The sequence below is a fragment of the Guopingia tenuis genome, assembly GCF_014384805.1.
Lineage (GTDB): Bacteria > Bacillota > Clostridia > Christensenellales > Christensenellaceae > Guopingia > Guopingia tenuis.
The window spans coordinates 57,369-112,741 of sequence record NZ_JACRSS010000006.1 but is presented as its reverse complement, the minus strand read 5'-3'; the positions used below and the strand labels follow the sequence as shown (position 1 = coordinate 112,741).

General features: G+C 56.0%; 59 protein-coding genes (1 of these 59 only partly in view). 12 read left to right on the top strand and 47 right to left on the bottom strand.

Going from position 1 to position 55,373, the window contains the following annotated elements; translation table 11 throughout:
* The 11 genes from gpmI to H8693_RS10380 form a co-directional block, all read right to left on the bottom strand.
* Positions 1–1,502 carry the 5' portion of a 2,3-bisphosphoglycerate-independent phosphoglycerate mutase gene (gene gpmI / locus H8693_RS10430; protein WP_249280918.1) on the bottom strand. Its footprint begins 37 nt before the window's first position, so the window shows 1,502 of its 1,539 coding nt (coding positions 1–1,502); it begins with the start codon at positions 1,500–1,502; its stop codon lies beyond the left edge, outside the window.
* Between the two features lie 11 nt (positions 1,503–1,513).
* Positions 1,514–2,257, bottom strand: coding sequence for a triose-phosphate isomerase (gene tpiA / locus H8693_RS10425; protein ID WP_178621140.1), 744 nt, complete (start codon positions 2,255–2,257; stop codon positions 1,514–1,516).
* A 60-nt stretch (positions 2,258–2,317) separates the two neighbouring features.
* Positions 2,318–3,502 (bottom strand): phosphoglycerate kinase, encoded by a 1,185-nt coding sequence (locus H8693_RS10420; RefSeq protein ID WP_178621142.1) that lies wholly within the window; start codon positions 3,500–3,502, stop codon positions 2,318–2,320.
* 42 nt (positions 3,503–3,544) lie between these two features.
* On the bottom strand, positions 3,545–5,167 hold the full coding sequence (locus H8693_RS10415) for a Na/Pi cotransporter family protein (RefSeq protein WP_249280917.1): 1,623 nt from the start codon (positions 5,165–5,167) through the stop codon (positions 3,545–3,547).
* Between the two features lie 252 nt (positions 5,168–5,419).
* On the bottom strand, positions 5,420–5,881 hold the full coding sequence (gene trmL / locus H8693_RS10410) for a tRNA (uridine(34)/cytosine(34)/5-carboxymethylaminomethyluridine(34)-2'-O)-methyltransferase TrmL (protein WP_249280916.1): 462 nt from the start codon (positions 5,879–5,881) through the stop codon (positions 5,420–5,422).
* 150 nt (positions 5,882–6,031) lie between these two features.
* Positions 6,032–7,198, bottom strand: coding sequence for a DUF362 domain-containing protein (locus H8693_RS10405; protein ID WP_249280915.1), 1,167 nt, complete (start codon positions 7,196–7,198; stop codon positions 6,032–6,034).
* On the bottom strand, positions 7,188–8,018 hold the full coding sequence (locus H8693_RS10400; protein WP_249280914.1) for a Cof-type HAD-IIB family hydrolase: 831 nt from the start codon (positions 8,016–8,018) through the stop codon (positions 7,188–7,190). Before H8693_RS10400 ends, H8693_RS10405 begins: the two co-directional genes overlap by 11 nt.
* Before the next feature lie 6 nt (positions 8,019–8,024).
* The gene (locus tag H8693_RS10395) at positions 8,025–9,191 is read right to left on the bottom strand and encodes a pyridoxal phosphate-dependent aminotransferase (protein ID WP_249280913.1); all 1,167 of its coding nucleotides are present in this window, start codon (positions 9,189–9,191) and stop codon (positions 8,025–8,027) included.
* Positions 9,188–9,679 (bottom strand): Lrp/AsnC family transcriptional regulator, encoded by a 492-nt coding sequence (locus H8693_RS10390; protein ID WP_249280912.1) that lies wholly within the window; start codon positions 9,677–9,679, stop codon positions 9,188–9,190. Before H8693_RS10390 ends, H8693_RS10395 begins: the two co-directional genes overlap by 4 nt.
* Positions 9,680–9,794: 115 nt before the next feature.
* A complete protein-coding gene (locus H8693_RS10385; RefSeq protein WP_249280911.1) occupies positions 9,795–11,201 on the bottom strand; it encodes a beta/alpha barrel domain-containing protein in 1,407 nt (468 codons plus the stop codon).
* A 45-nt stretch (positions 11,202–11,246) separates the two neighbouring features.
* Positions 11,247–12,440, bottom strand: coding sequence for a pyridoxal phosphate-dependent aminotransferase (locus tag H8693_RS10380; RefSeq protein ID WP_249280910.1), 1,194 nt, complete (start codon positions 12,438–12,440; stop codon positions 11,247–11,249).
* Between the two features lie 302 nt (positions 12,441–12,742).
* On the opposite strand from H8693_RS10380, the gene H8693_RS10375 reads away from it, so the two are divergent.
* The gene (locus H8693_RS10375; RefSeq protein WP_249280909.1) at positions 12,743–13,612 is read left to right on the top strand and encodes a DegV family protein; all 870 of its coding nucleotides are present in this window, start codon (positions 12,743–12,745) and stop codon (positions 13,610–13,612) included.
* A gap of 74 nt (positions 13,613–13,686) precedes the next feature.
* On the opposite strand, the gene H8693_RS10370 is transcribed toward H8693_RS10375, so the two are convergent.
* The 6 genes from H8693_RS10370 to H8693_RS10345 all read right to left on the bottom strand — a co-directional run bounded on the left by H8693_RS10370 (position 13,687) and on the right by H8693_RS10345 (position 17,519).
* Positions 13,687–13,833, bottom strand: a complete 147-nt coding sequence (locus H8693_RS10370) for a hypothetical protein (RefSeq protein ID WP_178621913.1) — start codon at positions 13,831–13,833, stop codon at positions 13,687–13,689.
* A gap of 68 nt (positions 13,834–13,901) precedes the next feature.
* Positions 13,902–14,078 carry a hypothetical protein gene (locus tag H8693_RS10365; RefSeq protein WP_249280908.1) on the bottom strand — a complete coding sequence of 59 codons (177 nt, stop codon included), beginning with the start codon at positions 14,076–14,078 and terminating at the stop codon, positions 13,902–13,904.
* A 157-nt stretch (positions 14,079–14,235) separates the two neighbouring features.
* The gene (locus H8693_RS10360) at positions 14,236–14,796 is read right to left on the bottom strand and encodes a phosphoribosyltransferase family protein (protein WP_178621917.1); all 561 of its coding nucleotides are present in this window, start codon (positions 14,794–14,796) and stop codon (positions 14,236–14,238) included.
* A 42-nt stretch (positions 14,797–14,838) separates the two neighbouring features.
* Positions 14,839–16,143 (bottom strand): UDP-N-acetylglucosamine 1-carboxyvinyltransferase, encoded by a 1,305-nt coding sequence (locus H8693_RS10355; RefSeq protein ID WP_178621919.1) that lies wholly within the window; start codon positions 16,141–16,143, stop codon positions 14,839–14,841.
* Between the two features lie 92 nt (positions 16,144–16,235).
* Positions 16,236–17,174, bottom strand: coding sequence for a magnesium transporter CorA family protein (locus H8693_RS10350; protein ID WP_330605760.1), 939 nt, complete (start codon positions 17,172–17,174; stop codon positions 16,236–16,238).
* A 36-nt stretch (positions 17,175–17,210) separates the two neighbouring features.
* Entirely contained in the window at positions 17,211–17,519 is a 309-nt protein-coding gene (locus H8693_RS10345; RefSeq protein ID WP_249280907.1) for a hypothetical protein, read from the bottom strand.
* A gap of 26 nt (positions 17,520–17,545) precedes the next feature.
* On the opposite strand from H8693_RS10345, the gene H8693_RS10340 reads away from it, so the two are divergent.
* Together H8693_RS10340 and lepB are read left to right on the top strand one after the other, a co-directional pair.
* Positions 17,546–17,743: a DUF951 domain-containing protein gene (locus H8693_RS10340; RefSeq protein WP_249280906.1), complete on the top strand. Its 198-nt coding sequence runs from the start codon at positions 17,546–17,548 to the stop codon at positions 17,741–17,743.
* A complete protein-coding gene (lepB, locus tag H8693_RS10335; RefSeq protein WP_178621925.1) occupies positions 17,730–18,284 on the top strand; it encodes a signal peptidase I in 555 nt (184 codons plus the stop codon). The genes H8693_RS10340 and lepB overlap by 14 nt, the downstream gene beginning before the upstream one ends.
* A 51-nt stretch (positions 18,285–18,335) precedes the next feature.
* On the opposite strand, the gene H8693_RS10330 is transcribed toward lepB, so the two are convergent.
* From H8693_RS10330 to H8693_RS10305, 6 genes are all read right to left on the bottom strand, one after another.
* A complete protein-coding gene (locus H8693_RS10330) occupies positions 18,336–18,800 on the bottom strand; it encodes a DUF3021 domain-containing protein (protein ID WP_249280905.1) in 465 nt (154 codons plus the stop codon).
* Between the two features lie 13 nt (positions 18,801–18,813).
* Positions 18,814–19,254 (bottom strand): LytTR family DNA-binding domain-containing protein, encoded by a 441-nt coding sequence (locus H8693_RS10325; protein ID WP_178621943.1) that lies wholly within the window; start codon positions 19,252–19,254, stop codon positions 18,814–18,816.
* Positions 19,244–19,519 (bottom strand): hypothetical protein, encoded by a 276-nt coding sequence (locus tag H8693_RS10320; RefSeq protein ID WP_249280904.1) that lies wholly within the window; start codon positions 19,517–19,519, stop codon positions 19,244–19,246. The genes H8693_RS10325 and H8693_RS10320 overlap by 11 nt, the downstream gene beginning before the upstream one ends.
* A gap of 36 nt (positions 19,520–19,555) precedes the next feature.
* A complete protein-coding gene (locus tag H8693_RS10315; protein WP_249280903.1) occupies positions 19,556–19,759 on the bottom strand; it encodes a hypothetical protein in 204 nt (67 codons plus the stop codon).
* Between the two features lie 133 nt (positions 19,760–19,892).
* Positions 19,893–21,686, bottom strand: a complete 1,794-nt coding sequence (locus H8693_RS10310) for an alanine--tRNA ligase (RefSeq protein WP_178621945.1) — start codon at positions 21,684–21,686, stop codon at positions 19,893–19,895.
* Positions 21,687–21,803: 117 nt separating this feature from the next.
* Entirely contained in the window at positions 21,804–23,219 is a 1,416-nt protein-coding gene (locus H8693_RS10305; RefSeq protein WP_249280901.1) for a Sapep family Mn(2+)-dependent dipeptidase, read from the bottom strand.
* A gap of 197 nt (positions 23,220–23,416) precedes the next feature.
* On the opposite strand from H8693_RS10305, the gene radC reads away from it, so the two are divergent.
* The 5 genes from radC to H8693_RS10280 all read left to right on the top strand — a co-directional run bounded on the left by radC (position 23,417) and on the right by H8693_RS10280 (position 29,078).
* Complete coding sequence (gene radC / locus H8693_RS10300) at positions 23,417–24,175, top strand: RadC family protein (RefSeq protein ID WP_249280900.1); 759 nt, start codon at positions 23,417–23,419, stop codon at positions 24,173–24,175.
* A 191-nt stretch (positions 24,176–24,366) separates the two neighbouring features.
* On the top strand, positions 24,367–25,779 hold the full coding sequence (locus tag H8693_RS10295) for an MATE family efflux transporter (protein WP_249280899.1): 1,413 nt from the start codon (positions 24,367–24,369) through the stop codon (positions 25,777–25,779).
* A gap of 385 nt (positions 25,780–26,164) precedes the next feature.
* Positions 26,165–27,079 carry an alpha/beta hydrolase gene (locus tag H8693_RS10290; RefSeq protein WP_249280898.1) on the top strand — a complete coding sequence of 305 codons (915 nt, stop codon included), beginning with the start codon at positions 26,165–26,167 and terminating at the stop codon, positions 27,077–27,079.
* The gene (locus H8693_RS10285) at positions 27,076–28,368 is read left to right on the top strand and encodes an alcohol acetyltransferase (RefSeq protein WP_178621937.1); all 1,293 of its coding nucleotides are present in this window, start codon (positions 27,076–27,078) and stop codon (positions 28,366–28,368) included. Before H8693_RS10290 ends, H8693_RS10285 begins: the two co-directional genes overlap by 4 nt.
* 2 nt (positions 28,369–28,370) lie before the next feature.
* Positions 28,371–29,078, top strand: coding sequence for a DUF6320 domain-containing protein (locus H8693_RS10280; RefSeq protein WP_178621939.1), 708 nt, complete (start codon positions 28,371–28,373; stop codon positions 29,076–29,078).
* On the opposite strand, the gene H8693_RS10275 is transcribed toward H8693_RS10280, so the two are convergent.
* From H8693_RS10275 to nrdD, 3 genes are all read right to left on the bottom strand, one after another.
* The gene (locus tag H8693_RS10275; RefSeq protein WP_249280897.1) at positions 29,067–29,279 is read right to left on the bottom strand and encodes a hypothetical protein; all 213 of its coding nucleotides are present in this window, start codon (positions 29,277–29,279) and stop codon (positions 29,067–29,069) included. The genes H8693_RS10280 and H8693_RS10275 overlap by 12 nt on opposite strands.
* Before the next feature lie 346 nt (positions 29,280–29,625).
* Complete coding sequence (gene nrdG / locus H8693_RS10270; RefSeq protein WP_249280896.1) at positions 29,626–30,147, bottom strand: anaerobic ribonucleoside-triphosphate reductase activating protein; 522 nt, start codon at positions 30,145–30,147, stop codon at positions 29,626–29,628.
* A gap of 66 nt (positions 30,148–30,213) precedes the next feature.
* Positions 30,214–32,388 carry an anaerobic ribonucleoside-triphosphate reductase gene (nrdD, locus tag H8693_RS10265; protein ID WP_249280895.1) on the bottom strand — a complete coding sequence of 725 codons (2,175 nt, stop codon included), beginning with the start codon at positions 32,386–32,388 and terminating at the stop codon, positions 30,214–30,216.
* A gap of 572 nt (positions 32,389–32,960) precedes the next feature.
* Here nrdD and H8693_RS10260 point away from each other — a divergent pair.
* A complete protein-coding gene (locus H8693_RS10260; RefSeq protein ID WP_178620795.1) occupies positions 32,961–33,293 on the top strand; it encodes a DUF6054 family protein in 333 nt (110 codons plus the stop codon).
* A gap of 506 nt (positions 33,294–33,799) precedes the next feature.
* Here H8693_RS10260 and H8693_RS10255 read toward each other — a convergent pair.
* From H8693_RS10255 to H8693_RS10225, 7 genes are all read right to left on the bottom strand, one after another.
* Positions 33,800–35,542 (bottom strand): C39 family peptidase, encoded by a 1,743-nt coding sequence (locus tag H8693_RS10255; RefSeq protein ID WP_249280894.1) that lies wholly within the window; start codon positions 35,540–35,542, stop codon positions 33,800–33,802.
* Positions 35,543–36,319: 777 nt separating this feature from the next.
* The gene (locus H8693_RS10250) at positions 36,320–37,192 is read right to left on the bottom strand and encodes a DegV family protein (RefSeq protein ID WP_178620793.1); all 873 of its coding nucleotides are present in this window, start codon (positions 37,190–37,192) and stop codon (positions 36,320–36,322) included.
* 710 nt (positions 37,193–37,902) lie between these two features.
* On the bottom strand, positions 37,903–38,106 hold the full coding sequence (locus H8693_RS10245; protein ID WP_249280893.1) for an alpha/beta-type small acid-soluble spore protein: 204 nt from the start codon (positions 38,104–38,106) through the stop codon (positions 37,903–37,905).
* A gap of 58 nt (positions 38,107–38,164) precedes the next feature.
* Entirely contained in the window at positions 38,165–38,359 is a 195-nt protein-coding gene (locus H8693_RS10240; protein ID WP_249280892.1) for an alpha/beta-type small acid-soluble spore protein, read from the bottom strand.
* A 23-nt stretch (positions 38,360–38,382) separates the two neighbouring features.
* Positions 38,383–38,565, bottom strand: coding sequence for a hypothetical protein (locus H8693_RS10235; RefSeq protein WP_249280891.1), 183 nt, complete (start codon positions 38,563–38,565; stop codon positions 38,383–38,385).
* 213 nt (positions 38,566–38,778) lie between these two features.
* The gene (locus H8693_RS10230; RefSeq protein ID WP_249280890.1) at positions 38,779–39,252 is read right to left on the bottom strand and encodes a peptidylprolyl isomerase; all 474 of its coding nucleotides are present in this window, start codon (positions 39,250–39,252) and stop codon (positions 38,779–38,781) included.
* Positions 39,253–39,329: 77 nt separating this feature from the next.
* A complete protein-coding gene (locus tag H8693_RS10225; protein ID WP_249280889.1) occupies positions 39,330–39,827 on the bottom strand; it encodes a GNAT family N-acetyltransferase in 498 nt (165 codons plus the stop codon).
* Positions 39,828–39,955: 128 nt separating this feature from the next.
* On the opposite strand from H8693_RS10225, the gene H8693_RS10220 reads away from it, so the two are divergent.
* Complete coding sequence (locus H8693_RS10220; protein ID WP_249280888.1) at positions 39,956–40,165, top strand: hypothetical protein; 210 nt, start codon at positions 39,956–39,958, stop codon at positions 40,163–40,165.
* A gap of 309 nt (positions 40,166–40,474) precedes the next feature.
* A complete protein-coding gene (locus H8693_RS10215) occupies positions 40,475–41,695 on the top strand; it encodes a LysM peptidoglycan-binding domain-containing protein (protein WP_249280887.1) in 1,221 nt (406 codons plus the stop codon).
* Between the two features lie 2 nt (positions 41,696–41,697).
* Here the strand turns inward: H8693_RS10215 and msrB are convergent, their stop codons facing one another.
* The 14 genes from msrB to H8693_RS10145 all read right to left on the bottom strand — a co-directional run bounded on the left by msrB (position 41,698) and on the right by H8693_RS10145 (position 54,514).
* Positions 41,698–42,648 carry a peptide-methionine (R)-S-oxide reductase MsrB gene (msrB, locus tag H8693_RS10210; protein WP_249280886.1) on the bottom strand — a complete coding sequence of 317 codons (951 nt, stop codon included), beginning with the start codon at positions 42,646–42,648 and terminating at the stop codon, positions 41,698–41,700.
* A gap of 332 nt (positions 42,649–42,980) precedes the next feature.
* Entirely contained in the window at positions 42,981–44,369 is a 1,389-nt protein-coding gene (locus H8693_RS10205; RefSeq protein WP_249280885.1) for a tryptophanase, read from the bottom strand.
* 192 nt (positions 44,370–44,561) lie between these two features.
* Positions 44,562–45,200 (bottom strand): DAK2 domain-containing protein, encoded by a 639-nt coding sequence (locus H8693_RS10200; RefSeq protein ID WP_249280884.1) that lies wholly within the window; start codon positions 45,198–45,200, stop codon positions 44,562–44,564.
* Between the two features lie 12 nt (positions 45,201–45,212).
* A complete protein-coding gene (locus tag H8693_RS10195; RefSeq protein ID WP_249280883.1) occupies positions 45,213–46,214 on the bottom strand; it encodes a dihydroxyacetone kinase subunit DhaK in 1,002 nt (333 codons plus the stop codon).
* Positions 46,215–46,249: 35 nt separating this feature from the next.
* The gene (locus H8693_RS10190) at positions 46,250–47,029 is read right to left on the bottom strand and encodes an SDR family NAD(P)-dependent oxidoreductase (RefSeq protein ID WP_249280882.1); all 780 of its coding nucleotides are present in this window, start codon (positions 47,027–47,029) and stop codon (positions 46,250–46,252) included.
* Positions 47,030–47,054: 25 nt separating this feature from the next.
* Positions 47,055–47,810, bottom strand: coding sequence for an SDR family NAD(P)-dependent oxidoreductase (locus tag H8693_RS10185; protein WP_249280881.1), 756 nt, complete (start codon positions 47,808–47,810; stop codon positions 47,055–47,057).
* A gap of 13 nt (positions 47,811–47,823) precedes the next feature.
* The gene (locus tag H8693_RS10180) at positions 47,824–48,597 is read right to left on the bottom strand and encodes an SDR family NAD(P)-dependent oxidoreductase (RefSeq protein ID WP_249280880.1); all 774 of its coding nucleotides are present in this window, start codon (positions 48,595–48,597) and stop codon (positions 47,824–47,826) included.
* 71 nt (positions 48,598–48,668) lie between these two features.
* Complete coding sequence (locus H8693_RS10175; protein WP_249280879.1) at positions 48,669–49,892, bottom strand: ABC transporter substrate-binding protein; 1,224 nt, start codon at positions 49,890–49,892, stop codon at positions 48,669–48,671.
* A 31-nt stretch (positions 49,893–49,923) separates the two neighbouring features.
* A complete protein-coding gene (locus tag H8693_RS10170; protein ID WP_249280878.1) occupies positions 49,924–50,631 on the bottom strand; it encodes an ABC transporter ATP-binding protein in 708 nt (235 codons plus the stop codon).
* Complete coding sequence (locus H8693_RS10165; protein WP_249280877.1) at positions 50,612–51,400, bottom strand: ABC transporter ATP-binding protein; 789 nt, start codon at positions 51,398–51,400, stop codon at positions 50,612–50,614. The genes H8693_RS10170 and H8693_RS10165 overlap by 20 nt, the downstream gene beginning before the upstream one ends.
* 1 nt (position 51,401) lies before the next feature.
* Entirely contained in the window at positions 51,402–52,421 is a 1,020-nt protein-coding gene (locus tag H8693_RS10160) for a branched-chain amino acid ABC transporter permease (protein ID WP_249280876.1), read from the bottom strand.
* The gene (locus H8693_RS10155; protein WP_178620831.1) at positions 52,418–53,305 is read right to left on the bottom strand and encodes a branched-chain amino acid ABC transporter permease; all 888 of its coding nucleotides are present in this window, start codon (positions 53,303–53,305) and stop codon (positions 52,418–52,420) included. Before H8693_RS10155 ends, H8693_RS10160 begins: the two co-directional genes overlap by 4 nt.
* Before the next feature lie 191 nt (positions 53,306–53,496).
* Entirely contained in the window at positions 53,497–54,066 is a 570-nt protein-coding gene (locus H8693_RS10150; protein ID WP_249280875.1) for a cucumopine synthase-related protein, read from the bottom strand.
* A gap of 13 nt (positions 54,067–54,079) precedes the next feature.
* On the bottom strand, positions 54,080–54,514 hold the full coding sequence (locus H8693_RS10145) for a hypothetical protein (RefSeq protein WP_249280874.1): 435 nt from the start codon (positions 54,512–54,514) through the stop codon (positions 54,080–54,082).
* 473 nt (positions 54,515–54,987) lie between these two features.
* Here H8693_RS10145 and H8693_RS10140 point away from each other — a divergent pair, with 473 nt between their 5' ends.
* Positions 54,988–55,362, top strand: a complete 375-nt coding sequence (locus H8693_RS10140; RefSeq protein WP_249280873.1) for a VOC family protein — start codon at positions 54,988–54,990, stop codon at positions 55,360–55,362.
* Positions 55,363–55,373: the final 11 nt, after the last annotated feature.

The window sequence follows — 55,373 nt, the reverse complement described above, 5'->3', positions numbered from 1 at the left end:
GGTTTGGGCAAATCCATCATGTCCAGCATCGTGGGGGCGATATCCGCCAGAATGCCGTCCTCCCGCAGCTTGGCGCCCTTCCAATCCTTGCCCACCAGGATAAAGGGCACGGGATTGGTGGTGTGGGCCGTGAAGGGGCCTCCCGTCGCGGGATCGATCATAAGCTCGCTGTTGCCGTGGTCCGCCGTAATGATGACCTGGCCGCCCACGGACAGAATGGCGTCCACCACCTTGCCTACGCACTCGTCTACCGTCCGGACAGCCTTTTCCGCCGCCTCCAAAACGCCCGTGTGGCCGACCATATCCGGATTGGCAAAGTTCAGGATCATCACGCCGTATTCGCCGGATTTGATGCGCTCCACTGCCTTCTCCGTCACCTCATAGGCGCTCATCTCCGGCTGGAGGTCATAGGTCGCCACCTTGGGAGAGGGGATCAGCACCCGGTCTTCTCCCGGGTTGGGCTGCTCCACGCCGCCGTTGAAGAAGAAGGTAACATGGGCATATTTCTCAGTTTCCGCGATGCGGAACTGTTTTACGCCGTTCTTGCTCAGGTATTCGCCCAGGGTATTTTCCAGCGTCTGCGGCTTATAAGCCACATGAATATTCGGGAAGGTCTTGTCATATTGCGTCATGGAGACGAAATACACCGGGAAGTATTCCCGCGCAAAGCCGGAGAATTCCGGATCGATGAAGGTGCGGGTGATCTCCCGGGCCCGGTCGGGGCGGAAATTGAAGAAGATGATCGAATCATCCTTTTTCACCCGCGCCACCGGCTGGCCGTTTTGAGTGATGACCGTGGGCAGAACGAATTCGTCCATCACGCCCGCATCATAGGACGCCTGCATGGCGGCCACGGCGCTCTCATTAAATTCGCCCTCGGATTTTGCAATGGCGTCATATGCCTTCTGCACCCGCTCCCAGCGGTTATCCCGGTCCATGGCATAATACCGGCCGCTGACCGAGGCGATCTTGCCCACGCCGATCTCCTGGAGCTTGGCTTCCAGCTGCTCCATATAGCCCTTGCCGCTGTCCGGCGGAACGTCCCGGCCGTCCATGAAGCAATGAATATAGACGCGATCCAGGCCGCGCTTCTTTGCCAGCTCCACGAGAGCATAGAGATGCTCGTTATGGCTGTGTACGCCGCCATCCGAAAGCAGACCGAAAAGATGCAGGTCTGTGCCGTTTTTCAGGCAGTTATCGATGGCATCGTTGAATTCCTTCACCTGGAAAAAATCCCCGTCCTGAATCGCCTTGGTGATCCGGGTCAGCTCCTGATATACGATGCGGCCCGCGCCGATGTTCAGGTGCCCCACTTCCGAATTGCCCATCTGCCCGTCCGGCAGGCCCACGGACATGCCGGAAGCGCCGATAAAGGTCATGGGGTATTCGGCTTCCAGAGCGCTGATATGCGGAGTTCCCGCCAGCTTCACGGCGTTTCCCTCGCTGTCCTTGCGTTCCCCAAAGCCATCCATGATGATGAGAGCTGTAAATTTATTGTTCATATGCTGTTCTCCTAGTATTTGACGACCTGGCTGAAATCCTCCGCCTTCAGGCTGGCGCCGCCGATCAGGCCGCCGTCGATTTCAGATTTCGCCATAAGCTCGGAGGCGTTCTTGGGGTTCATGCTGCCGCCATACTGGATGCGCATTTCGTCCGCCGCCTCGCCGTATACTTCCCGCACCGCCGCACGGATATCGCCAATCGTCTCGTTAGCCTCGTCGGAAGTGGCCGTTTTGCCAGTGCCAATGGCCCAAATAGGCTCATAGGCGATGACAACGCCTGCCACCTGCTCCTTGGTAAGCCCCTCAAGGGCCAGCTTGCTCTGCAGGGAAACGATCTCTTTCGTGATGCCCTTTTCCCGCTGCTCCAGGCTCTCGCCCACGCAGATGATGGGCTTCAGGCCGGCAGCCAGCGCCGCTTTAACCTTTTTGTTGACGGTTTCATCGGTTTCAGCAAAATACTGCCGCCGTTCACTGTGGCCAATGATTACATATTCCACACCGATAGACGTGAGCATTTCGGCGGAAACTTCGCCGGTATACGCGCCCTTGGGCTCAAAATGCAGGTTCTGCGCCCCCAGATGGATGTTGCTGCCGGCAATCGCCTCTTTCGCAGCGCTCAGGCAAACAAACGTCGGGCAAACGACGACCTCGGCCTGGGCATCCGCCACCAGCGGCTTCAGGGCCTCAATCAGCTCTTTTGCCTCTGCCGGGGTTTTATTCATTTTCCAGTTTCCCGCAATGATGGGTTTTCTCATATTTTTACCTCCAAAAATTCAAGAGGCAGATTGCTCTGCCCTTGAAATCTATGTTCCTATTTATTTCACGTTCAGAGCCGCAATGCCGGGGAGCTCCTTGCCCTCCAGGAATTCCAGAGAAGCGCCGCCGCCCGTGGAAATATGCGTCATCCGGTCGCCAAAGCCCAGCTTCTTGACCGCTGCCGCAGAATCGCCGCCGCCGATGATGGTGATGGCGCTGGCTTCCGCCATAGCCTCGGCAACCGCCTTGGTGCCGCCGGCAAAGGCAGGCATTTCCGCAACGCCCATGGGGCCGTTCCAAATGACCGTCTTGGCCGAGGAGATCTCTTCGGCAAAGATCATGCGGGTGGAAAGCCCGATATCCAGAGCCATGTAGCCATCCGGAATCCCCTCCACGGGAACCGTCACGGTCTTGGCGTCCGCGCTGAACTCATCCGCCGCCACCACGTCGATGGGAAGCAGCATCTTCACGCCCAGCTTGCGGGCCTTCTCCATGAGGGATTTGGCCAGCTCGATGCTATCGCCGTCCACCAGGGATTTTTTCATATCATAGCCCTGAGCCGCCAGGAAGGTGTTGGCCATGCCGCCGCCGATGATGAGGCTGTCAACCTTGGTGAACAGGTTTTCGATGACCGGGATCTTATCCGCAATCTTCGCGCCGCCCAGAATGGCGACGAACGGACGGTCCGGATCCTCCAGAGCCTTGCCCATAAACTCCAGCTCCTTTTTGATGAGGAAGCCGGCAACCGAGGGGAGATAGTGGGTAACGCCCTCTGTGGAAGCATGCGCACGATGGGCCGTGCCGAAAGCATCGTTGACGAAAATATCCGCATAGCTGGCCAGCTTCTTGGCAAATTCCGGATCGTTCTTGGTTTCTTCCTTATGGAAGCGCAGGTTTTCCAGCAGCACTACATCGCCGTCCTGCATTTCGCTTACGGCCTTGTCGGCGCTGGGCCCGATCACGTCCTCTGCAAAGGTCACCTTGGCGTCCAGCAGCTGGCGCAGGCGCTTCGCAACGGGAGCCAGGGAGAATTCCGGTTTGAACTCGCCCTTGGGACGGCCCAGATGCGAGCAGAGAATCACCTTGGCCTTATGGTCAAGCAGATAGCGGATGGTGGGCAGAGCCGCCTGAATCCGCGTCTCGTCTGTGATCTCCTGCTTGTCGTTCAGCGGAACGTTGAAGTCCACGCGAACCAGCACGCGCTTAGACGCAACATTGATATCTTCGATTGTCTTCTGCTTCATAGTTACATAACTCCTTTAATATTTTTTGGATTCCATCGCTTTTTAATTATATATACCCGCTTCGAGCACACGATACGCAATATTTGTGGAATGGTCGGCAACTCTTTCCAGATTTGTCACCATATCCGCATAAATCATGCTGCCCTTGGGGCTGCATTCGCCCTTTAGGAGGCGCTCCACATGGTCGTCTTTCAGCCGTATCTCTAAGTCATCCACGACTTTTTCAATCTCAATGACCTTGTGCGCCGCCGCCTCATCGCCCGTCGCCAGCGCATTGATGGCATAGTGCAGGCATTCCAGCACCCGGTCGATCATATTGTCAAGCTCTCTCTGTCCTACTTCGGAGAAGGATATCTTCTGTTCTACCTCGCTGTAGGTAAATTCCGCCATATTCTCCGCATGGTCGGAAATACGCTCGATATCGCAGACCAGATGGAACATGCTGGAAACCGCATTGGAGTCCTTTTTGCCCAATTCCTCCTGGCTGATTTTAGAGAGATAGTCCGTGATGGAATGGTTTAAAAAGTTCACTATCTCTTCGGTTTCCTTTACCTTGTCGGCAGCCGCCGTATCCTTTTCGTGGAACGCCGCAATCGAGCTGCGGAAGTTATCTTCAGCCATTTTGCCCATGCGGATGACCTCTTTGATGGCCATGCCCACGCCGATGGTGGGGTTTTCCTGGGGCTTATCGAGAATATACTGCAGCTTCTTCTGGCTTGTTTTGGGATCTTCTCCCCGGACGATCAGATACGAAAGCTTAATGAGGAGCTGCGGGAACCATATGAGGATCGCTGTCGTCACCACATTAAAGATAGTGTGGAAATTGGCCAGCTGCCGCTGCACATCGCCAGGCGAGAGATTATATACCCAATCTTTAATGGGCAGAAATTGCAGCAAGATGACAAAGATCAGCGTTCCAAACACATTGAACAGCACATGCACCACCGCCGTGCGCCGGGCCGTCTTGTTGGCACCGATACTGGCCAGAATCGCAGTAATGCAGGTTCCGATATTCGTTCCCAAAATAACATAGATTGCGGTATCCAGCGAAATAATTCCCGTCGAAGCCAGCGCCAGCAATACGCCCATCGTAGCGCTGCTGGATTGAATGATTGCGGTAAACAACATGCCCGCCAGAATTCCAATAAATGGGTTTGTAAAGGTGGAAATAATCTGCCCAAAGGGAGCCCATTCGGCAAGAGGGGCCGTTGCCTGAGCCATAATATCCATGCCCATGAACAGCACGCCAAAACCAACAATAATCTGTCCGATTTTCTGCCATGTCTTGTCTTTCACAAACATGGCGATAACCACGCCCAGGAACAGAACAAGAGGAGCAAAATCCGTCACCTTAAAGGCAACGATCTGTGCTGTAATGGTTGTTCCAATATTAGCCCCCATGCAGACGCTGACAGCCTGGGAAAGGCTCATAAGACCCGCATTGACAAACCCGACGACCATCACCGTGATGGCGCTGGAGCTCTGCACCAGCATCGTTGCTCCGGTGCCCACAGCAACGCCCGCAAAGCGATTTTTGGTCAGCACCTCCAGCCACCGGCGCATTTTGTCGCCAGCTGCCGCTTCTAAACCATCGGACATCAGCTTCATTCCAAAAAGGAACAAACCCAAACCGCCCAAGAGCAGGAACAGCGAGAATATATCCATATCCGTTTTTTCCTCCGTTTTCCATTCCGGGAGCTTTGCCCCGTCATTTTAAGCGTACCGGGAAGCTTGTCCCCCGGGTTTTGATGGGAGAAACACTCTCCCATAAAAGGACCGGATAGAGTCCGCTGTCTGGAAAAACAGAGGAGCCCCCTCGGGTTTTGGCAGATCCGCCGGCTTTTCTAACAGCCGGACAATCCAAACCCATCCATCATATATTTTAAAGATATTTTCCCAGCGCGTCAATAGAATTTATCAGATGAAATCCAAAAATCCCAGCTGGCGCTCAGCTTCGTATACGGCGACCGCGACAGAATTGGACAAATTCAGGCACCGCAGATCCCTGCGCATGGGAATTCGCACAGCCCTGTCCATATTCTCCCGGATCAGGCTTTCCGGCAGACCCTTGGTCTCCTTCCCGAACACCAGATAGTCTCCGTCCACATAGTTTACTTCCGTATACCACTTTTCCGCCTTTGTGGAGAAATAATAGAAATTCCCTCCGGCATTTTTCTGATAAAACGCCTCCATATCCGGATAAACAGACAGCTCCAGCTTATCCCAGTAATCCAGCCCTGCCCGGCGCAGATGCTTTTCGTCGATGGAAAAGCCCAGCGGCTCGATGAGATGCAGCCGCGCTCCCGTCACCGCGCAGGTGCGGGAGATATTTCCTGTGTTTTGCGGAATCTCCGGCTCCACAAGCACAATATTCAGCATTCCGTTTCCTTGCCTTTCCCGCCGGACACCCTTTTCGCCCGGCCTTTTTATATAAAGAAAGCTCCTTCCCATGGGGAGGAGCACATCTCTTCCGGTGTGTTCATTATGGCATATTCCGCCGTATTTTTCAAGCACAGAAAGGGAAATCCGCTATTTCTTCCGCCCGCCCGTCACCCGGATCGCCGCCCGGAACAACCAGTTCCGCTTGGCGGCAATGGCCTTTTTGGGGCAGAATTCCAGGCAGCAGAAGCACTGGATACACGCCTTGGGGTGAATCTTTGCCTTGCGGCCCCGGATCTCGATGGTTTTGACCGGGCAGGTCCGGGCACAGATCCCGCAGCCCACGCAGGCCTTCCGGCGCACTTTGGGCTTGAGGGCAAACCAGCTTTCCAGCGGCTTCACGAGAAATCCCGGCACCTTGCTTTGCAGCAGATGGTTTCCCCGCTGAGAGGCCCGGACAAAATCCTTCACCCGCAGGCTCTCCGGATCGTCTCCCAGGATTTCAACCTCGCCCGAGAACAATCCCCGTTCCCGGGCCAGGCGCAGCATCGGCAGTTCGTCTATGGCATAGCCCGCCAGCCCCGCCGATACCGCGTCCGCCGCATAGGCGCTTGGGGATGCCACAAGGGCGTCCACCTCCCGCGGGTCGCCGCTGCCCGGCCCCTCGCCTTCCATGGCCATGACGGCGTCCACGATGTTGAGCTGCGGCTTTATAAAATCGCAGATATCCACCACCATATCCGAAAAGCTCTCCACCGACTGGTGCTGAAAATGCATCTCAGCCTTCAGCAGGCCGGGAATGACGCCATAAAGGTTTTTCACCGCCCCGGAATAGACCGCCAGGGTGTGGCTTTTCATCTTGGCGATATTCACCACCAGATCCGCCTCCAGCAGAGGCGAGATGACATGCAGGCTTTTGAGCCTGCGGCCAGGCACGGGCACCTCCCGGTCGCTGGTGTCGTAATTCAGCTCCATTCCCGTCTCTTCCGCCACGGGAAGCAGGCCGGCAGCCTCATAGATACCCCGCAGCGCCGCCGGATTATAGACGCCCCCCGGGCTTTCCGCCAGAAGCACATGCGCGCCGCGCTCCACCGCCCGCTTTGCCACCGCGCGGATAACGCTCGGATGCACCACGGCGCAAAGGGCCGGATCGCTTTTCCGCATCAGATTGGGTTTGATGACCACCCGCATCCCCGGGCGGAAAAACGCGTCATATCCCCCCAAAAAGCCGACCGCCCGATCCAGGGCCGCCTGCACCTTTTCCTCTTCATAAGAGTCGCAGCGGACCAGCGCCGCCGTTTCCCCTTCATTCCTCATGGAGCACAAACCTCTCTATGGCATAGGCAAAGCCATCTGCATCGTTATCCAGGGTGACAAAATCCGCGGCATCTTTGACGGCGTCCACCGCGTTTTTCATGGCCACGCCGATCCCCGCGTTTTCCATCATCTCTGCGTCGTTTTCCCCATCGCCCAGCGCCAGCACTTCCTCCTTTTTCAGCCCCAGGATCTCCGCCACCTGGCGGATCGCCCGGCCCTTGGAAACCCCATAATTGGAGATATCCAGCTTCTCCGGCTCGGAATTGACGATCATCACCTTCACCCGGCGTTCCACCTCCGCCCGGACCCGGGCATTCTTCTCGAGATCCCCCTCGATAATCAGGAGCTTGGCCGTCCGCCCGGAGACAGCCTGCATCACCTGCTCATAGGTATCAAACCAGCGAAAGGATTTCTGAAGAATGGGATTTTTTGCAATGGCAAACCACCGGACGGACTCCTCGGTCGCCCTCGTCCGGGGACAGTAGATCAGTTCTTCATCAAAGGCATAGAAGCTGGTGTCCATCTCCCGGGTCACGTCCATCACCGTCTGGATGTCCTTTTCGGGCATCAGCTCCTTGTGATAGAACTTTTTGCCGTCCGGGTCGTGAACAAAGGCCCCGTTGCCCACGATCACCGGCGCCTGAATCCGGAGCTGCCGGATAATTCCGGCGGCGGAGGCGGTGTTGCGGCCGGTGGCGATGGTGAAATGCACGCCCCTCTCCCGCATGGCTTCAATGGCGCGCATAGCCCGGGGCGAAACCTTTTTATCCGATGTCAGAAGCGTTCCGTCCAAATCTGTTACGACTAACTTTATACTCATCTTCCGTTATCTTCCCTCAATGAACTCCCGGATGCGCTTGATGGCCTCGATGATATTTTCCATGGAGGAGGCATAGGAACAGCGGATGAATCCTTCGCCGCTCTTGCCAAAGGCGCTTCCCGGCACGCAGGCAATTTTCTTTTCATGCAGAAGCTGCGTGCAGAACTCCTCCGAAGTCAGGCCCGTAGAAGAAATATTGGGGAAGCAATAGAAGGCGCCCCGCGGCTCGAAACAACTCAGCCCCATTTCCCGGAAGCCCTCCACCACCAGCGCCCGGCGGCGGTTATAGCTGGTCACCATATGGGAAACCTGCTGATAGCCGGAATTGCGTTCACTCAAGAGCGCTTCAATGCCGGCCTCCTGGCTCATGATGGAGGCGCAGAGCATGGAATACTGATGGATTTTCGTCATGGTATCGATGAGGGGCTTGGGGCCGCAGGCATAGCCCAGCCGCCATCCCGTCATGGCAAACGCCTTGGAAAAACCGTTGATGAGCAGCGTCCGGTCCTCATGTCCCTCGGCGATGGAGACATGCCGCCGCCCATAGGTCAGCTCGGCATAGATCTCGTCGGCAATAATCAGCAGGTCATGCTTTTCAATCACGGGCAGAATCGCGTCCAGCTCCTCCCGGGTCATAATCGCGCCCGTGGGGTTGTTGGGATAGGGGACGACGATGGCCTTGGTCCGCGGCGTAATCGCCCGCTCGATGCTCTCGGGCGTGAGAATGAAGTTGTCCTCCTCAAAGGTTTCCACACCCACGGGAACCCCCAAGGCAAACCGCACTCCCGGTTCATAGGAGACATAGGAGGGCGCAGGAACGAGAACCTCGTCCCCGGGATTCAAAATGGCGCGAAAAGCCAGATCCAGCGCCTCGCTGGCCCCCACCGTCACAAGGGTATCTTTGGCGTCGTATTCCAGGTTGAACCGCTCCTTCAGATATTCGACAGCCAGCTGCCGAAGCTCCATTAGGCCGCGGTTAGGCGTATAGTGGGTGCGCCCCGCCTCAATGGAATGAATGGCTGCGTCGCGGATGTTCCAGGGGGTAATAAAGTCCGGTTCCCCGACGCTCATGGAAATCACATCTTTCATCTCGCTGGCAATGTCAAAAAAACGGCGGATGCCCGAAGGGGGCACCTCCTTGACATGCCGGGCCAGCAGCTTTTCGGTATTCACGGCGTGACCACCAGCCTTTCTTCTTTTTCATCCTCCACAAGGATTTCCCCGTTTTCCTTATATTTGCGCATGATAAACAGCGTTTCCGTGCTGGTGACGCCCTCCAGAACCGAGAGCTTTTCCCAAACAAACTGGGAAATGGCCTTCATGGTCTTGGCCTCCACCTTCACAATCAGGTCGCACCGGCCGGAATTCAGGTATACAGCCGTAACCTCGGGGAACTTATAGACCCGGCGGGCGATATCGTTATATCCAAAATCCCGCTCCGGGGATACCTTTAACTCAATGAACGCCTCCGCCGGGGCCAGATCGCCCATCACCTCGGTGTTCAAAACCGCGCTGTAGCGCAGGATGATTCCTTCATCCTCCATGGCCTTGATCTCTTCCGCCACTTTTGCCTCCTCAATGCCCAGCATGGCGGCGATATGTCTATTGGCAATCTTTGCATCCTTGGTCAGAATATCCAGAATTTCCTTGCGAATCTCCATCTTTTCCCTTTCCTTTCTCAAGTGTTATCAATGGGGCCATTATAACACGTTCCCGGTCCCCTGGTCAATTCACATACGAAAAAGGCGGGATGCCTCCCGCCCTTTATTCTCTCTCTTATTTTTTGCTGATAACCTGCTTGCGGTGGTGAATCAGGGCCAGGTAGGCGTCGGAATCGATATCCTTGATGATGTTTTCCAGCTCGCTGTCCGAATAGGTCGTCGTCCGCCCTTCGGCAAAATCCTGATCGATCACTGCTTTGATCTTCTCCACCAGCTCGGATTTCTTCTCGATCTCCATGCCCTTCAGCTTGAAATGGGAATTGATCCAGTGGGCAATGCCCGCCGCGCCCGAATGGGCCCCGATCATGACGCCCGCCGGCCGGCCGAGAATCTTATCCGTGTTGAAAATATTATAGATCTCCTCATCCTTCAAGAGCCCGTCGGCATGGATGCCCGCCCGGGTGGAATTGAAATTCCGGCCCACAAACGGCGTCCGCTCGGGGATGGCATAGTCCAGCTCGTTTTCAAAATACTCCGCGATCTCGGTGATAACTTTCAGATCCATGCCGTCCGTGCGGCCCTTCAGCTGGCAGTATTCAATAGCCATGGCTTCCAGCGGGCAGTTGCCCGTCCGCTCCCCGATGCCCAGAAGCGAGCAGTTGACGCTGGAGGCGCCATAGAGCCAGGCAGTCGCGGCGTTGTCCTCCACCTTATAGAAATCGTTATGTCCGTGCCATTCCAGAAGCTCGCTGGGAACGCCGGAATAGAACCGCAGGCCATAGACGATGCCCGGAACGCTCCGGGGCAGGGATGCGCCCGGATAGGAAACGCCGTATCCCAGCGTATCGCACATGCGGATTTTGATGGGGATTCCCGATTCCTCCCGGAGCTTCATCAGCTCGCTGGCAAAGGGAACGACAAAGCCATAAAAATCAGCCCGGGTGATATCCTCAAAGTGGCAGCGGGGCTTGATGCCAAAGGACAGGGCGTCCTTGACAATCCCCAGGTATTTATCCATCGCCTGGCGGCGGTTTAATCCCATTTTATTGAAGATGTGATAGTCCGAGCAGCTCACGAGAATTCCCGTTTCCTCGATCCCGATGCTCTTGACCATCTCAAAGTCCTTTTTGTTGGCCCGGATCCAGGTGGTGATCTCCGGATATTGATACCCCAGGTCACGGCAGCGTTCCAGCGCCTCCTGGTCTTTTTTCGTATAGACGAAGAACTCGCTTTGGCGGATGATCCCGTTGGGGCCGCCCAGTTTATGCATCAGCTTATAGAGATCCACAATCTGCTGCGCCGCAAAGGGGGCCCGGGCCTGCTGCCCGTCGCGGAAGGTGGTGTCGGTGATCCAGATTTCATCCGGGAAGTGCATGGGAACCACCCGATGGTTGAACCGCACTTTCGGTACGTCGTCATAGGAAAACATATCCCGATAGAGCACCGGCTCCGGAACGTCCTGCAGCCGGTAGTTATAGTCCTTTTCCTGCAATAGATTCGTGCGCTTATATTGCTTTTCCAAAATGAAACTCCTCCTTTTCTCCTGGTTTCCTCCCTTGCCGGGGCATCAATCCTCCACTTCTCTGCAGAATTTTTCAATCCGTGCAAGGCCCTTTTTGATGTTTTCCTCCGAGGTTGCATACGACAGGCGGATATAATCGTCCGCACCGAAGGCTATGCCCGGCACGACGGCAGTCAGCTCGTTTTCCAGCAGAAGCTCGGCAAATTTCACCGAACCCGTGATGACCTCGCCGCGGTATTTCTTGCCGATAAGGCCGCGGATGCTGGCGAAAATATAGAATGCGCCTTCCGGCTCCCGGCAGGACATGCCCGGCACGGCGTTGATCAGCCCGGCCATCAGCCTGCTGCGGGAGGCAAACACCTCCACCATCCGCGCCTTATCCTCCTGCGGCCCGGTAAGGGCGGCAACGCTGGCATACTGGGCAATCGAGCAGGGATTGGAAGTGGAATGGCTCTGATAGCTTCCCATCACCTTGGCCACCTCCGCCGGGGCGATGGTGTACCCGATCCGCCAGCCGGTCATGGCATAGGCCTTGCTCATGCCGTTGACAATAATCGTCCGCGCCTTGGCGTCATCGCTCATCATGGCGATGCTCATGGCTTTTCCCGTATAGATCAATTCATCATAAATTTCATCCGCAACGATATACAGATCGTGCTTTTCCGCCAGCCGGGCGATCTCTCTCAGACATTTTTCGGAATAGACGCAGCCGCAGGGATTGGATGGGCTGTTTACGATGATCGCCCGTGTCTTTTTCGTAACCGCCGCCTCAATATCCGCGCTGCAGGGCGCAAAGCCGTCTTCCTCCCGGGCCTCCACAAAGACCGGGACGCCGTCTGCCATTTTGACGAGCTCCGGATAGGTGAGCCAATACGGCGTGATGATGATGACTTCATCCCCGGGATTCAAAATCGCCGCAAAGGTATTGAACAGCGAATGCTTGGCGCCGCTGGAAACCACCACCTGAGCGGGGGCGTATTCCAGCCCGAATTTATTTTTATACCGGTCGCAAACCGCCTGCTTCAGCTCCAAAATGCCCGAAGCCGGGGTGTATTTTGTCTTTCCCTCACCGATGGCCGCAACGGCCGCTTCCTTGATATACGCCGGCGTGTCAAAATCGGGTTCGCCCGCGCCGAAACCGACGACATCCTTGCCCGCCTGTTTCATCTCCTTGGATAATGCATCGATTCCCAATGTCAGCGATGGCGAAATGCCCAGCGCCTTTTTTGAAATTTGCATGCTTTGCTCCTCCCAAAGTTTTAATTCCTGTATACTATCATAAACCATCCGCCCGCAAAATACAAGATGTAAATGAAGAATTTTAAATCAAAAATTGCATTTTTCTCTTTATATATGCGGTTTTGTTCTCGAATGTTTCTTTCGATGGTTTTTCGTAAATCAAATTTTTCATTTTGCAGAATCCTATCCCTTGCAGGAAAACCGCGCTTTTTCCTTGCATTTCGCTTTTTTTTGGTGTTGCGCTTCTTCCCGCTTCCCGGTACAATAAAATCAAATGACAATGCTAAGAGGAGGAACCAACCATGAGCGATTATATCATCTCCACCAGCTCCACCACCGATCTGCCCGAAAGCTATATTAAAGAACACGGCATCCTGTGTCTCCCCTTCTCCTTTATCATCAGCGACGAACAGTATGAAGATAATTTTGGAAATTCCATGCCCGCTCCGGTTTTTTATAACCGGCTGCGCAACGGCGAAATGTCCCGAACTTCGCTCATCAATGCGGATGCCTTTGAAAAGGCTTTCCGGGAGATCCTGGAATCCGGGCGGGATATCCTGCATATCGAGTTTTCCTCGGCCCTCAGCGGCAGCCTGCAAAATGCGCGGACCGTGGCCGAAAAGCTCAATCCCCTCTATGAAAATAAGATTATCGTGGTCGATTCCCTCTGCGCTTCCCTGGGTCTCGGCCTGCTGGTGGATTATGCCGTGCGCATGAAGGAAGAGGGCAAATCCATCGACGAAGCCGCCGGATGGGTGGAGGAAAACAAGCTCCATATCATCCACTGGTTCACCGTAGACGATTTGAACTTCCTCAAGCGGGGCGGGCGGGTTTCCGGCGTTTCCGCCTTTTTGGGAACCATGCTGAAAATCAAGCCCATCATGGATGTGGACGACCAGGGCCGGCTGATTCCCCATTTCAAGGTTCGCGGCCGCAGAAAGGCCATCACCGGCATGTTTGAAAAGATGAAGGAGGATATCCTCCATCCCGAAGGACAGCGGGTGTTCATCAGCCATGGCGACTGTTTAAAGGATGCGGAATTCCTGGCGGGCCTCATCAAAGATGAATTCGCCATCGACAGCGTTCTCATCAACTATGTCGGCCCGGTTATCGGCAGCCATTCCGGCCCGGGTACACTGGCCCTGTTCTATTACGGCAAGCAGCGTTTCTAGGCTCGCGGCAGCGTGAAGCGCGACGCGATAAAAAGCGCCATGTTTTTTATAAGCATGGCGCTTTTCTATTTATCTCAGCCCTCCTGATCCTTGGGCCCGGCCTTTTCGCCGGCTTCCGTGCCGTCTGCCGCGCAGGTAATTGCGCCCTCGCTGTTCCTCTCCCGTTTTGCAATAATATTCTCGCTGGTTTCCATCCGCTTTTCCGGCAGACAATCTGCCATAATTGGCCTTGCCGAATCACAATCCTTTCGGAAGATGGTTCATTATCATCCATTCGCCGCTTTTATTCTCATAGCCCAGTGGCCGCCCAGAGCGGAAGAGTGGAGCGATAGGTAATAGGTTTGGCATTCCTGTTAAAACCGTCGTAGCAAAGCAAAATCGCCCATCTGCCGCGCTTTTTACTGCCAAGCCCCCCGACCCCCGGGGCCATGGGCAGCATCACCGCGGCCAGTCTCCTGTCTTTCATAAAGTCTCTCGGTTTTTCCTTTCGTTTCTTCCGCCCGACAAGATAAATCCATTGATTTTTTAGCTTTTTCTTCCTCTTAGATTTTTCTTCAGCCAAATAAAAACGGCAGAGGCCTTTTTCCTCTGCCGTTTTTCACATTGACCGAAAAACTGCCGTCCTATTTTTTGGGCGTTCCGTCGCTGTTCAAAAGCGGCAAGTGCTCCAGATAGGTGATGTCATTACGGTACTGAGCGTCGCCCTCGGCCAGAATCGCCATCCGGCCCACCACCTCGCCGCCGGCTTCCCGAACCAGCTTTTCCACCGCCCGGAGCGATTCCCCCGTGCTGATAACGTCGTCAATAATCAGGACGCGCTTTCCCTTCATGGCATCCACATCGTTCTGGTCGATAAAAAGCTGCTGCTTCTTGGCCGTGGTGATGGAATGCACCTCAATGCCAAAGGGCTTTGGCATATAGACCTTCACGGCCTTGCGGGCGATGAGATAATGGTTTTCTCCGCTCTGCCGGGCCATTTCATGCACCAACGGAATCCCTTTGGCCTCGGCCGTAATCATAATATCATGCTCGGGCATGATCTTGATCAGCTCCCGGGCGCAGGCCACCGTCAGCTCCACATCCCCGAAGATGACAAACGCCGCAATGCTTAAGTCGTCGTTGAGCTTACATACGGGCAGATCCCGCTCCACACCAGCTACCTTGAGTTTATACGTCAGTTCCATGTTTCCTCCGTCCCCTCCGGCCCGGCTTTACGCCGCGGCCCTTTATTTGGAAAAATCGAAATGCAGTTCCTCGTCGTCCTCCGGCTCCTCGTCCGGCACGCGGGAGATATCCGCCCCCAGGGCGATGAGCTTCTTTTCAATATGGTCATAGCCCCGGTCAATATATTTGATGTTGGTGATCTCGGTCACGCCGTCGGCCATGAGTCCGGCCACGATAAGGGCCGCCCCCGCCCGGAGGTCGCTGGCCCGCACCGGCGCGCCCGTCAGTTTTTCCACGCCTTCCACCACAGCCACCCGGTCGTCAATGGTGACATTTGCGCCCATGCGGCGGATCTCATCGATATGCTTGAACCGGGATTCAAAAATATTCTCCACGATCACGCTGGTGCCCTCCGCCGTGCTCAAAAGCACGGTGGCCGGCTGCTGCAGATCCGTGGGGAACCCGGGATAGGGCAGCGTTTTGATGCTCACCCGCCGGGGCCGCTTTGTGCAGCGCACCCGCAGGGAATCATCCCCCTCTTCCACCTCCACGCCCATCTCCAGGAGCTTGGCCGTGAGCGCGTCCATATGGGTGGGGATCACATTCTGCACGGTGACATCGCCCCGGGTCGCCGCGGCGGCGATCATCAGCGTTCCCGCCTCGATCTGGTCGGGAATCACGCTATAGGAGCAGCCGTGGAGCTTTTCCACGCCCCGCACCTTGATGATGTCCGTCCCTGCGCCCTTGACCTTGGCGCCCATGCAGTTTAAAAAGTTGGCCACGTCCACCACATGCGGTTCCTTGGCCGCGTTTACAATCGTTGTCGTTCCCTGGGCTTTGGCCGCTGCCAGCATGATGTTGATGGTCGCCCCCACGGAAACCTGGTCTAAATAGACGTCTTTACCCACCAGCTCCTCCGCCTTGGCCATGAGAAGCCCGTTTTCAATATGGACGTTGGCGCCCAGCGCCGAAAGCCCTTTGATATGCAGGTCGATGGGCCGCCGCCCGATGGCGCAGCCCCCGGGCAGATAGATCGCCGCATCCGAAAAGCGCCCCAAAAGCGCCCCCACAAAATAATAGGAAGCCCGCAGCCGTTTGGCTAGGTTGATTTTGCCGTCCGTCCGCCGGACGCCGGTGGTGTCGATGGTGGCCGTGCCCTCTTCGTCAAGACTCACCTTGGCCCCCATCTGCTGCAATATATTTAAAAGAATGAGTACATCGTCAATCCGGGGCAGATTTTCAATCGTGCAGACATCTTCCGCAAGAATCGTCGCGGGCAGAATGGCCACGGCGGCGTTTTTCGCCCCGCCGACGCTCACGCTCCCCCGAAGTGCCTTGCCCCCACGGATCACAAATTTCTCCTTCATCCGCTCGCCTTTCCTCCTCGTTTGGCATTCTCATGATACCGGCGTATTATAGCAGGAAACCCGCGCTTTTGCAAGCGCCGGCCTTTCCCTATTTAGAACATCTTCTTTTTCCAGAGAATCAGGGCCCCGATTCCCGTCGCCAGGGCGGATATCCCAAAGACGATCCAAAATCCCAGGGGATTATCCGCAAAGGGAATGTTGGCCACATTCATCCCCCAAAGCCCGGAAAAGATCGTCGGGATCGCGAGGATGATGGTGATGGAGGCCAGATATTTCATCACAATATTCAGGTTGTTGGAGATCACGGATGCAAAGGCGTCCATGGTCCCCGAAAGGATATCCCGGTAAATGTTGCACATCTCGATGGCCTGTTTGGATTCGATGATGATATCCTCCAAAAGGTCGGTATCGTCGGGATAGCGTTTGATCAGGTTGCCCTTTAAAATCTTTTCCAGAACCACCTCGTTGGATTTCAGCGAAGTAGAAAAATAGACCAGGGATTTTTCCAGCTTGAGCATCTGGATCAGCTCCCGGTTTTTCATGGATTTGTGCAGCGCCGTCTCCACCTGGGTGGAAGCCTTGTCGATCTGGCGCAGGTACTGCAGGTATTTGGATGCGTTTTTATAGAGCAGCTGCAGCACAAGACGGGTCATTTTGCATGTATCGAAGCTGCGCACCCTCCGGTTCCAGAAGTCCTCGATGAGCGAGGTTTCCTCCAGGCATACGGTGACAACGTTTTTCTCCGCCATGATGATGCCCAGCGGCACCGTGTCATAGAGAAAAGAGCCGTCTGCCGGAACCACGATGGGAATATCCACAATGATGAGCGTCTGTCCGTCCTCGTGGTCGATCCGGGAGGGTTCCTCCTCGTCCAGGGCGGCCATAACAAAGCTGCGCTCGATTCCCAGGGTGGTTACCACCCGCTCCACTTCCTCTTCCGAAGGATCTGTCAAATGGATCCAGGCGCCCTCCTCCATCCGGTCAAGCTCCTGGTATGTGTTATTATGTGCTGTTGTGACAATTTTAATCAAAGGTACTCCCCCGCTTTCCCGCCGGAGCCTTCCTTTTTATGCAGTCAGCGCAAAACGCTGCCGCAAACCCCGGCGTTTTTCATTCTTTTCCCCTCGTTTAGGGTCTGCGTCCACGTTCTGTTCCTCCCGTAAAAATTTTGCCCGCTTTTGGGCATAAGGATTTCCCAATCCCCATTTTCCCGGGCATTGGAGCATATCCTTTATTTTGATTATAGCTATTTTCCCAAATAAAAGCAACCGTTTTGGCGGAATTGGGCGGATTGGTTTTCTTTTTTCCGCAGATGGTGTATAATGTAAAAAACCATTCCGCCGTCCGGGGCGGAACCAGAGGATGCCGCGGCGCATAGGCCGCCCCGCAGGAGCATATAGCTATGAAGCAGGAATATACGGTCGGAGATATCGTGGAGACAAAAAAGCCCCATCCCTGCGGCAGCAGGGAATGGGAAATCACCCGCACCGGCGCGGACTATAAGATCAAATGTCAGGGCTGCGGGAGAATCGTCATGCTGTCATATCCGGATTTTATCCGCCGCGTGAAGAGGATAACAAAGAAAAATGGGCAAGCATAGTGTGGAAGAGAAAAAAACATCGGCCGCAAGAGAAGCCCTCAGCTGGGTCTTTTGTATCTCCGTCGCCATTTTGGTGGCGCTCTTGCTGCGGATTTTTGTCTTTGAGCTGGTCATGGTGCAGGGCGAATCCATGGAACACACTCTGCATAACGGGCAGACGGTTTTTGTGGAAAAAGTCAGCCGGAATTTCGGCAATCTGTCCCGGCGGCAGATCGTCATCGTCAAATATCCCGGCCGGGAGGGTGCCTTTGTCAAGCGCATCGTCGGGCTTCCGGGGGATACCATTGAAGTGAAGGAAGGCGCGCTCTATGTCAACGATGTCCGCCAGGATGAGCCCTATATTGCCGAGCCGTATATTTTGCAGGATTTCGCCAGGGTAACCGTGCCGGAGGACTGTTATTTCGTCATGGGCGACAATCGGAACAATTCCATGGACAGCCGGGACCCCACCGTGGGCGCCATCCCCTTTGACCAGGTCATCGGCCACGCCATGTTCGTCATCTGGCCCCTGTCGGATATGCAGGGATTGACAAATGCTTAAAAACGTGCAGAAAAGCCGGCAGCTTGCCGGCTTTTTTATTGCTCCGCTTTCTCATTCATCCTTTGCACGGTGCTCCAGGCAATGGTTGAGCTTTTTTATTTTGCCCCGCCAAATGCCATATTGCAAGAGCCACATCCCCGCAAATATCAGGAGAAAAATCAGGAAATAGCTCAAAATTCCCGCTGCGGTGTGTTCCATCCAGTGCGTCAGATAGGCGATGGGCAGCATTCCCGCGCTGAGCACGGCAAAATAGATTCCCGTCTGTTTCACGATGCTCCAGCTTTCCATCTCCCAGATGACGGACGCGCCCCCGCAGACCGCCCCGAGCAGCCCGCAAAGCGCCGTTTGGAAGGCAACAGCGCCGGCCTCGCTCCCCATCCAGTGGATCAGCTCCGGCGCACATGGCAGAAACGCCCCCTCCCCCCATCCCAAAGAGATGATGAGGCTGATCACATGTCCCACGGCAATTCCCAGGGGAAACCCCAAAAGCCCCCGCAGCCATATTTTTTTCTTCATTTTTCCTTCCTCCTTATATTCCCAAAGCGCGTTTGATTTTGCTCACATACCGCCGGGACGCATAGGCCATCGTGCCGTCAAGAAGCGTCACGCAGATGGTTCCCGCCAGGCTGATGTCAAAATTCTTTACTTTCCGCATGTTGATGATTTCCCCATGGGAAATGCGGAGAAATTCCGAGCGGGGCAGGCGTTCCTCTGCCTCATAGAGCCGCAGGCGCAGCACATATTCTCCGTCGGGCGTCTGCGCCAGCACCTTTTGCCCGGCAGTATAAACCCGCCAGATGTCTTCCGGCTCCAGAAGCCGGAGTTTTTGCTCCCGGATCCCCGCAAGGCAGGACGGATGCTCGGATGAAAGCCGTTTTATGAGGGCCTCGATCTCTCCCGTCATGGCGTCCGTCCAGATGACCACCTTCGGCTCCTTATACGCCCCGTCTATTTTGACCTCAATCTGCATTTTGGCGTCCTCCTCTCTTTCTGTTTCCAGTATAGGCAAAACCGTGCTCTCCTTCCACCTTTTTTCTACAGATGGTCGGATTTGGCATATATTCGGCAGCCTTTCCCCTTGCCTTACTTTCTTTGAAAAGAAAGTAAGCAAAGAAACTTTCACGACTTTTATCTTCTACTCCCGTGGATTCAGCAGCCCTACCAGATGTTTTTCCGGCTCCGTTTTTTCTTCCGCTTCTCTCTTTGAAAAGAAAGCAAGTCAAAGAAACTTTCACAACTTTTTTCTTTTACTTCCCGCGGATTCAGCGGCCCTACCAGATGTTTTTCCGGCTCCGTTTTTTCTTCCGCTTCTCTCTTTGAAAAGAAAGCAAGTCAAAGAAACTTTCACGACTTTTATCTTCTACTCCCGCGGATTCAGCGGCCCTCCCAGATGTTTTTCCAGCTCCGTTCTTTTCTTCCGCTTCTCTCTTTGAAAAGAAAGCAAGCAAAGAAACTTTCACGATTTTTTCTTCCATTTCCCCGCAGATAGGGAGGCATGTACATAAAGAGTTTTAAAAAGGCGAAAACCTTTCAAGAATGCGTCCTTTCCTCCTTTTTTTGGCATAAAAAAAGAGACGCGGCTTCGCGTCTCTTTATCCTTGCGGTCTTTTATGCCTCCGGCGCGGCAATAACTGCCTTGATCCGGCGCACGCCAGCCGAAGAGCTCTGCTCCTTTTTGATCTTGAAGCTGCCCAAATCCCCGGTATTCGCCGCATGCGGCCCGCCGCAGATTTCCTTGGACCAGCCCTCAATGGTATACACCTTGACCACATCGCCATATTTGGAATCGAAAATTCCCGTGGCGCCGGCTTTGCGGGCTTCCTCAATGGGCAGCTCCTCGCAAACCACCGGGATCTTCTCGGCAATCGCCTGGTTCACCAGCTTTTCGATCTCCGCCAGCTCCTCCTTGGTCACCGGGCGGGGGAAGTTGAAGTCAAACCGCAGCCGCTCCGCCGTGATGTTGCTGCCCTTCTGGATGATGTTCGGATCCAGCACCTTCTTCAGGCAGGCCAGCAGCAGGTGCGTCGCCGTGTGCAGCTTGGCCGTCTGTTCGCCAGTATCCGCCAGGCCGCCTTTGAACCGCTGTTCCGCGCCCGCATGGGATTTCTCCTGGTGCTTTTTAAACGCCGCTTCATATCCCTCCATATCCACCGAGAAGCCCCGCTCCCGGGCCAGCTCTACGGTAAATTCCACCGGGAAGCCAAAGGTATCATAGAGCCGGAAGGCGCTCTTTCCGGGAATGACATTTTCCTTCAGATAGGTCACCAGCTTTTCAAATTCCTTCATGCCCTGCTTGATGGTCTTTTGGAACCGCTCCTCCTCCAGATTCAGCTCGGAAAGGATCTTTTCGCGGTTTTCCTCCAGTTCGGGATAGACGTCCTTATATTGCTCAATGACTTTCTCCGCCACTTTGGAGAGCTGCCCCTCGGCGATCCCCAGCGTTCCGGCAAAGCGGATCGCCCGGCGGATCAGACGGCGCAGCACATAGCCCTGGTCCACATTGGAAGGCGTCACGCCGTTGCGGTCGCCCAAAATGAAGGTGGCGCAGCGGATGTGGTCGGCCACGATGCGGAAGGCCCGGGTGGTCTCCTCGTCGTCTCCATAGTGCTTTCCATCAGAAAGCTCGCTGATGGTTTCCAGGATACCGCTGAATACATCCGTGTCATAGACGGATTTTTTGCCCTGCAGGATGCAGATGGTGCGGTCCAGCCCCATGCCCGTATCCACGTTTTTATGGGCCAGCGGCTCAAAGGTCCCATCTTCCTTTTTGTTATACTGCATGAACACATCGTTCCAGATTTCCAGATATTTGCCGCAGTCGCAGGCCGGGCTGCAATCCGGGCCGCAGGCGGGTTTTCCCGTGTCGATGAACATTTCCGTATCCGGGCCGCAGGGGCCGGTCACGCCGGCAGGGCCCCACCAGTTGTTCTCCTTGGGCAGATAGAAGATATGCGATTCCTCCACGCCCATAGAACGCCAGAAATCGTGGGATTCCTCGTCCCGGGGCGCGTTTTCATCCCCGGCAAAGCAGGTGAAATAGAGCTTGTCCTTGGGGATGCCCAGGTATTCCTCGCTGGTCAGAAATTCAAAACTCCAGGCAATGGCCTCCTTTTTGAAATAATCTCCCAGAGACCAGTTGCCCAGCATCTCGAAAAAGGTGCAGTGGGAAGCGTCTCCCACCTCGTCAATATCCCCCGTGCGGACGCATTTCTGCACGTCCGTCAGCCGGGTTCCCGCCGGATGCTTTTCCCCCAGAAGATAGGGAACCAGCGGATGCATGCCCGCCGTGGTAAACAGCACGGTGGGGTCGTTTTCCGGGATCAGGGACGCGCTTGGAATGATGGCATGTCCCTTGCTTTCAAAAAATTTGAGATACAGGCTTCTCAGCTCGCTGCTCGTCAGTGTTTTCACGTTTCTCTTCCTCTCTTAATATCTTATATGTAAATTCTTTCCTGCCTCCAGGGCGCGAAAAGACGCCGCCCCGGAATCCGCCCCCGGGGATACGCCGCCCGCGTCTCATCAAAAACTGAAGATATCCTCCCGGTCCTTGGGGTCCGTCGCCACTTCCACAATGGCGGCGGCGATCACCTCAGCCAGCTTGACGATATCGTCGATCTGCATATATTCGTTGGGCCCATGTTCCACATCCGGCCGGTCTTTGGGCACCGGGCCGAAGGCCACGGAATTTTTGAAGGCCCGGGCATAGGTCGCCCCGGCGCAGCAGCAGCATTCCGCTTCCTCGCCGAACTGGTCTTCATATACCCGCTTCAGGGATTGGATGAAAGGCGTGTTTTCGTCCACATAATGGGGCTCCATGGCATGGAGGATCTCCGCCTCGATGCCCAGGGGCGCAAAGACGTCTTTTACCCTGGAAAAGATCTCCGCCGCATTCATGGAAATGGGGAAGCGGATATCCAGCTTGGCCTCCATGCCGTCCTCCCGCAGCTCCATCGCTCCCAGGTTCACGCTGAGCGCGCCGGAAAGCTCGTCGCTCCCCGCAATCCCCAGCGTCCTCCCGTCGATTTCCAGGCCCACCTTGGAAGCCAGGGCATAGGTGAACTGCTCAGCCGCCCCGTCCGACAGGGGGAGAATGTTCAAAAAGGCCAAAAGATAGCAAAGGGCGTTGACGCCCAGCTCGGGATGCGCGCCATGGGCGGCCTTTCCCTCGCAGTATACCTCCACTCTTCCGTCCCCGCCTTCCACCCGCAGGGAGGCGGGCAGGCCCTCGCCGAACACCTCCGCCATCTGGGCGATGGTTTCCCTGGGCGCCCGCAGCGTGCAGCGCGCCTTGTTGGGAACGATGTTGGGCCGGCTTCCGGATTGCAGGCTGAGAATCGCCGTTCCGCTTTCGCTCACGCCGCAGGCGCGGAACAACCGGATGTGCAGAGTCCCCTTCTCCCGGTTGATGATGGGGAAAAACGCATCCGGGGAGATGACGTAATCCAGCTCGGGATAATGGGCTTTATAGTAATCGATGTCGCCCCAGCCGCTCTCCTCGTCGCAGCCGAAGAACACCTTGACCTGTTTATTTAAGCTGATGCAGCTGTTTTTCACCGCATGCAGAGCATAGAGCGCCGCCACCGCCGCGCCCTTGTCGTCCACGGCGCCGCGGCCATAGATCCGGCCGTCCTTGATCACCGCCTGAAAGGGGTCCGTCTCCCATCCCTCTCCCGCCGGGACCACGTCCAGATGGGTCAGGATGGCGAACGTCTCGCTGCCGCTGCCATAGGTGGCATATCCCATGTGCCCAAAGAGGTTGACGCTCTCCAGATCCAGCCGCTCCGCCCGGTCCAGCATCATCATAAGCGCCCGGAAGACATTTCGCCCATAGGGCATGTTCAGCTCGGCTTCCCCTTTGACGCTGGGGATCGCGATGAGGCGGCTCAATGTTTCCAGCATATCGTTTTTATATTTTTTCATGGGGATTTTCAGCATAGGAACGCTCCTTTCCATATCCGCGCAGCCCGCCGCAAAAACGGGCGGCAAGGCTACTACTTAGTATATTATCAACCCGCGAAACTTGTCAACGCATATCAAAAATTTTTACCGTTTACATAGGAATCCTTTCCCGTTTTATCGAAATATTATACACAAACCGGACAAATGGTAAGAAAACGCAGGGGAGGCAGAACATGCAGGAACACGATGGGCACCGCGCCCGGCTGAAAGAGCGGTTTGACAAGACGCGGCTGCTGGGATTTGCAGACCACGAGGTTTTGGAGCTGATTTTATTCCATTCCATCCCCCGCCGGGACACCAATCCCATCGCCCATGCCCTGATCCGGGAATTCGGAAGCCTGCGGGGCGTCCTCATGGCCGCTCCCGAGGACCTTTGCCGGGTAGCCGGGGTGGGCGGCCAGTCGGCCCGGCTCCTCTGTCTCTTTGCGGAGGTCGCCCGCCGCTTTTTCGCCGAAGAGGCGCTGCCCATCTCCCTCCAGAATACGGAGGACGCCGTTCAATATCTGGCCGCGCTGTTTCATGGCAAAATCAACGAACATTTTTATCTCTTCTGCCTGGATACCAGATACCGCATCCTGTCCGAAGAGCTGGTCTGCGAAGGGTCGCTTTCCAGCGCCATCGTCTATCCCCGCAAAATCGCCGCCTCAGCCCTCCGGCATAACGCGGCCCATATTCTGATTGCCCACAACCATCCCGGCGGCGACCCCACCCCCAGCAAATCGGATATCGAAACCACCCTCGCCATCGTCCAGGCCCTCAAAGCCATCGGCGTCGATCTTGCGGATCATCTCATTCTGGGGGCAAGCGCCTATTATTCCTTTGCCAGCCAGACGCTGCGGGAGAACTGCCCGCAGGTTTCCCTGGCCTGCGCCGCCCAGCCCGTCCTCTCGGTTCCCTTTCCCCCAAAAGACAGCCGGAAGAAAGAGGATTGACAAGCCTGTTTATAATCCGTATAATAGCTGTATTATTATTGTATAGCGTACCTGAAATCAATCGTGAAGGATATCACTTCGGGAGGATTACGCAGGAATGTTGCGTGAGCTTCCCGATTTTTTATCTGCTTTCATTGTTTTATATTGTCTTTATTTTTATGCAGTTTTTATAAAGGAGTACTCATTGATTTATGGAACAGATCGAAACAAAGGACAAAGTCACCCATTCCCTGGGGACGGAAAAAATCGGGAAGCTCATCGCCCGGTTCGCCATCCCCTCGGTCATCTCCCTCTTGGTCAATTCCCTCTATAATATCGTTGACCAGATCTTCATCGGTCAGAAAGTGGGCTATCTTGGCAATGCGGCCACCAACGTCGCCTTCCCCATCGTGACCCTCTCCATGGCCATTGCCCTCCTGCTGGGAGACGGCTGCGCCGCCCATCTGAGCCTCAAGCTGGGGGAGAAAAACAAGGAAAGCGCGGCCAGGGGTGTGGGCAATATGCTCATCGTCGCTCTGGCGGGCGGCGTTCTCTTCATGGCCGCCGGGCTGATCTTTCTATCCCCGCTGATGCGGGCCTTCGGCGCCACGGATAAGGTCATGCCCTATGCCACGGAATATACCCGCATCATTTTGATGGGCGTTCCCTTTGTCATCGTGGGCACCAGCCTGAACTCGGTCATCCGCGCGGACGGCAGCCCCAAATTCGCCATGATCTCCATGATCGCCGGAGCCGTGACCAACGTAATTTTAGACTACACCTTCATGTTCCCCATGGGTATGGGGGTAGACGGCGCCGCCATCGCCACCATTCTGGGGCAGATTCTCTCCTGCATCATCTCGCTTTTCTATCTCAAGCGGTTCAAAAGCATCGATCTGAAAAAGCGTTATTTCAAGCTCCAGGGCTCGATGATCTCCACGGTCTGCAAGCTGGGCGTCTCCAGCTTTATCACCCAGATGGCCATTACTGTTGTGCAGATCGCCCTCAACAATACTCTGGCCACTTATGGGGCCCTGTCCGTCTATGGCAGCGAAATTCCCCTCTCCTGCGTGGGCATTGTCATGAAGGTCAACCAGATCATGATCTCCGTCGTCGTGGGCATCGCCATTGGGGCCCAGCCCATCACGGGCTATAACTATGGGGCCAAAAACTACGGCCGGGTGAAAAAGACCTATCTCACCTCCATGCTGCTGGCCCTTCTCTGCTCCACGCTGTTCTATCTGGTGTTTATGATCTTCCCCGAAAGCGTCATCAGCATTTTCGGCCAGGAGGACGCCCTGTATAACGCCTTTGCCGTCAAGACCTTCCGGACCTTCCTGGCGCTCTGCTTCGTGGCCGGGTTCCAGATCACGTCCTCCCACTTTTTCCAGGCCGTGGGCAAGCCCATGCGGGCGGCCACCCTCTCCCTTTCCCGGCAGGTTCTGTTCCTGGTTCCGCTGGTTCTCATCCTGCCCATGTTTATGGGGCTGGACGGCGTGCTGTATGCCGGGCCCATTGCCGATGGCTGCGCCGCCGTTCTTTCCGCTGTTTTCATCAGCATCGAAATGCGCCGCCTGGGCCGCATGGAAAAGGAGCAGGCCGCTCTGCGCAGTGCCGCTGCGTGAGTGCCGTCAACGGCAGATTATTAAGGGAAGCACATCGCTGCTTCCCTTTTTGTTTTCCCTCCTCCGTTCCCTGCCTTGTGTTTCTCCCCCATCTCGTATACAATAGATGATAATAACATACCCATATAATAAGGATGGGGCCGTTTTCTGGGGAATTTGGAATTGTCAAACGCATTTCATGCCTTTCCCCGCCCGGTTCGCCGGAGCCGCCGGAATCGGATGGTTTTGGCGGCAAACAAAGCGGCCGCCTCCCTGGGCCGGTGCGCCGGCGGCGGAAAAATCCGCTTTTGGATTCCCATTTCCAGCCGGGACGGCGCCGATATTCATTTCTCCATTCTGCCGCAACAGAACCCATGCGGCCCCTGCGGGGAGAAGGGACCAATCTATGGCCAAACTTATCAGCATTCTGCTGCGGGCGCAGATCCGCATGGCAAAACCTCTCATCAAAAAGGGAGGCATAGAGGCCAGCCGAAAGAGCCAGGACAACCTGGGCAAATGGGAGGCAAAGGTTTTGGAAGATAAAGTCGATTTCCGTGCCCGCCCCTTTTCCCGGTTCCGGGCCGCCTGGGCCGTCCCCCGGGAAGCGCGCCAGAGCGGAGCAATCCTTTATCTTCATGGCGGGGCGTATACGGCGGGCACTCTGGAATACGCCCGGGGGTTCGGCGGCGTCCTCGCCCACGCCACCCATCGCAGCGTGCTCTGCGCGGGATACCGGCTGGCTCCGGAGCACCCTTTTCCCGCCGCTTTGGAGGATGCGCTGGATGCCTATCTCTATCTGCTCTCCAAAATGGATGCTCGGCATATTCTTCTGGCCGGGGAATCCGCGGGGGGCGGCCTCTGCTATGCCCTGGCCCTGCGGCTTCGTGAGCTCGGGCATCCCCTGCCCGCCGGAATAATCGCCCTGTCCCCCTGGACCGACCTCACCTGCTCCGGCGCCTCCTATGAAGAAAATCTCCGCCGGGACCCTACCCTCTATCGGGATTCCCTTTTGGAATCCGCCCGCTGCTATGGCGGGATGGATCTGGAAAACCCGCTGATCTCCCCGGTATTCGGCAGTTTCGCGGATTTCCCGCCCTCGCTGCTCTTTGCCGGGACCTATGAGCTTCTGCGGGACGATTCCATTCGCCTGGCGGACCGTCTGGAGCGGGCGGGCAGCCCCTGCGAGCTGCATCTGGCCGAGGGTATGTGGCATGTCTATGTCCTGTTTGGCGTTCCGGAGGCCAAAGAGGCCCTGGCCCGCATGGAAACCTTTGCCGCAGAGCTTTTGGGAAACACGCCGTTTCCCGGGGAGGACGCATGAATACAAAACAGCCCGCACCGCCGGAATGGTTCAAACTGGATAATGCCGCAAAGATCTATCCCGCCGCCAAATCCCGCAACTGGACGGCCCTGTTCCGCCTTTCCGCCACCCTCACCGAGCCCGTCGACCCGGCCATTCTCCATGAGGCCCAGAAAAGCACGCTGAAGCGGTTTCCCAGCTTCGCCCTGAAGCTGCGCCGGGGCATGTTCTGGTATTACCTGGAGCGCATGGAGGGAGAGCCCGCGCTGCAGCAGGACGTGGCCAATCCCTGCGTCCGCATGGACCTGCGGGAAAACCGCGGCTTCATGTTCCGGGTTCGCTATCACGAAAACCGCATTGCCGTGGAAATTTTCCACGTCCTCACCGACGGAACCGGCGGGCTTTGCTTTTTAAAGACGCTGGTGGCCGAATATCTGCGCCTGCGCTATGGAGCCGCCATTCCCCGTTCGGCGGAGATTCTCGACTGCTCCCAGCCCCCCAGGGCCGGAGAATTGGAGGACAGCTTTTTAAAATACGCCCGCAGCGTGAGCCGGAGCCGAAAGGAATCCGTCGCCTATCGCATCACCGGGACTCCGGAAGACCCCCACTATATGAACATCACCACCGGCCTCCTGCCGGCCCAGGCCGTCATCGATCAGGCCAAGAGCCGCGGCGTTTCCGTCAACGATTTTCTGACCGCCGTCCTCATTCAGTGCGTCTATCAGATGCAGCAGAAGGAACACAGCCGGAGACGGCGGATGCAGCCCGTCAAAGTCTGCGTTCCCATCAACCTGCGCAAGTTCTATCCCACCCACACGCTGCGCAACTTTGCCTCCTATGTAAACCCGGGCATTGAGCCGCGCTACGGCGAATATTCCTTTGACGAGATCCTGACGGCCGTCCGCCATTATATGGGCCTGGAGGCCACGGAAAAAATGCTCAACGCCAAAATGTCCACCAACGTCAACACCGAGCGGAATAAGGCGCTGCGCGCCGCGCCGCTGTTTATCAAAAAACCCACCATGAAGCTGGCCTTCCTGCTCAACGGGGACCGCAACGCTTCCACCATTCTATCCAACCTGGGCTATGCCGTCCTGCCGGACGAAATGGCCAAATACGTCACCCGGCTGGATTTTCTCCTGGGTTCCCTCTCCCTCAACCGCGTGACCTGCGCCTGCATTTCCTATCAGGGAACCATGTGCATCAACTTTACCCGGGCCATCAAGGAGCCCACGCTGGAACGCCTGTTTTTCACTACCCTCGTTCAGATGGGCATTCCCGTCACCATAGAAAGCAACCAGAGGTATTAGCCATGTCATATTGCGTAAACTGCGGAGTCAAGCTCGCCCCTTCGGAAAAGAAATGTCCCCTATGCGGCGTTCCCGTCGTCAACCCCCGGGACCCCTGGGTGGAGCCTGCCCGCCGGCCCTATCCCAAGCAGGTGGAGCGGGTCATGCACCGCATCGACCGCCGCTATGGCGCGGCCCTTGCGTCCCTTCTTCTCCTCATTCCCCTCATGCTCACGGTCATCAGCGATGTCATCGTCAACCGGGCCGTCACCTGGTCCCTCTATGTGGTGGGCGCGGGCGCCTGTCTGTTTGTCTGGGTTCTCCTGCCCCTGCTTCTTAAAAAGCCGTCGCCGCTGCCCTGCGTCCTGGGGGATGCGCTCGCCGCTCTTCTATATCTGGGCCTTATCAGCACGCTGGCCGATTCCTCGGGCTGGTTCCTGCCCCTGGCCCTTCCCCTGGTTCTCATCGCCGCAGGGCTGGTTTTGGGCATCTCTCAGGTCATCCGCAGCCGGAAGATCCGCGGCCTGCGCCATGTTTCCTGGGTGTTTCTCCTTTTGGGCGTGGCTTCCATTCTGGTGGATGGGGTGATCCATCATTTTATCGCCGGCAGCTTTGCCCCTTTCTGGTCCCTGTTCGTCTGCATTCCCTGCCTTGTCTTTGCCATTCTGTTTATGATGCTGGAGCGCAAGCAGAAGCTCAAAGATGAGATCCGGCGGCGTCTATTTCTCTAACCCCTTCTTTCTTTGAAAAGAAAGAAGCAAAGAAACTTTTATGACTGGTTTTTGCCCACGCCTTTTTTTATCAGTCATCCCTTTACGTTCCGCATAATCCCATATCTCTTCCTTTTTCCGTTTTAAAAAGAAAAAGCAAAGAAACTTTATGGCTGGTTCTGTCTCGCTCTTTTTAATCAACCATACCATTACATTCCGCATAGCTCCATATCTCTTCCATTTCCCGTTTTAAAAAGAAAAACACAAAAACTTTTTTGATCCGTTCTGTTCTTTTCAGCTTTCAGAGCAGAACCATCTCCCCTCCTGCAATCCCAATATATTTCATCCGCTGGGCATTGCAGGGAATAAAAAGAAGTCCTTACGGCTGTTTTTCTCTTCGTTCCTTTGGAAACAGCATCCGGCCTTATCCATATTCTTTTTTTGCAAAGAACCCCCGGTGCCGCAAAAACAGCGCCGGGGGATTCATCCTGAACAGTTTTTAAAAGGGGCTGTCCCATCACACAGCGTGGCAGGGGCAGCCCCTTGCTTAAGTTTACTATATAACCCCTCAATCATCCCAAAGCACGATTTCCCCCGTCTCCCGGGTTTTGTTCATATCGATGAGACGCTGGTTAGAGGAACCGCGAAACCGCAGGGAAATATCCTTTTTCTCCTTGATAAACCGCCCGTCCACCAAAACGTCAATGCAGCGCAGCAGCTCTTCCGTCGCCTCGCAATGGGCATAGGCCCCCGGCGACAGCAGCTCTTCCAGCGTGAACCCGGAATAGGCCCAGATCCCTTTTTCAGGGAATTTTTCCCGAACCCGGCGCACAAAGGGCAGCAGCGCCCGCTGGTTTTCCGGCTCGAAGGGCTCGCCGCCAAGAAGCGTCAGGCCATCGATATAGGAGGGCGCGAGAAGCTTTACAATATATTCCTCGGTTTCTTCCGTAAAGGGCTGGCCATAGCCAAAATCCCAGGTTTGCGGCTGAAAGCACTCGTCGCAGTGGTTGGTGCAGCCTGAGACGAACAACGTCACCCGCACGCCGATGCCGTTGGCGATGTCGCAGTTTTTGATTTCTCCATAATTCATCGTGTATTCCCCCTCAAGAGAAAAGGGCTTCCGCCGGGAAGCCCTTGTTCGCTTTTTCTCTGTCTTTTATAGATGCAGCACCCGTTCCTTGATCTCCTGAGTGCGCCCCTGGTTCCAGAACTGGGTTCCGATATAGCCGCAGGTCCGCCGGGCCACGTTCATCTTATCCTGATCCTGGTTGCCGCACTGCGGGCAGGTCCAGACCAGCTTGCCGTCCTCCTCGCGGATCTCGATCTCGCCGTCCCATCCGCAGACCTGGCAGTAATCGCTCTTTGTATTCAGCTCGGCATACATGATGTTGTCATAAATAAACCGGATCACCTGCATCACGGCTTCCAGGTTGTGCTGCATGTTGGGCACTTCCACATAACTGATGGCCCCGCCGGGAGACAGCGCCTGGAACTTGGCCTCCAGCGCCAGCTTATCAAAGGCGTTAATGTCCTCGGTCACATGCACATGATAGCTGTTGGTGATATATCCCTTGTCCGTCACGCCCTTGATGACGCCAAACCGCTTTTGCAGGCATTTGGCGAACTTATAGGTGGTGCTTTCCAGGGGCGTGCCATAAAGGCTATAGTCGATATTCTCGGCCTTTTTCCATTTCGCGGTATATTCGTTGAGCTTGCGCATGATCGTGAGGCCGAATTCCTCGCCTTCCGGCTCGGTCAGCTTCTTGCCGGTGACGCTGTAAACGCATTCCCAAAGCCCTGCATATCCCAAAGAAATGGTAGAATAGCCGCCGTGGAGCAGCTTGTCGATCTTCTCGCCCTTTTTCAGCCGGGCCAGCGCGCCATATTGCCAAAGGATGGGGGCCACGTCCGAAACCGTTCCCGTGAGGCGCTCATGGCGGCATTGCAGCGCCCGGTGGCAAAGCTCCATGCGCTCGTCAAAGATTTCCCAGAATTTCTCCTTGTCTTTGCCCGCCGAAAGCCCGATATCCACCAGATTCACGGTCACTACGCCCTGGTTGAACCGGCCATAGTATTTGGGCTTCCCGTTTTCATCCACATAGGGCGTCAGAAAACTGCGGCATCCCATGCAGGTATAGCACTGTCCGTCCCCGTTTTGGTCCACCTTCAGCTGCTTCATGATCTTTTCCGAAATATAATCGGGAACCATGCGCTTGGCCGTGCATTTGGCCGCCAGCTCGGTTAAGTAATAATAGGGGGAATCGGGATGAATGTTGTCTTCCTCCAGGACATATACCAGCTTGGGGAAAGCCGGCGTGACCCAGACGCCCTTTTCGTTCTTCACGCCCTGATAGCGCTGCTCCAGCACTTCCTCGATAACCATGGCCAGGTCGCGCTTTTCCTGCTCGTTTTTCGCCTCGCCCAGATACATGAACACGGTCACAAAAGGCGCCTGTCCGTTGGTGGTGAGCAGCGTGACCACCTGGTATTGGATGGTCTGCACGCCCCGGCGCACCTCCTCGCGGAGCCGTCCCTCCACCAGCTCGTGGATCTTGTCCAGCGGCACCTCCGCGCCCGTCATTTTTATCTCCCCCAGCACCTGCTGGCGAATCTTTTCCCGGCTCACCTGCACAAAGGGGGCCAGATGCGCCAGAGAGATGGACTGCCCGCCATATTGGTTGGACGCCACTTGGGCGATGATCTGGGTGGCGATGTTGCAGGCCGTGGAGAAACTATGGGGCCGCTCGATGAGAGTCCCTGTGATTACCGTGCCGTTCTGCAGCATATCCTCGAGATCCACCAGGTCGCAGTTGTGCATATGCTGGGCATAGTAATCCGTATCGTGAAAATGAATGATTCCTTCGTTATGGGCGTCCACAATCTCCTTGGGCAGCAAAATGCGGTTGGTGATATCCCGGGATACCTCTCCGGCCATATAGTCCCGCTGGGTCGAGTTGACGACGGGGTTCTTGTTGGCGTTTTCCTGCTTGGCTTCCTCGTTGTTGCATTCGATGAGGCTCAAAATCTTGTCGTCCGTGGTGTTGGACTGGCGCACCAGCGTGCGGGTATAGCGATAGGTGATATAGGCCTTGGCCACTTCAAAGGCGCCGTGGGCCATAATCTGATGCTCCACCATATCCTGCACTTCTTCCACGCTGGGAGAACGGCCCAGCTGCTCGCAGGAGAGCACCACCCGTTCCGCGATGCGCTCGATCTGCATGGCCGTCATGCGGGCCTTTTCTTCAACCGCCCCATTCGCCTTGGTGATGGCGGTAACAATCTTTTGAATGTCGAACACGGCCTCCGAGCCGTTTCTCTTGATGATTTTCATTGCAGCTTCCTTCCATTATTTTCCGGAATAATTCCAATATATAGTGCCTTTAGCAGTTAGAATGGTAGCATATATTGTGGCATATGTCAATTCCTTTTCCCATATCTTTTTCAGATGCTTTTCCGCTTTATATCCCATCCCCTCGGTTTTGCGGGTGTTTTCGCAGTTTTCCTCTCTTTCGCCTGCGCCGGTTTTACAAAAATTTATCTTGCCATCCCTCCGTCCCGGCTTTACAATCGAAAAAGGGATATTCGGTGCCAATGATTTTCACGAATAAAAAGGAAGCGGTTTTACTGCATTTATGCCGGGCACTGGATAGCGAATGAAATGGTTCCGCCGGGGGAAACAGACCCGAGCCGCCTAACTGCCCTGTAACACGGCAGACAGCAAAGGCAGTCGTGTTTCCTTTTTCCCGGCCCTTGGGCCATGGCCTCTCTCATCCGCGGATGCAGCCGGCCGGCCCGGCAAAGATGGGCGCAGGCGCTTAGTATTCGCTCCGTTTCCGGCTCTGATCTCCAGGCAGTCCTCCCGAATTCCCTCTGCATAAAAAACTGCGAAGGAGCACGCATTCCATGGCAAAATATGAAAAAAACATCACCGGAAATTTCCATCACATTTTAAATACCCTGCACAACTCGGTCATGCAGGGCAGCCTTTCCGCCAGCTTTGAGGACGCCTCGGATTATTCCTGCGGCGATTTCCGCTGTGCCGTGCGGGTATACGAGCGGTATAGCTGGCTGGGCTCCAACCGCGTCAGCCTGGCCCTCACCCTGGCCGGCCGGGACGGTGAATATTTTCTGTCCGCCATCACCTCCGGCGGCAGCCAGGCCGTCTTTTTCAAGGTCAATACCTTTGGGGAAAACGCCTTTTTGTCCGCGATCCGGGAAGCCGCCGAACAGCTATAGAACGGCTATCCGGAATTTGCGCATGGTTTTTCGGCAGAATCACGATATCCTTCCCGGCGGCATGGGCCGGGGAGGATTTTTTTATGCAAAACGTATATAGGGCCGGATAATTCCTAAAAAAGACGTTTTGGCAGACGGCCCCGTTTTCCCGGCGGACAGAAGGCATTAAAAGGGCAAAAAAATAAACGCAGATCAAAACAGGGCCGGAATTCTTGCGCGGCACAAGCGGGGAAAACAAAAACAGGCGGGCGGATGGGGAAAAACTCACCCCGCCGCGGGAGAAAATATGGCGGGCCGGCCCGCCGGGAAAGCATCGCGCCCCGGGGGTTCGCCCAGGGATGCCGCATTCCTTGCCCCATCCTCAGTTTTCTCCATTTTGCGGTATTTCTGCGCAGGTTTCCTTCTCCTGCCGGGGTTCATCCAGCCGCCAGAGTTTCTATCGCGCCGGTTGTCTTGGCACCAGAACAGGGAGGCTTTTTCCTCCTCTCCATTTGCCTTTTTTGGTTCTATTCCCCTTCCGGCGGATAGATAGCGATATAGTAGGAAACGAAATTCTGGATGATGAACATGGCATAGTCGGATTCTATCCGGCGCCCCTGTCCCTCCGGCTCGCCCGTCGCCGGGTCGGTGCCCCAATATCCCGGGTCGTGGACGATGAACTCCGTCGTCTCCCCATAGGTATCATAGCCGTAAATCAGCATGCAGTGCCCTTCGTCCTCCGGATCGCCCTGGGATATCTGCACCAGGGCGATCCCGCCGTTCTTCAGGAGCTTTTGCAGGTTCGCCTTGGTGGCTTCCTCCACGGCAAAGGGAACGCCGTGCCTCTGGAGCGCCTCCTCCACGAGCCGCCCGGGCCAGCCGCCGGTGCTTCCGGATTCCTCCCGCAGGGTTTCAGGTGTCCCGTCAAAATCCTCCCGGTACCATTTGATTCCCATATAGGTGTTGGTGGGCATACAGTTGATATCCGCATATTTCCCCGTATCGTATTGGCTGGCATACCAGGAATATGCCCTGTCGTTAACCACGGTTTCATGGGAAAGCACGGCGGCTCTCCGGCCGGCGAAATAATCGTCTACCCGCCCTATCCCCGCCACCAGCTGGGCATAGCTGAGATATCCCGCGTCCATCTCCCGCTTTTCTGTAAACCAGTTTTGCCGCACCGTCTGCGTGAACTGGCGGAGCAGGGCCGGCAATTCCACCATATGCAGGGTATATTCCGGGCTGAACAGCCGTTCACAGGGAAAGGCACGCATCAGGCCGGTGCCCACCGCTTTTTTAGCGGCCTGTTTTGGCGTATCCTCCAGCTTTACCGACCATTCCGACCGGGGAATCTCCCCCTGCACGCCTTCATAAATCCACACCAGGCTCTCTGCCAGCGCCCCGCGGTTCAGGGGCGTCGTGCCGCCCCGGCCGGTCTGCGTCCGGGCAGCCAATGCCGCCGCCAGCTCCTCCCATTCCCTCTGCGGGCCATACGAAGTCGTCAAAAACAGGCAGAGCAGCCGCATCGCCTCGCTTTCGCTCACAGCGCCGCCATACCGCCCATAGATCTCCTTTTCCGCCTTTTCCACAAACAGCTCCACCGCCGTTGTGAAATAGAGCGGGAACACCGGCTCTTTTCCCTCCAGGTAATAGGCTTCGCCGCTCATGGGAATCTCCAGCCAGCATGCTTTTTTATATTCCAGGCTCTCCGCCGTTTCCGGATATGGGTCCGGCTGGATCGCCCGGCCCGCCAGGTTTTCAAAGAGCGCCACCATATCCCGGCTCATCTCCCGTTCTGTGGCCTCGCCTTCGCCATACATCTCGGGTGAAACGCCGCAGCGCGCCAGAGTCATAGCGCCGTTTAAAAAACCTTCCGTCTGCAAAAGCGCATCGTCCGGCAGGTCCGGAATATGCAGCCCCTCCGCGTCCCGCGTGATGTCCCGCAGGGGGATTCTGGCTTCCTCCCCCTCCAGCCAATGATGGATATAGAGGACCCCCTCCTTTTTTTCCATCGCATAGGCGACACGCAGAACCGCGCCGTCTCCGGAGTCCTCCAGCGCTTTTGAAAGAGCGCGGGAATACTCCTCCAGCGCCGCATTTTCCTCCGCTGTTCCAATGTTTTTCAGCTGTATCAGGCTGTCTGTTCCTTGTCCGGAAACCTCCAGCGCCGGTTCCCAGGGAACCGCCCTGCACCCTGCCAGGGCGAGCAAAACCGCCAGCAGCAGGCAGGCCAGCCCCGTGGGCATAAAGCGTTTTTGCCGGTTTCGCATCGCCGTTTTCCTCTCCCTCGCAGTATTCTATTTCCATTATAGGCTCCGGCCCTTTTTCGCGTCAACGCGTCCGCGCTTTTCCCGGGCAATGGGTCCTCGGCGGACGGCCTTTCCCGCACGATAATATTTCCTGCAAACACAGTCTCTTTCCGCACGGTTGCATCTGCTCTCATTCTTTTTCTTTCCCTCGGCGGACGGCCATACTCGCACAATAATATTTCCTGCAAACACAGGCCCTTTCCCGCACGGTTGCATCTGCTCATATTCCTTTTTTGTCCTTGGCAGAGGATTACGCCCACACGGCATTGCTTTTCTCACCATATCGCCTCTCTTATCCGGCTTTTTCTGCTTTCCTCTTCCCTTTTCCCGATGGGCTGATATCCGAACAATATTTTCCTCCAAAATATGCGCTGAAACCTTTGTCCAGCGGAACCTTTCCCCCTTATTTTCGTCCCATTGGGTCCGCCGTTCCGCTGCCCCAGGGGTTCATATCCCCTCAGCGAGAGCCTGTCCGCCGCATCGGTTGCCATACCTCTTTTCATGTTTCCAAACTGCAAATACGCTTTCCCATATAGAGGCCGAAGGCAAAAAACAGCGGCCCGTCATTTTTTCAGCCTCGCATTTTCATACCGGCACGGACGCCTTCCCCCCTCGTCCGTTCCCGCAGGTTTCCCCTTTTTTTGCCGTTTTTCGGATGAAAAAGATAACTTTCCTTCCGGCGCCATGCCCACAAAAAAAGCGGCTGTTCGCAAACAGCCGCAGGTCTTTTCCGTATTTCTATTTATGGCTTCCAAAAAAGAACAGCGCCACGGTTCCCGGCCCCGAATGGCTTCCGATCACCGGCCCGATATACGTCGTGCGCACTTCCTTCACCGGGAACTCCGCCCGAACCAGCCGCGCCACCAGTTCCGCATCCTCTGCGCAGTCGCCATGACCGATGAAGATGGTCTGTCCCTCCGGCGCTTCCACGGTTTCCCGCATCATCTCCACCAGCTCCTTCAGCGCCTTTTTGCGCCCGTGGGCCTTTTTCATGGGGATCAGGTGCCCTTCGTCATCCACATGCAGAACCGGCTTGATTTTGAGCATGGAACCAAAGGTCGCGGAAACAGCAGAAACCCGTCCGCCCCGCTTTAAGAAATGCAGATCGTCCACGGTAAACCAATGGCAGAGGTGGCCGCGGCTCTCCTCGGTCCAGGCCGCCAGCTCGGCCAGAGACATGCCTTCCCGCTTTTTCTGCGCCGCCGTATATACCAGCAGTCCCTCGCCCACCGACGCCGCCAGGGAATCGACGCAGCGGATTTTCCGGCCGGGAAATTCCTTCATCAGCTCTTCCGCCGCCAGCACTGCCGCACCGTATGTCCCGCTCAGGCCGGAGGAAAAGGCGATATATAAAATATCCCTGCCCTCCTGCAAAAACGGCGTAAAATACTTCCGAAACGCCGCCGGGGTGATCTGGGAAGTCGTCGCCATCTCCCCCGCCCGAAGCCGCTTATAAAATTCAGCAAAACCGATTTCCCGGGCATCGGCATAGTGCAGATATTCGTCCTGCCCGATTTTCACTTCCATGGGGAGCATCTCGATGCCCCATTCCCTGGCCAATTCCGCCGGCAAATCCGCCGTACAGTCTGTAAAAAGCACATATTCTTCCATCCGTCTGCGTTCCTTTTTTCTTTATTTTTTACCGGGAATCTCCCGGTTGATCCTCTTTTCCGTCCCGGCTTTCGGGAGCCCTGCCGCCAGACTCTTCGCACGCCGGCGAATCCTCCATCCCTTTCCGTGACGCCTCTGCCCGTTCGCTTATCCGCCTGCATCCGCGGTTCTTGCCTGCCGAGTCTTGCCCACCCGACGAGGGGGAAAGTTCCCGAACCATCTCTGTTTTCTTGTGCCGGCAGGATTGCCTTCCCGCACATATTGTCATGGTCGTGCCTGCCCGGCGAGGGCAATCGGACGGCTCCCCGTTTCGGGGATGCGTCCTTCTCTCGTTTACACGCCAGTATTCGCAGAACCCGCCAAACCAGTCACGCCCGCCCGGCGAGGGCTGCGTTCATTATACCAGGTCTTTGCCGAGCATCGTGCGGCAATGGCAGCCGTCAATGAACGCCCAAGCTTCGGAAGGGCTTGCCCTTCCGTTTATGCCGTGCGTTCATTATACCATATTTTTTATAAGTTTTTTGCTTTTTTACAGAAAATTCAAAGCGCAGAAACTATCCTTTCCAAAATATAGCGTCCGCGCCGGTATTCCGCCGGTTCAGCTCCGCCGCCTCTCCCTCCGGCAGCGGAACTGTAAAGGCAAAAAAAGAGAGGCGGCATGCGCCTCCCCTTTTATAAAATAACTCGTCTCGTATTCAAGGCAATATTGCTTATTTGTTCGCCATAGAACGCTCGACCTGTTCGATCATCTTCTTCACCATGTTGCCGCCAACATAACCGGCTTCCTTGGAAGTCAGGTCACCATTGTAACCCTTTTTCAGGTTTACACCAACTTCATTGGCAACTTCATACTTCATGTTTTCCATCTTCTGACGGGCCTGTGCCGTATCAGATGCATAACTGTTGTTGTTCATGTTGTAGTCCCTCCTTCTTTCAAATTTTCATTGCATCGTACATTTTTTACTGTGTATGTTACGAATTCTGGTACTGTTCGATCATCTTTTTGACCATATAACCGCCAACGGTGCCGTTTTCCTTCGCCGTCAGATCGCCGTTGTAACCCTGCTTCAGGTTGATGCCCTGCTCGCTGGCAACTTCGTATTTCATCTTGTTCAAATACTCCTTCGCCTCGGGAACGACTGTTCTATTGCTGGATTTATTAGACATGTTTTTTTCACCTCCAACCTTTCTTAATAATCGTCTTTTCCGACTTCTTTTTTCACAGGAGAATTTCTTTCCTGTGTGCTATTAATTTGCCCCAGAAACAAAAATATACACTGGAAATATCTTTTACCCATGGCATTTTTTATACAAAAAACAGCCGTTTTTCCTGCTTTTTGGAAGTTTTTTTCAAAGTCTTCCCGTTTTTTCATCTTCAAAGTCCAAAAAATCCGTGAAATTTTACAATCATAAAAAAACGCCCGCCGAATCTGTTTTCGGGAAACAGCTTCTTTCTCCCGGAAGCGCTAGTTTCCCTGCGGCCGCTTCCCCATGTTTCAGATGGCCGTTGTTTTCCGGAAAGCGGGGAGGTTATCTTCTTTCGTCTATGAAAAAAAGCGGGCTTTCACCCGCTTTTCTCTTCGCCGTTATTCTTCTATGGTCATGCGCTTGATGACGACCTTTTTTAGAGGCTTATCGGAAAAATCCGTCTCGCACTCCGCAATTTCATCCACCACATCCATGCCCTCCACGACCTTGCCGAAGGCGGCATACTGTCCATCCAGATGCGGCGCATCCGCATGCATGATGAAGAACTGGGAACCCGCGGAATTGGGGTCCATCGCCCGGGCCATGGAGATCACGCCCCGGGTATGCTTCAGGGGATTGGAAATGCCGTTGGCCGCAAATTCCCCTTCGATGGTATATCCCGGGCCGCCCGTGCCGTTGCCCTTGGGACAGCCGCCCTGGATCATAAAGCCCGAAATGACGCGGTGAAACGTAAGGCCGTCATAAAAGCCTTTTTTCACCAGATCTTCAAAATTCTTTACCGTTTTCGGGGCGGCGGTTTCATCCAGCTGGATTTTTATTTTGCCCCCATTTTCCATTTCCATAACAACCATATTTCTGTCCTTGCCTTTCTATTGATTTTGCTTTGACAGCCCCGGCGCCGCCCGGGCTGAAATACATCCGGATTTTTTTATTCTTCTCTATCCGCATCCGCTTCCCAGCGCCGCCGGCATTCTTCCTCGGCAAGCACCAGCTTATAGAAATTTTTGTGGTCCTTGCGGTTGCGGTATCCCAATTTTTCATAGAAGCGGTGAGCGCTTGTCCGCTCGCAGCCCGAAATCAGCCGGACGCCGAAGGAATCCTCTTCTTCCGCCCACGCCTCCACGGCTTCCACCAGGCGGCGTCCCACGCCGTGTCCCTGGGCCCTGGGGCTCACCGCCAGGGAAATGATGTTTTTCATGGGGCCCCCAAACAGGCATTCATAGCGGCAGGCATGTACATAGCCCCAAACTCCGCCTTCTTCCGTCTGCGCGATCCAAACCCGGTGATCCGGATTCCCGAGAATCTTTTTGAACTGCGAATAAAGCATGTCCCATCCGATGGCATAGCCCAGGCTGGTCCGGTTGATCTCATAAATGTCCCGGGCATCCTCCAAAGCGGCCGGGCGAATGACAACTCTGTCCTGCATCGTTTCCTCTCCTTCCGCCCTTTTGGCATACTGCCACTATAGCAGATTTTTCCCCGAAGGGGAAGACGCATAATTCCTTTTCTTCCGGCAAAACTAACCAAAGAGTTTATATATAAAGGAGAAAAGCCATGGATAAAAAGAAAACCGACAAATTTGACGTTTCCAAAGACCCGTTTTATACGCTGAATACCACGGCCTCTGCCCACGAATGCACCGGCCTCGTTCCCTCCGGCATCCTGGAGGAAGCCGAAGGAGAAAACTACGGCGAACTTTATGCCATCCATCCGCCCCAGCCGGACGATCAGCCCAAAAAGGAACCCGGGCATATAAAGCCATGATATGCAGGAAGGGCGGTTTTCCGCCCTTATTTTCATTTCGGCCCGTCCAATAACCGCTGCGGGCGCGCGGAAATCCATCTGTGAGAAGAATGGCTGCGCGGCAAAATCCCCCTGCCGCTTTTAAAAGCGGCGCTCCGCGGCCCGGAAAGCGGCTGAACGGGGTTTCCCCGTCCTTCCGCCCCTCTTTTTTCGTAACCTTCCCGGATTCCGCTTCATATTCTACAACAGGCGGCCTATGTGCCGCCCGGCAGTTTTAAAAAATCCCCGGCGGCCCGGAAAACAGGCTGCCTTTTCGGAGGTATAACGAATATGAAACGGATCTGGAGAAAAATAACCGGCGTTTTCGCCGCGTTTCTCACTGTATTTTGCATTGTTTCCCCGGTTTTTGCCTTTGCCCCTTCCAGCCCGGCCCAGTTTGACGGCATCGATGTGAGCAAATGGCAGGGAACCATCGACTATTCCCGCGTCAAGGCGGCGGGCATTGAGATCGTCTATATGCGTGCCGGGCAGGGGGCAACCTATGCCGACCCCTATTTCAGCCGGAACTATGCCGAGGCCAAGGCCCAGGGGCTGAAAGTCGGCTTCTATCACTTTGTCACCGCCAAAACCACGGCGGAGGCCGAGCGGCAGGCCGAATATTTCGTCTCTCTCCTGGGCGGCCGGGAGCCCGACTGTCTGCTGGTGGGCGATTTTGAATATTTCAGCGATATGACGAAATCTCAGTTCAACAGCATGGTGCAGGCCTTCCTCTCCAAAGTGGAGGAGCTGACCGGCAAAAAAGCCGCCATCTATACCAGCAACTATGCCGCCCGGGTGCATTTTTCCAAAGAAACCGCGGAAAAATGGCCGATCTGGGTGGCCGAATACGGCGTGGAGGAGCCCCGCGACAACGGCAACTGGGAAACCTGGGTGGGCTTTCAGTATTCCAACACGGGGCGCATCGCCGGTATCCGCGGCGATGTGGACCGGGATATCTTTACTGAAGATATCCTCCTTTCCGAAACCTCCCCCATCCCCCATCCGGACACGCCGCCCCGGGAGGATATCTACTATAAGGTGCAGCGGGGCGACACCCTTTCCCGCATTGCAAAAAAATACGGCACGACTGTGGCCCAGCTGGCCCGGGAAAACGGCATTTCCAATCCCGACCGCATCCGCACCGGCCAGATTTTGAAAGTCAGCGCGGTCCATGCCGATCCGGCCGCGGATTCTTCCCTTATGGAATATACCGTCCGCCGGGGGGATACGCTTTCCCGCATTGCCCGGCGTTTTGACACCACGGTGGGCAGCCTGCTCACCCTCAACGGGATTCCCAATCCCAATCTGATTTATACCGGCGAGATCCTGCGGATCCGGCAGGGCAATTCGGCGCAGGCCGCCGCCACCTATACGGTGCGCCGCGGCGACACCCTTTCCCGCATTGCCAGCCGGTTCCACACCACCGTGACGCATCTGGCCCGGCTGAACCGCATCGCCGACCCCAACCGCATCTATCCGGGGCAGGTCATCGAACTGGCCGCCGGCGAATAAGCTCAGCCTTCCTCCCAAAGGGAGAGATCTTTTCCATATCCCTCCCGCTCCATCTGATCCCGGGGGATAAAGCGCAGGGAAGCGCTGTTAATGCAATAGCGTTTCCCTCCCTGCGCCGCCGGGCCGTCGGGAAACACATGGCCCAGATGCGCCTGCCCTTTTTTGCTTTTGACCTCGGTGCGCACCATACCCAAGCGCGTGTCCTCTTTCTCCTGAATGCGGTCCTCCGCAATGGGGCGGGTAAAGCTGGGCCAGCCGCAGCCCGCGTCGAATTTGTCTCTGGAGGAGAACAGCGGCTCCCCGGTGGTGATATCCACATAGATGCCGGGTTCCCAGCAATCCCAGTATTCATTTTGAAAGGGCGGCTCGGTGCCCCCGTTTTGGGTAACCTCATATTGCAGCGGAGTCAGCTCCCGGCGGAGCTGTTCCCGCGTCTTTTGGGCAGAGCCGCCGCCCTTTTTTGCCTGTTCCATCGCCTCTCTCGAAATATGGCAGTAGCCATATGGGTGCTTTTTCAAGTATCCCTGGTGGTATTCTTCGGCGGGATAAAAGCAGAGCAGCGGCCCGGCCTCCACGGCCAGCGGTCTGTCCTGCCGGCTTTGCAGCCGCTGCAGCGCCGCCAGGATCACCGGCGCATCCTCCGTATCGGTATAAAAGATTCCCGTGCGGTACTGCGGGCCGATATCCGGCCCCTGGCGGTTGACGGAAACCGGATCGATGACGGCAAAAAACAGCTCCAGCAGCTGCTCTAGGCCGATGGTTTCCGGCTGGTATTCCACCCGGACCGTCTCGGCGTGCCCGGTTTTCCCTGTACACACGGCTTCATAGGTCGGATGGGCCTGATGCCCGTTTGCATAGCCAGTCTGCGTCCGCAGGACACCCGGCACACCCGAAAAGTATTCCTCCACGCCCCAAAAGCATCCCCCGGCAAAATAAATTTCCCTGTTTTTCATGCGTCGCTCCTTCTCTTCGTTGTTTTTTAGTCTGGCCCGATTTTTCTTTTCTTATGTAATGTACCCGTCCGGGAGGGCTTGAATCGCCGGTCAAAAAAACACGGTTCTCAGGGCGCACAAAAATCGTCCTGTGCTTGCTTTTTCCATTCCTCAGGAAATTTTTTGGTTTTTTCCTGCATGCGGCGCATTTCTCGGCAATCCTCTTTGCTACGGGATTCCGCTCAACCTCTGTTTGCACATGCTCCACCGGCGCGATGGTTTCCCCCAGTAAAAAGGCCGCGAAAGCCCTGCTGGGGGCTTCGCGGCCTTTTTATTGTGTAGCGTTGCCGGAATTATCTCTTCACGGGCTGGAGGCTGGCCTGGAAGTGCCGCAGAATCGGCGGTTCCCAGGTGATCTCATAGCCGCTTGTGATCTCGGCGCGGCGGTCCCAAACGTTCTTGATGGCTTCGATCATTACATCAAAGTGGGACTGGGTGTAAACCCGCCGCGGGATGGCAAGGCGGGTGAATTCGTTGATGGATTCAATCTGCTTGCCGGTATCCGGATCGTTGCCCATCATATAGGAGCCGATATCGCATCCGCGGATGCCCGCTTCCTTATAAAGCTCGATGGAGAGTACCTGCCCGGGGAATTCATAATAGGGGATATTGGGATAGAACTTTTTGGCATCCAGGAAGAGACCATGGCCGCCGATGGGCGCCTGATAGGGGATGCCGTATTCATCCAGCCGGTCGGCCAGATACTGCATGGAGCCGATGCGGTATTTCAGATAGTCCTCGCCAAGGCCTTCATAGAGGCCAACGGCCAGGCATTCCAGATCCCGCCCGTTCAGGCCGCCATAGGTATAGAAGCCCTCAAAGGAAATGCAGTTGGCCTTGATCTTCAGGATCAGAGGGGAATCGCCGTCCTTAACGCCGATGAGGCCGCCCATGTTGACGATGGTGTCCTTCTTGGCGGACATGGTGAACATATCGGCGCAGTCAAACACCGCCCGGACGATCTCACGGATGCTCATATCCTTGCATTCTTCTTCCCGCATTTTGATGAACTGGGCGTTTTCCGCATAGCGGGCGGCATCGATATCCAGGGGAATGTTATATTTCTTGCAGACCGCGGAAACCTCCCGCATATTTTTGAGGGAGACAGGCTGGCCGCCGGCGGAATTGTTGGTGAGCGTCATGACCACCAGGCCGACGTTTTCGGCGCCCAGCTCGTTAATCAGCTTTTCCAGGCGTTCCACATCCATGTTGCCCTTAAATGGTGCGCGCAGGGATGTATCCGCCGCCTCGGGAACGACGCAGTCGATGGCGCGGGCCCCGGCGATCTCCACATGGGCGCGGGTGGTGTCAAAGAACATGTTGGAAATGGCGTATTTCCCTTTGCAGAGGAAGGTGGGGAACAGAACCTTTTCGGCCGCGCGGCCCTGATGCACCGGCTGGAAATAACCATAGCCGAAGATATCCTTGGCGGCGTCTATCAGCCGGTAATAGCTGCTGGCCCCGGCATAGGCCTCGTCGCCGTTCATGAGAGCCGACCACTGGCCCGCGCTCATGGCGTTGGTGCCGCTGTCGGTTAAACAGTCGATATACACATCCTCGCCCCGGAGGTTGAACAGGTTATATTTCGCTTCCTTAATTTTCTGTTCACGCTCCTCCCGCGTGGTCATTTTGATGGTTTCTACCATTTTGATTCGGAACGGTTCGGGTACAAATTTTGCCATTTTTTCATTCTCCTTTTTTTCAGATTATCTTGATTCTATCCGCCGTTTCCGGCAGTTTTTCTTATATAGGTCCACGACCTATGCGCCCATCTCCGGCCCCAAAAATTCTCCCCATGCTCCGTGGCGGCTTTCCGCCCATCGATTCAGAGAATTTTTTTCAGGGAAGCGCCCCGTGAGCCGAGGCATGGGCGCTTATGCCTGCACAAACTCGTCAAAATATTGGAGCAGCAGGGATATCGCCTCGGCGCCCGGGTCCCGGCTGCCCACGGTGCGTTCGCCCATATAGCCCGCCCGGCCGGTGACCGCCTTCATCTCCTCCGTGGCCGCCGCGCCCGCTGCCGCAGCCTGCGCCGCTTTCCGGGAAGCTTCCGAAAGCTCCTCCCCGGCGTCCGCGCATTTCCGGGCCGCCTGGGCCGCCGGAACCAGCGCATCCAGCAGGGTTTTATCCCCTGGCTTCGCGCCGCCCCGGGCCATGACCTTTTCCCCCGCCGCTTCCAGTGCCCGGGCCAGCTCCTCCGCCCGGACAAGAGAAACATCCGTAAGGGCCTCGCTCATGCCCAAAAGCATGGCGGCGATAAACGTGCCGAAGGTGGAGGGGGCGTTCTCCCCGACTTCTTCGCTGAAAAGCGCGAAAATTTCGCCGATCCCCATGCCCCCGGTCCGTTTGCAGGCCCGGGTCATGGCCTTGAAGGCCAGCACTACTGTCACGCCCATGTCGCCGTCTCCCGTCAGGGAATCCAGTTTCGCCAGGGCGTTTTTCTGGGCCGTCATTTTTCCGGCCATATATTCCGTCAGCGCCGGAAGATCCTGCGCCGTTAACTGTTTCTTCATCTCCGCCCCTCCTTAAATCTGCGTGAAGAAGGGGGAACCGGCGGGGGCGTCTACCAGCCGCTTCAGCTCGTCGTCCAGCTTCATGAGGGTAAGCGACGCGCCCTGCATCTCCATGGAGCAGGCATACCGCCCCACATAGGCCCGGTACACGTTGATTCCCTTCTCCTCCAGCAATTCGTCCACCTTGCGGTAGAGAATATAGAGTTCTTCCAGAGGCGTCGCGCCCAGGCTGTTCACCAGCACGGCCACCTCGTCGCCCGCCTGGAAGGGCAGATCCTGCACGATCTTTTCCACAAGGATCTCCGCAATTTCGTCCGCGCTGCGCATGGGAACTCGCTCAATGCCCTGCTCCCCATGGATTCCCATGCCGACTTCCATTTCGTCCTCCGTCAGGGTGAAATTGGGTTCACCCACCGCCGGAACAATGCAGGCCCCGAGCGCCACGCCCAGACTGCGAATGTTGGCAACCGCCTTCTCGGCAGCCGCCTTGACCTCCGCAAGAGAGGCCCCCTCGGCGGCCTTGGCCCCGGCAGCTTTATAGGCAAAGAATAGCCCGGCCACGCCCCGGCGCTCCTGCCATTTTTCCGGCGGCGCGGAAGCCACGTCGTCGGTCACCAGCACAGTCTCCACTGGGATTCCCTCCGCCCGGGCCTTTTCAGCAGCGGCCTCAAAGTTCATCATGTCGCCCTGATAGCGGCCATAGAGATAGAGCACGCCTGCGCCGCCGTCGATGGCCTTGGTGACCCGATACATCTGCCCCGTGGAGGGAGAGGAAAATACGTTTCCAATGGCCGCGCCGTCCGCCAGACCGGGGCCCACATAGCCCATAAACACCGGCAGATGCCCGGAACCGCCGCCCGTGGCAATCGCCACCTTGCCCTTCACGGGAGCGTCCGCCCGGACGATCACCCGCAGGTCGCCGTTTTCCGCCCGATAGTCCTTTTTGTGTGCTTTTAAGATGCCCTCCGTCATTTCTTCCACAAAATCGAAGGGGTCGTTGATGATTTTTTTCATAACCTTCTCCTTTTATTTTTTTGTCACATGCGTAATTACAGAATTGTCTTGCCGCCGTCCAGAGGCAGGACGGTTCCGTTCAAAAAGCCGCTGCATCCCGCCATATACACCACCATCTCCGCCAGCTCTTGGGGATTGCCCCGGTGCAGAGTCACGCCCCGTTCCACATAGGTTTGGGCCTGCGGATCGTTGACCGCGCCGGTTTCGCCCCGTTTTGCCCGTTGCCGGGCGTCCCGGTCGTCGTCCGCCATGAGAATGGTGGAAGGGCAGACGGCGTTGCACTGAATATAGGGCGAAAGGGCCACGGCCAGGGACTGCATCATCTTCGCCAGCCCGGTTTTGGCAATGGCATGGGGGATAAAATCCGGCCAGTTTTCAAAATACGAGTTGCCCGCAATGGCGATGATCCGCCCGCTCTTGTTTTTGAGCATGAGCTTCGCCGCACTCTGGCTCAGGAAAAAGGGGCCTTTTAAGATCAGGTTCATGGAGCTGTCCCAGGACGCCTCGGTCATCTCCAAAAACGGGGCTTCGTTGAAGTTCCCCGCGTTGTGCACCAGGATATCCAGCCGCCCAAACTCTCTTTCGATCTGGCCGATCATGGCGGCGTTTTCCAGCCGGCTTCCCACATCGGCTTCGATCAAAAGGCATCTCCGTCCCAGCTTTTCAATTTCAGCCTTTGTCTCCTGAGCCTCCCGGGGCGTGCGGTAGTAGTTCACCACGACATCCGCTCCCGCTTCCGCCAGCGCCAGGCTCAGCACACGCCCCACCCGGAGCGCCCCGCCCGTCACCAGGGCGACCTTTCCTTCCAGCCGCATCTCTTTTCCCTCCTCTTTATATAGATCAGAGCATAATCTCGCCGCCGCTGACATAGAGCGTCTGCCCGGTGATCCCCTCCGCCAGGTCTGAGGCGAAGTACACCACCGTGTTGGCTACCTCTTTCGAAGTGGCAAACCGCCCCAGCGCGCATTTGGCGATGAATTCCTTTGTCATCTCGTCCCAGTCCTCGCCGGTTTCGGTTTCCGCATCCGCCACGCCGCCCGGCGCGACGATGTTCACCAGAATGTTGTTTTTGGCTTCCTCGATGGCCAGCGTCCGGCAGAAGCCGTTCATTCCCCGCTTAACCGCCGTATACATGGAGCAGCCCGCCCCATAGCGCACGGCCATGGCCGCAGAAATATAGATAAGCCGCCCAAATTGCTGCTCCCGCATCACCGGGATCGCCGTCTGGAAAATATGATATCCGCTCATCATGGCGTCCAGATGCAGCTTCCAGTCCCCGTCTTTGGAATCCGCCACATCGACGGGCTCAAAGGGCGGATGGACGGCGTTCACGACGATATCCACCGAACCAAAAGTATTTCTGACCTTCTCTACCAGCCCGGCCGGCGCCTGCGGATCGCCGCAGTCTGCCTGGACGGCTATGGCGTTTTTTCCGGAGGGATCCAGCTCCTCCGCCAGCTTCTGCGCCCGTTCCCATCCATGAAAGCAGTGGATGGCGGTCTTTGTGCCCTGTTCATACAGCTCCCGGGCGATTTTGCTCCCGAGAACGCCGCTGCCGCCGTATACGATGGCGGTCTTTCCTTCCAACAGCCGCATGCTTCCTCCTTCCTCACCGCATCAGCTCGCCGCAGGCCACATAGAGAATCTGTCCTGTCATGGCGTCTGCCAGCGGCGACGCAAAATATAATACCGTGTTGGCCACTTCTTCCTGGGTGGCGAACCGCCCAAGAGGGGTCTGCCTCAAAAGCTCGGCCTCGGCGTCGTCCCAGGCAAAGGCGCCGTCCGTATCCAGAGAGGTGATTTTCCCCGGCGCCACGATATTCACGGTGATGTTGTTTCTTCCCTCTTCAATGGCCAGCGTCCGGTTAAAGGCAGTCATGCCGCCCTTGACGCAGGCGAAGGCGGCAGAGCTGGCCATATGGCGCACGGCCAGGCCGCCGGAAATATATATGATCCGTCCGTATTGCTGCTCGCGCATGGCGGGCAGGACGCTTTTACACGCATTGAAATGCCCCTTTTGGGCGTCCAGATCGGTTTTCCAGTCCGACCATTCCATGTCATAGACGTCTTTTGGGGTAAACGCCGGGTTATGCACAGTGTTCACCATGATATCGATGGTGGAAAATTTCCTGCGCACATCTGCCGCAAACGCTTCCACGGAATCCCGGTCCGCGATGTCGGCATAACCGGCAAACACATTTTCCCCTGTGGGATCGAGGGCAGCCAGCTGCTTTTGTGCAATTTCGGCCTCCCGGTCAAAATAATAGCTGACGGCCACCTTCGCTCCGTTTTCGTATAGCTTTTTTGTGATAAACGAGCCTAAATTTCCTGTTCCGCCAAAGATAACAGCGCTGCGCCCGCTCAGATCCAGCAAATTTTTCATCGTCCGCCCCTCCCCGCTTCTGGGTGCCGCGGGAACCGGGAAGCCCCGGTCCCCGGCAGAATGTCCTTCTCTTATTCCATGGCGCCTGTCATATCCACGTTGTTGCCCGTGTAATAGAAGGCGTTGTCCTTGACGCCGATGATGGCGATTTCCAGAGCCTCCCGGTCGCCCTTTTCATCAAACTTGATGGTGCCGGGCGCAGACATCATGTTTTCAAATTCCATGCTCTTGATGGTATCTGCCAAAGTCTCCCGGGTCGCGCCGGCCTCCAGCGCCTGGGCCAGGATGTTGATGAGGTCATAAGTATAGACCGCCGGCTCGTTGGTGTCGATGCCGAATTTATCCTTGAGCTTCTGGGCAAATTCCTTGTAAAGGTCGCGGTCGTCATAGGGATTGTAGCCTGCGGCGATGATGCAGTTTTCCTCATGGGAAATGTCCTTGATACGCTCCAGGAACACTTCGCTCAGGATCGAGGCATCCATGAAATACTGCATATCCGAAAGGCTTTCGATGCGGTCGGCCTGGGCGATGATCATGCTGGTTTCGTTATAGTCGCCCAGCAGCAGGACGCCGTCCGCGCCGGATTTTTCCAGCTTGGAGAGATGCACGGAGAAATCCCGGTCGGTTCCGGCCGTATAGGGCTCGGCCATGACGATCTCCGCCCCCAGCTTTTCCGCCGTGTTGGTGCACATTTCCAGCATGCCGGTTCCGAAATCGCTCATGGGATAGATTACGGCCAGCTTCTTTTTGCCATAGTTATTGACGGCGCAGGCCGTGAGCTGCGGCCCCTGCACATCGCTGGCCAGGCACATGCGGATGAAATCTGTCCCCTTGATGTCCACACTGTTGGCCGTGGGGTTGAGCATGGGAAGCCCCGCCGCCTCATATATGGGCAGCGTCGCCAGGGTCGTCGAGCTGGTGAGAGTGCCGATGACGCAGACAAAGTCCGGATCCTGCACAATCCGCTGGGCCACCAGGGTGGATTCGGTCACGTCGCCCTTGTCGTCATAGACCACCAGCTCCAGCTGCTGTCCGTTGATGCCGCCGGCATTGTTGATCTCTTCAATGGCCATTTCCGCCGAATTCACCTGGGAAACGCCCGCTTCCGCCAATGCGCCCGTCTGGGCCGTAGACATGGCGATTTTAATGGTTCCCGAGCTTTGGCCGGGATTGGCCGCCGCTGTGGCGTCCGGCGACTGAGTGGACGGCGCCTCTTCCCCGCCGCAGGAAACCAGGGTGAGCGCCATGACAAGGGCGAATACCCCCGCCAGTATTTTGCGAGTCCAAGCCTTCATTTTTTTACCTCCTTATTGTTTTGGGGCGGAGCTACCCGCCCAGATAAGCCTTTTTGACAGCGTCGTTTTGCAGAAGCTCCTCACTCTTTCCCTCCAGGGCGATTTCCCCCGTGCTGATGACATAGGCGCGGTCGGAAACCTCCAGGGCCTTCATGGCGTTCTGCTCCACCAGCAGGATGGTCACCCCCTGCTGCTTAATCTTCTGGATGACGTCATAGACGTCGTTGACCACCACCGGGGCCAGCCCCAGGGAAGGCTCATCCAGCATGAGCAGCTTGGGGCGGCTCATAAGGGAACGGGCGATGGCCAGCATCTGCTGCTCGCCGCCTGAGAGCAGCCCGGCCTTCTGGCTGCGGCGTTCCTTCAAAATCGGGAAGATCTCCTCATATTTTTCGATATCCTCCCGGATGGCCTGCTTATCCTTGCGGGTATAAGCGCCCATCTCCATATTTTGGTATACCGTGGATTCGGCAAAGACCTGCCGCCCCTCCGGGCATTGGGAGATCCCCGCCCGGACGATCTTTTCCGGCGGCCGGCCGGTGATGTTTTCTCCCATCCAGGTCACCGTTCCCTTCACGGGCCGCAGCAGGCCGGAAATCGTCTTTAAAAGCGTGGTCTTTCCCGCGCCGTTATGGCCGATGAAAGCGACGACCTCGCCTTCCTCCACATACATATTGATGTTTCGGATGGCCTCCACAGCGCCATAGTTCGTGCAGATATTATCCGTTTTCAGCAGCATGGCTGGCCTCCTCTCCCAGATATACCCGGACGACCTTCGGGTCGTTTTTGATGACCTCCGGAATATCCTCTGCGATCTTTTTGCCGGCATCCATGACCATGATCCGGTCGGCTGTGGACATCATGGCTTCCATGTTATGCTCGATCAGGATAAAGGTAATGTCCTTTTCTCTGCGGATCTTTTTGATGAGCTCCATCATGGCCATGGCTTCCTTGGAATTCAGCCCGGCCGCCGGTTCGTCCAGCAGGCAGAGCTTTGGCTCGCTCACCAGAGCCCGCGCCAGCTCCAGCCGTTTCTGCTGGCCATAGGCCATATCGGCGGCGATCTCGCTGCTCATCTTTTCCAGGCCCACCAGCTTCAGAACCTCCTCTGCCCGTTCCCGGGCTTCCCGCTCGCTCTCCCGGAATTTCCTGGTTCCCAGGACGGCCTGCCAGCCGCCGGCCTTCAGGCGGGTATGCTGCCCGATCATGACGTTTTCCAAAACTGTCATGGCATGAAACAGCCGCAGGTTCTGAAAGGTTCGTGCAATGCCCTGGCCCGCGATTTTGTGGGGCTTCATGCCCGTGATATCCTGCCCCAGAAACATCACCTTTCCCCGGGTGGGGCGGTAAACGCCGGTCAAAACGTTGATCAGCGTGCTTTTGCCCGAGCCGTTGGGGCCGATGATGCCGAAAATCTCCGATGGATTCACCTGGGCGCTGATGCCGTCCACGGCGCGCACGCCGCCAAAGTGCATGCAGATATCCTGAATTTCTATCACATATGCCATATCACTTCCTCCTTGCCAGCGCAGCCTGGCGGCGCTTGAGCTGGCGGCCCAGATTTCCAAAAATGCCGCCTTTCCCGGCGAAAGCCCGGGAACCCAGAACGCCCTGGGGCCGGATGAGAATCACCAGCAGCATGATGACGCCGCCCACGCCCACGCGGTATTCCGCCAGCGGGCGGATGATTTCCGGCATGATTGTGAAAAAGGCTGCGCCGAAAATCGCGCCTTTCAGGCTGCCCAGGCCGCCCAGAATGCACATCTGCGTGATGAGAAGCGTCGCATCCAGCGCAAAGGAGTTGGGGGCGATAAAGCCCACATAATGAGCAAACAGGCTGCCTGCCAGGCCGGCCACAGCCGCGCCCACAACAAAGGCATATACCTTTTGCCGGTTGACGTCGATCCCGACGGCCCGCGCGCCGATTTCATCGTCCCGGGTGGCTTGCAAGGCCCGCCCGAAGGGCGCTTTCATCATGCGGCTCAGGATAAAATACACCAGGATCAGCACCACGAAGATCAGATAGTAAAAGCGGATCTGTGTGTTGAATTCAAAGCCGAACAGGGACGCCGAAGGGATGCCCACCAGCCCCATGGGGCCGCGGGTAACAGCCGTCCAGTTGGTGACCACCGCCTTGAACAGCTCCAGAAAGGCCAGTGTGATGAGCCCCAGGAAGTCTGCCGAAACCCGCAGGCAGGGCACCGAAAGCAGAAAGCCGAAGATGGCCGCCGCAATGCCCGCGATGAGAAAGCAGGCGATAAACGGCAGGTCGGTATGCAGGGCCAGCAGTGCCGAGACATAGGCGCCCACACCGTAAAAAGCGGTGTGTCCCATATTCAGCATGCCGCCATAGCCCAGGATGACCATATCCCCCATGCTCAGGATGGAATAGAGCATGATATAGATCATCACCGTGAGGACAAGGCCATGCTGGATGACGATGGGCGCCGCCACCAGCAGCACCAGGCAGACGATCAGAACCGGCCATTTTCTGGCGTTTACAGCTTTTTTCAGAGATGCAAATGTCATACTTTCACCGCCTTTTTCTTTCCGAACAGACCCTGAGGCCGGAACAAGAGGATGAGGACGATGGCGATATAGCCGATGGAATCCTTAAACCCGGCGCCCAGATAGGCCGCCGCCAGCGTCTCCAGAACGCCCAGCAGGATGCCGCCCAAAAAGGCGCCATAGAAACTCCCAACACCGCCCAGCTGGGCCGCGGCCCATGCTTTGCAGGTGCCCCAGAGGCCCATTTCAATGCTGATCACGCTGTAATAGGAGGAGATCATCACGCCGCCGATGACGCCGAAGAAGCCGCCCAGCCAATAGACCATGGGGATGATGGTATTCACCGGAATGCCCATGAGGCTGGATGTGTTGATATCCTGAATGACGCATTGGGTTGCTTTTCCGATTTTTGTAAACTTGATGAGGATGGTGAACAGCAGCACACAGGCTCCTGCCACCGCGATAGAAAGGATGTTCTGGGAAAGAATCTGAAAATCCCCCAGCTGGATGACATTTTCTGGAATGATGGAAGGATAAACGATCTGCTGCGGCCCCCAGATGACCTGGGCCACCGTCCGCAGCACCAGCGCCGCCCCCAGGGCGCTGATCATGGGAACAATACGGTTTGCATGGCGCACCGGGCGGTATACCGTCCGTTCCACGGTCATGGCAATCACGCCGCCGAAGACCGCCGCCAAAAGAATTGCCAGCCAAGGCGGCAGCGAAGACGCCAGAAGGGCCATGGCAATGAAGGTTCCAAAGATATAGATATCTCCATGAGCAAAATTCATCATATACAGGATGGAGTATACCATGCTATAGCCAATGGCAATCACAGCATACATTCCGCCCACGGAAAGACCATTGATGAGTTGCTTTAAAAAATACACCAATTCGGGATGCATAGTCATTTCCCCTAACCTTTATAAACTTGTTTTCAAGTGGATTGCAATGCTTACGTTACAATGATCAGACAGTGCGGATGGGGGCCCGCCCAAAGCGGAGCCCTTTGCTTTTTGGAGTGATTTTGATGGGCGGGCGGCCCGGGCATATCCGAAGCCGCCGCCCGAGGTATTTTCCGGTCGAAAAAGACCCCTTATTTCAGGTTTTTCTGCCCCCGGTCAAAGGGATATGCCTTCTTCAGGGCGTCTTCCGAGGCGAAATAGGCTTCCAGCCCCGCCCGTTCTTCCTTGGAACGGAAGTTGAAAGCGCTGCCGCCGGCGCCCCAGGGCGCATAGAAGTGCGTCCACGCATGGACATAGTTCAAATAGATCATGAGGGCGCGGCAGACGTTTTTCAGATCCTCCTTCTCGTCAATGGTGTTGACCATTTCGATGAATTCGCTCAGGTATTTCCAAACGTCGCGCAGGCCCGCATAATCGAGAAATTCGCCGCTGAAGGGAAGCATATAGCCCGCGATCACGCGGATCTGCTCCATGGTGAATTTGTCGTCGCGCAGGCAGTGGTCGATGGTGTTCAGGTTCATGCCCAGCCCGCGGATCTCTGCGTCGGCAAAGAAATGGTTGGTGAAATACTGATTATATGCACCCGCCGGCGGATCCATCAGGCCCAGCCGGAGCCGTTTGCTGTCCATAGGCTCCTCAATCGTCAGCTTTTCTCTCTCGGCATCGAGAATTTTGGCCAGTTCTTCACATCTTGCGTTCACTTGCGGCACCTCCTTATGCTTCAATTACGCTGTAACGCACTTCGATGATTTCCTTCGTGTACATTACAGATTCCCAAATGCGTTTTCCCACACTGCGCAGGGTTTCCAGATCCTCGTCCCGCACTTTGGCGATGGGGATGGTGCGCAGATATTCGGTGTTATGGCCATAGGCGCAGCCCACCAGGCCGGCCAGCGGCGTCCAGAGCAGCCATCCGTCGTCGATTTCGTCCAGCTTGGGGTTATAATCGATCAGGTCGGTCACTTCGTCCACCACACAGGGGCTGTAATGATACCACTGATATCCCGCCACCATGGCGTGGATCTGCAGCGCATGATAGGGCAGCCGGTTGCAGTATTCATCGAACATTTTGGCGTTCTTATCGGTTTTGCACATCTGAACCTTCGCGCCTAGCGACGGCCACTCAATTAAGATTCTCTTCTCGGACACTTTTCACTACCTCCTAACATGATGTTGTTTCTTTTCCGAAGGCCAGGCGCCGCGAGAAATCCCAAATCCATAGGCTCGGCTCCCGCCTTCTTCCTTGTGGTTTATGCGCAGGCCGGGGCGAGCTCTACCCAGGGCTGCTGGTACGCAACAGAAGGAGAAACTCCTTCTGCGGTCCTCTTTGTCTCCCCCATGCGGGGTTTTCTAAAGAAGCGGTTGGGTATTGAATTATCTCTAAGGGTCGTTTTATGTTCTTTTGCTTGTGATGTTTTCCAAAGGATGTTTGCTATGATTCGATTATACGGGAGGTTTTTTAATTTGTCAATATAGTTTTAAAACTTTATTTAAAAATTTTCTTTGCTTATTGACTTTTCAAAGAATACCCGGGATAATAGAGAGGAGAAAAGCTCCTCCCAAATCCAGCAGCCCCTCTTTTTTCACCAAAACCAATCCATATAAAATATCAGGAGGAAACTATGGTCCGTTTTTATCACTGCAACCACAGCGTTTTGGATATCGAGCGCAGCTGCGCGTTTTATGCCGAGCAGTTCGGCCTGCGGGTTATGCGCCAGCTCACGGCATATGAGGGTGCCCTTCGTCTGGCCTTTCTTGGCAATGACGCTTCGGATTTTCGTCTGGAGCTTACCTGGAACCGGGACCGCAAGACCCCCTATGCCCTGGGGGAAAAGGAATTCCATGTGGCTTTTTATACGGATTCCTATGATGCGCTCCTTCAAAAGCATAAGGCGGCGGGCATTGTCGTTTTGGAGGAGCCCGAGCTCCGGCTCTATTTTGTGGAGGACCCGGATGGCTACCGTGTGGAGGTCGTGGAATTGCCGGTCCGCCCCTGAGGCCGCCCCGC

What these genes read in the sequence shown, in the direction of transcription:
- tpiA (WP_178621140.1), bottom strand. Translation starts at nt 2,257, where the DNA reads ATGAGAAAACCCATCATTGCGGGAAACTGGAAAATGAATAAAACCCCG.
- H8693_RS10420 (WP_178621142.1), bottom strand. Translation starts at nt 3,502, where the DNA reads ATGAAGCAGAAGACAATCGAAGATATCAATGTTGCGTCTAAGCGCGTG.
- H8693_RS10415 (WP_249280917.1), bottom strand. Translation starts at nt 5,167, where the DNA reads ATGGATATATTCTCGCTGTTCCTGCTCTTGGGCGGTTTGGGTTTGTTC.
- trmL (WP_249280916.1), bottom strand. Translation starts at nt 5,881, where the DNA reads ATGCTGAATATTGTGCTTGTGGAGCCGGAGATTCCGCAAAACACAGGA.
- H8693_RS10405 (WP_249280915.1), bottom strand. Translation starts at nt 7,198, where the DNA reads ATGAGGAATGAAGGGGAAACGGCGGCGCTGGTCCGCTGCGACTCTTAT.
- H8693_RS10400 (WP_249280914.1), bottom strand. Translation starts at nt 8,018, where the DNA reads ATGAGTATAAAGTTAGTCGTAACAGATTTGGACGGAACGCTTCTGACA.
- H8693_RS10390 (WP_249280912.1), bottom strand. Translation starts at nt 9,679, where the DNA reads ATGGAGATTCGCAAGGAAATTCTGGATATTCTGACCAAGGATGCAAAG.
- H8693_RS10380 (WP_249280910.1), bottom strand. Translation starts at nt 12,440, where the DNA reads ATGCAAATTTCAAAAAAGGCGCTGGGCATTTCGCCATCGCTGACATTG.
- H8693_RS10375 (WP_249280909.1), top strand. Translation starts at nt 12,743, where the DNA reads ATGAGCGATTATATCATCTCCACCAGCTCCACCACCGATCTGCCCGAA.
- H8693_RS10370 (WP_178621913.1), bottom strand. Translation starts at nt 13,833, where the DNA reads ATGGCAGATTGTCTGCCGGAAAAGCGGATGGAAACCAGCGAGAATATT.
- H8693_RS10365 (WP_249280908.1), bottom strand. Translation starts at nt 14,078, where the DNA reads ATGAAAGACAGGAGACTGGCCGCGGTGATGCTGCCCATGGCCCCGGGG.
- H8693_RS10360 (WP_178621917.1), bottom strand. Translation starts at nt 14,796, where the DNA reads ATGGAACTGACGTATAAACTCAAGGTAGCTGGTGTGGAGCGGGATCTG.
- H8693_RS10355 (WP_178621919.1), bottom strand. Translation starts at nt 16,143, where the DNA reads ATGAAGGAGAAATTTGTGATCCGTGGGGGCAAGGCACTTCGGGGGAGC.
- H8693_RS10345 (WP_249280907.1), bottom strand. Translation starts at nt 17,519, where the DNA reads ATGCGCCGCGGCATCCTCTGGTTCCGCCCCGGACGGCGGAATGGTTTT.
- H8693_RS10340 (WP_249280906.1), top strand. Translation starts at nt 17,546, where the DNA reads ATGAAGCAGGAATATACGGTCGGAGATATCGTGGAGACAAAAAAGCCC.
- lepB (WP_178621925.1), top strand. Translation starts at nt 17,730, where the DNA reads ATGGGCAAGCATAGTGTGGAAGAGAAAAAAACATCGGCCGCAAGAGAA.
- H8693_RS10330 (WP_249280905.1), bottom strand. Translation starts at nt 18,800, where the DNA reads ATGAAGAAAAAAATATGGCTGCGGGGGCTTTTGGGGTTTCCCCTGGGA.
- H8693_RS10325 (WP_178621943.1), bottom strand. Translation starts at nt 19,254, where the DNA reads ATGCAGATTGAGGTCAAAATAGACGGGGCGTATAAGGAGCCGAAGGTG.
- H8693_RS10315 (WP_249280903.1), bottom strand. Translation starts at nt 19,759, where the DNA reads ATGGAAGAAAAAATCGTGAAAGTTTCTTTGCTTGCTTTCTTTTCAAAG.
- H8693_RS10305 (WP_249280901.1), bottom strand. Translation starts at nt 23,219, where the DNA reads ATGCTGAAAATCCCCATGAAAAAATATAAAAACGATATGCTGGAAACA.
- radC (WP_249280900.1), top strand. Translation starts at nt 23,417, where the DNA reads ATGCAGGAACACGATGGGCACCGCGCCCGGCTGAAAGAGCGGTTTGAC.
- H8693_RS10295 (WP_249280899.1), top strand. Translation starts at nt 24,367, where the DNA reads ATGGAACAGATCGAAACAAAGGACAAAGTCACCCATTCCCTGGGGACG.
- H8693_RS10290 (WP_249280898.1), top strand. Translation starts at nt 26,165, where the DNA reads ATGGCCAAACTTATCAGCATTCTGCTGCGGGCGCAGATCCGCATGGCA.
- H8693_RS10285 (WP_178621937.1), top strand. Translation starts at nt 27,076, where the DNA reads ATGAATACAAAACAGCCCGCACCGCCGGAATGGTTCAAACTGGATAAT.
- H8693_RS10280 (WP_178621939.1), top strand. Translation starts at nt 28,371, where the DNA reads ATGTCATATTGCGTAAACTGCGGAGTCAAGCTCGCCCCTTCGGAAAAG.
- H8693_RS10275 (WP_249280897.1), bottom strand. Translation starts at nt 29,279, where the DNA reads ATGCGGAATGTAATGGTATGGTTGATTAAAAAGAGCGAGACAGAACCA.
- nrdG (WP_249280896.1), bottom strand. Translation starts at nt 30,147, where the DNA reads ATGAATTATGGAGAAATCAAAAACTGCGACATCGCCAACGGCATCGGC.
- nrdD (WP_249280895.1), bottom strand. Translation starts at nt 32,388, where the DNA reads ATGAAAATCATCAAGAGAAACGGCTCGGAGGCCGTGTTCGACATTCAA.
- H8693_RS10260 (WP_178620795.1), top strand. Translation starts at nt 32,961, where the DNA reads ATGGCAAAATATGAAAAAAACATCACCGGAAATTTCCATCACATTTTA.
- H8693_RS10255 (WP_249280894.1), bottom strand. Translation starts at nt 35,542, where the DNA reads ATGCGAAACCGGCAAAAACGCTTTATGCCCACGGGGCTGGCCTGCCTG.
- H8693_RS10250 (WP_178620793.1), bottom strand. Translation starts at nt 37,192, where the DNA reads ATGGAAGAATATGTGCTTTTTACAGACTGTACGGCGGATTTGCCGGCG.
- H8693_RS10245 (WP_249280893.1), bottom strand. Translation starts at nt 38,106, where the DNA reads ATGAACAACAACAGTTATGCATCTGATACGGCACAGGCCCGTCAGAAG.
- H8693_RS10240 (WP_249280892.1), bottom strand. Translation starts at nt 38,359, where the DNA reads ATGTCTAATAAATCCAGCAATAGAACAGTCGTTCCCGAGGCGAAGGAG.
- H8693_RS10235 (WP_249280891.1), bottom strand. Translation starts at nt 38,565, where the DNA reads ATGAAAAAACGGGAAGACTTTGAAAAAAACTTCCAAAAAGCAGGAAAA.
- H8693_RS10230 (WP_249280890.1), bottom strand. Translation starts at nt 39,252, where the DNA reads ATGGTTGTTATGGAAATGGAAAATGGGGGCAAAATAAAAATCCAGCTG.
- H8693_RS10225 (WP_249280889.1), bottom strand. Translation starts at nt 39,827, where the DNA reads ATGCAGGACAGAGTTGTCATTCGCCCGGCCGCTTTGGAGGATGCCCGG.
- H8693_RS10220 (WP_249280888.1), top strand. Translation starts at nt 39,956, where the DNA reads ATGGATAAAAAGAAAACCGACAAATTTGACGTTTCCAAAGACCCGTTT.
- H8693_RS10215 (WP_249280887.1), top strand. Translation starts at nt 40,475, where the DNA reads ATGAAACGGATCTGGAGAAAAATAACCGGCGTTTTCGCCGCGTTTCTC.
- msrB (WP_249280886.1), bottom strand. Translation starts at nt 42,648, where the DNA reads ATGAAAAACAGGGAAATTTATTTTGCCGGGGGATGCTTTTGGGGCGTG.
- H8693_RS10205 (WP_249280885.1), bottom strand. Translation starts at nt 44,369, where the DNA reads ATGGCAAAATTTGTACCCGAACCGTTCCGAATCAAAATGGTAGAAACC.
- H8693_RS10200 (WP_249280884.1), bottom strand. Translation starts at nt 45,200, where the DNA reads ATGAAGAAACAGTTAACGGCGCAGGATCTTCCGGCGCTGACGGAATAT.
- H8693_RS10195 (WP_249280883.1), bottom strand. Translation starts at nt 46,214, where the DNA reads ATGAAAAAAATCATCAACGACCCCTTCGATTTTGTGGAAGAAATGACG.
- H8693_RS10190 (WP_249280882.1), bottom strand. Translation starts at nt 47,029, where the DNA reads ATGCGGCTGGAAGGAAAGGTCGCCCTGGTGACGGGCGGGGCGCTCCGG.
- H8693_RS10185 (WP_249280881.1), bottom strand. Translation starts at nt 47,810, where the DNA reads ATGCGGCTGTTGGAAGGAAAGACCGCCATCGTATACGGCGGCAGCGGC.
- H8693_RS10180 (WP_249280880.1), bottom strand. Translation starts at nt 48,597, where the DNA reads ATGAAAAATTTGCTGGATCTGAGCGGGCGCAGCGCTGTTATCTTTGGC.
- H8693_RS10175 (WP_249280879.1), bottom strand. Translation starts at nt 49,892, where the DNA reads ATGAAGGCTTGGACTCGCAAAATACTGGCGGGGGTATTCGCCCTTGTC.
- H8693_RS10170 (WP_249280878.1), bottom strand. Translation starts at nt 50,631, where the DNA reads ATGCTGCTGAAAACGGATAATATCTGCACGAACTATGGCGCTGTGGAG.
- H8693_RS10165 (WP_249280877.1), bottom strand. Translation starts at nt 51,400, where the DNA reads ATGGCATATGTGATAGAAATTCAGGATATCTGCATGCACTTTGGCGGC.
- H8693_RS10160 (WP_249280876.1), bottom strand. Translation starts at nt 52,421, where the DNA reads ATGACATTTGCATCTCTGAAAAAAGCTGTAAACGCCAGAAAATGGCCG.
- H8693_RS10155 (WP_178620831.1), bottom strand. Translation starts at nt 53,305, where the DNA reads ATGCATCCCGAATTGGTGTATTTTTTAAAGCAACTCATCAATGGTCTT.
- H8693_RS10140 (WP_249280873.1), top strand. Translation starts at nt 54,988, where the DNA reads ATGGTCCGTTTTTATCACTGCAACCACAGCGTTTTGGATATCGAGCGC.